This window comes from Streptomyces sp. NPDC029836 (assembly GCF_055574495.1).
In genome coordinates this window covers 53,826-94,212 of record NZ_JBVHZI010000021.1, presented here as the reverse complement: position 1 = coordinate 94,212, position 40,387 = coordinate 53,826, and the positions used below count along the sequence as shown (strand labels likewise).

Sequence of the window (40,387 nt, the reverse complement as noted above, 5' to 3'; positions counted from 1 at the left end):
CCCGCGGAGCGGGTCCCCCAGGGCTCCGCCCTGGACAGCGAGCGGTCGGGGCTCCGCCCCTCCCTCCGCTCCCGCTCCGCGTGAGCGGAGGCGGTTCACTCCGTTCACCGCCCGGCGGGCCCGCTCCGCGAACCCGCCAACCGCAGTGAAGCCGGGGCGCCTTCGGCCCCCCGGGGGCCGGCCTCCGGCCGACCCGTGGCCTCCGCTCCGCTCCAGCCACCGCCCGCGCTCCGCACGGGCCCAGACCAGGTAGGCAGTAGATCAGCCGTCAGGCCGGACGGGGGTGAGGCACAAGCGGCAGCAAGAGGAGAGGGGGTGACAGGCCGTCGGGGTTCAGCGGGTTGGTGGAGTGGGGAGGATGTCAGGATGTGGCTGAACCCTGAGGGGGGTGCGTCAAACTCAAGCCTAGATGGATTCTGGAATGGATGACACCCGCCGGGGCGGCCTAGATAGAAGCTCGTAATAGCTAAACACAATAGCTAGAGAAAGAAAGCGACGGACGAGACTTTAGAATAGCGGATGGGTCAACCCTAGAAGCAGTCAATAAACAGCTCCTGAGGGTAGAGAAAGGTTCAGAATTTAAGAGTCAGGCAGTCACTGTCAGACAGGGCCGGGGTAGGAGAGCGACACGCCCGGCACGTCACAGCAGGCCGTTCTGAGCCGGAGGCCCTGGGAGGCCGGGAAGTGACGGAGGGGCAGGTGAGGGGGCCTCTGTTAACTACTTAGAGCGAGAAGCCCTCAAAACGCTCTGACCTGCAACGATGCAGACCTGTTTGTTTCAGTGGGCTGAAACAAACCCCCTCCGTTTGTTTCAGTGGCGTAGAACAAAGACCCCTCCTAGCTGACGAGGCGTCAGTGCTTCGGTGCAGTGCGGTTGTTTCAGTGGCTTGAGAACAAACGGTTTCGCCACTGCTACCGTTGGGCCGCCACTGATCACCTCGGAGGGGCCCCTGATGCAGCAGCTGCCAAAGATCGCGCCTGGTCAGAGAGTTGTCGCCCGGCCAGATGGTAGAGGCGGCATCCTCCTGACTGTCGAGACCGTCATGGGGCGCGAGTTCGCGGCGAGCGAGCAGCTGAGCGGCTACGTGCTGGCGGCGCGGCTGCAGATGGACATCCTGGGGAGCCTCAAGCTCCCGCCGAGCTGGTACCAGGTCTGGCTCAAGCTCGTGGCCGCGCAGGACCCGACGCACAAGGCGAAGGTCCGCGGCTACATCCCGATCACCCAGCGGCTTCTCCAGGAGCGCTGCATCCTCTCATCCCCGAGCGTCAGCGAAGCCACGCAGTGGTGGTCACACATCGGGTGGATGCGCACGGCACGGCGCGGTGTGGTCCAGCTCAACCCCTGGCTGACCGTGGCCGGCACCAGCGAGGAACAGAAGCAGTGGCAGGCCGACTGGATCGAGGCCGGGGGCCCGGACTGCCTGATCCCGAACCCTGAGTACCCGGCCCAGTGGCGTGCTGAGCGCGCCCGGGTCAAGTTCGAGGCCAAGGCGGCCCGAGACGCAGAGCGCAGGGCCCAGAAGGTCGTGCCCCTGACCCGCCGGCCCAAGCCGCCGGGCCGTAAGGCGGCGAGCGCATGACCGTGGCCACCGGCATACGCTCATCCAGGTCGATGTCCACCACCGGCACCAAGGAGGCCCTCATGAGCACCCCTGACGTCACCGGCGCGCCTACCGACCAGACCGTCACGATCTCCCGTGACATCTTGGCCGTCCTTGCCCTGGTCGACATCACGCAGACTGCCCGCCGCGTCCTGGATTTCCTGCTGGCCATCCACGACGACGAGACCGGCGTTGGGCACATCAGCCAGGACGAGATGCGCCGAGCCCTCGGGTCCAGCAAGCCGAACGTCAACCGGGCCTTCAGGGACCTGGCCGAGTGCGGACTGGTCTGGGGCGTCAAGCGCGCGCAGTACCAGCTGCACCCGCTCCTCACCGGCGGGAAGGTCTCCGCCAACGTCATGGCCATCCCCGAGATCAAGGTGGCCAACGCCGAGATGATCGGGGCCGTGCGGCGGGCCCGCTACGCCGCGCAGCTGGCCAACCTCGCGCACGTTGCCTGACCGATCGTCCGCGCTGATCTGCGGCGATGCCCCGGGATTCGTTCCGGGGCATCGCCGTTTTGGCTTCGGGGGGAGCGCCGGCCTCTTTGTTTCAGCACCCTGAAACAGAACGGTTTCGACAGTGCTACCGTCCGGGCGGCGTGAGCAGCGATCCAGCAGGTCAAAAGCTCGGCCCGGCTTCTGATGGTGTCGGCGTCGACACACAAGGTCCACGCGGGCAGGGACAAAGGTCCCTCCCTGCTTGGACAAATGCGCTGCTGCCGTCGCCGCCGTCATCGACGGGCGCCTGATCCGCCGCGCGGGATGGGTATGTCAGATCCGTGCACACGGTTCCCGCGGGCGGGAAACGCGCAGGTCAAGCATGCGGAAATGCAGCAACCAAACGACCGCTTGCTACACGTCCTGCTGCCGTCTGCAGCCCCACCTGCTACCCGAGCAGCACCCCGTGTGTGCCTGGGGCGCCGCTGAAGTGTCATCGCTCTCCGGCAGCAGGGCCTTGCACCCTTCACCACCAGGTGCAGCAGCCGGTGCAGCGCACCTTGCTGCACCGGCCCGGCCGCGAAGGGTGCAAGGCGCTAAAGGGTGCAGCGAGAGGCGTCTTCCTCCAGGCCGGGGGCGTCATCGGCGGAAGCCGGCGCTCTGCCCGGGAGCCTTCGGCGGTCGCCCCTCGGACGTCGGCCTTGCACCCCAATGTAGGTAGTACCTGTAGTGGTTATGTGCGGGTAGATATCTCTCCCCCCTCTGAGAGCGGAGCTCGCGCTGCGGGAAGCAGCCAGACCCCCACCGGGACGATCCGTCTCAGGCGTGCGCCGTACGAACACCCTCCGCGGCCTCGGCGCCGTTGAGTCCGTTGACGGCGCTGTGCGCCTCACAGGCTCGGGGAGTGGCAACAGGGAGCCTGGACGGCGTGAAACGCGCCCAGAGGGCCGCACAGGGCCTTTGTGGATCATCGGACGGCCAGGTGGGGGTGCGGATCGGCTTCGCGCGGGTGGTGGAACGTGGTGCCCGCTGGCGACCTCTGCTCTCAGAGGGGGAGAGATCTACCCGCACATAACCACTACAGGTACTACCTACATTGGGGTGTAAGGCGGTACCGCGCGGGGCGGCCGGCTACTGATCGGGGTGGACTGCCTGGACGCCGGTGTTCTCGTACGCCTCGGGGGTCAAGGTCAGCAGGTACCGGCCGGCGGGGAAGTCTGCGCAGGGCCGGGCGGCGTGGATGGCGTGGACGGCCGCCCAGGAGTGCCCGGCGTGCAGCAGTTCGGTGACCGCGAGCGCGGCCGCGGTGTCGAACGGCTCGATCTCGACGAACCGGAGTCCGTGGATGTAGGCCAGCATGCCGGGGCGCTCGGTGTCGCCGGCGGTGAGTGAGAGCACCGGGGCGTAGAGCGTGCCGAGGCCGCCGGAGGCTTGGACGTAGAAGGCCGCGACGGCCTCGTTGAACGGGTCCTTGGGGTCGTGCAGGGCGGTGGCGGCCGTGTGGTCCAGGACGACGGCGATGGCCGCCACTACGCGGCCGCCGAGTCCTGGCTCGCGCCCAGGCGCTCGAGGAGGCCGCGGGCCTTCGTCTCGGCCTCGGGGCTGGGCACCGTGCCCAGGATGGAGGCGAGCTCGGCACGGGCCTGCGCGGCGCGCTCCTCGAACTCGGACTGGGTGGGCCGGCTCTCGGCAAGGGCCTCGACCAGATTGCGGATCGTGGTGTTGTTCTCGGCCGCCAGCAAGGCCAGGCGGTCACGTGTCGCAGCGCTGACCTTGATGCTAGTTTCGTCTGCCATCCCTCGACTCTACCGCCAGTAGAGGAACGCGGGGAGGGATCCGGCCCATCCCGTTGAACCGGTTGCGGTCAGGGGTGCAACGCCCCCGTGCAACGCGCGCCACCTTCCCCAGGATGACTGTCAAAGTCCCAGGTAGAGGCTGCAACAGAGGGCGTTGCGGGGATGCGTTGCACAGGGTCTGTTGCATTCCCGACGGGCGCGTTGCACCGGTGCAACGCGCCCGCCGGGGCGTGTGGGCAGTCAGCCGCCGCGGACAGAGGCGTCGCGGTGGCTGGAGGAGGCGGGCGTGTCCGTGGGGCGCAGCCAGCAGAACGGGACGGTGAGGAAGACGGCTCGGGGCAGCTCCACCGGCTCGCCTTCGACGTCGAGGAGCATGCCCGCGATCTGGTAGCTGCGGCCGGGCGCAGGCCGACGGCCTGGTGTCCTCTGACACGTGATCTTGACCGATTGCCACGTGACCTTGACCAGTTCTCAGGGTTGCCGAGCCGCAGGGGTCTGCCCCGTGAAGGCCGCACTGGGGCGGGCCGCCCGGGCCCGCCCCAGTGCGCGGACGTCACTCGCTGGCGGCACGGCTCTCGATAACGCAGTCCGGGCCCGGGTAGACCAGGCCCTTGTGCCCGTCCTCGAACCTCACCAGGTAGGGCGGTTGACCGCCGGAACCGCGAACCTCGATGATCTCGCCGCTGCGGGTGGTCTGGCCGACGGTCCGGCCGTATGTGTGAACTCGGTCCCCGACGCTCGCCTGCATGCTGCCGCTCCTCCTTGGAGTCCCCGGCCGGCCACGCTGATTGGCCGACCACGCCCGCACGGTCGTGTTGCTCATCATGGCTATATCGCTTTCACCACGGAAAGAAAAGGGAGCCCGCCGCCCGAGTGCACGACGGCGGGCTGTCACTCCAGGTTTATAGCAGGGGTGAATTCCGTGTGTCTAAAACGCGATATCCAACCGCTCGACTGCCTCGATACGCACCTTCAGGCCCGCGCGCCCGCCACCTTCGACGCGGAAATAGGCGTCCGCTATGGCCTCAGCGACGGCGTCGTGCAGCCCCCTGTCCGTCGCGCCGGTGTCCCTGGCGGCGAGGATCGCGGCGGCGTGGGAGGGCGATACGGCGACCTGGATGTCCCGCATCCGGCCCGCGTCAGAGCCTTCCGAACCGAACCCGAAGTAGGCGGTGGTGGAGATGACGAGCCCCGCCGAGCTTGCCGCGCGCTGCCTCGCCTGCGCTTTGACCTGCGGTTGCCACTCCGCCTCGGTCTCCTGCTCCAGGGCGGCCTGGAGACGCTTCTGCGGCTTCTTCGTGGCTCCGGAGAGGTAGCGTTCCACCGTCTTGCGGGAGACGCCCAGGCGTTCCGCCAGGGACTTCGAGGAGCCGCCCTCGCGCGTGCGAAGAAATTTCATCTGGGCCAGCGCGGATTTTGGCGCGGGACGGGTGAACAGGGTGCGCTCCGCGCGTCGCAGGCCGTCGAGGATCTTGTCGCGCAGCTGCGCCCGCGCTGCGGTGTTGTCGTTGCTCATCCCTGGAGCCTCCAGTACCGCCCCTGTGGATGAGGGGTGCTTCGCCGGGGCGGTACCTGGGGAGGGGCCGCAGCTGTGACGTTGATCGATACTTGGCCACGCTGGTTGGCCAGCCAGGCGCGCGCTCTCATCGGGCGCGACAACGCGCCGGAGATGGCCGACTTCCGTTATTCGGGGAAGGGGGCGGTGTCCTGGGAGGCATGTGGCCCGTTGGCTGTCTCGGAGTTCCGGGGCCGGTCGCCGACCGGCCCCGCCCCGGGGCGCCCTCTAGTGGAAACGGTGGAACTGATGCGTACGCGTGTATCTCTCGCCCATGGCCGCTCCCTGGCCATCGCCATCACCTTGGCGGCGGGCAGCCTGATGTGTCTCACCGCGCCGGCCGGTGCTGAAGCACCGAGCGGGAAAACCCTTGAATGGGACACCGTCGGGGCGTTCACCAGCCCGAAGATCCCGGCCGGTTCAAAGGTAACGATCATTGCCGTGGGCGGTGGCGGCGGTGGCGGTGGCGCCTACGGCGGGGGCGGGGGCGGCGGCGGTGGGGGGACGGTCACCTGCAAGATGACCAACTTCCCGGGCGGGACCATCAGCGGGTTCGTGGCCGACGGCGGTGACGACGGGAACATCAGCCACAACGGCGGTGCCAACGGCGCGGGTGGCAAGGGTGCCACCCCGGAGACTACGGGAAGCCCGGGCCAGGCCGGGGTCGGTGGCAGGGGCGCTGTCCCCGGCGCCATCAATGGAGGGGGCGCGGGTGGCAGCGGGGAGCAGCACAGCGCGGACGGCAGTGGCGCCGGTGGTGGCGGAGGCGCTACCGCTGTCGACGGATACGCGACGGCCGGCGGGGGCGGTGGGGGCGGTGGCGGTGCCTCCCGCGGTGGCGGTGGCGTCGGAGGCGGCGGCCTGTTCACGGGTAAGTGCTCCTCGGGCGATATGGCCCTTGTCGAGCGGGGCGGCGCGGGGGCGGGCGGAGTCGGCGACCACGGCGGGTCGGGCGGCGCCAAGGCCGGCTCCGACGGTGGGGGAAGCGGCAGCGGCTACAAGGAGAACGGCGGTGACTACGGCCGCAGGAGCGGTGGTGGTGGCGGGGGCATGTTCGGCAGCGGCGGTGGCGGCGAAGGAGGCCGCGGCAGCGTCAAAATCACCTGGCAGTAGGCCACCGCGCCGGGGGCCCGTATGGAGGCGCACGGGTAACTGGAGTCCCTGCAGCGGGCCTCGGGATCGTCGAAGTCAAAGCCGGCGCGCTCTGGCGCCGACGCCAGGGCGCCGCGACGACCCTCTGGCCTCCGGGCAGCACGACCCGGATCGGCACGGGGCCCGCAGGGTCGGCGGCGGGGAACGTCAACATGCCTCACTGCGGGCGCCACCGCTGTGACACACGCGTCGGTGCGCCGCCGCCGCCGCTCCGGCACTGAGCTGAGGCGGCGGCGTTCGGGATCCTACGGCTTGGACTGCGGCGGGCAGCCACTTGAGTTCGCTGCCTGGGGCGGGCAAGACCCTTGGGGCGACGAGACCGGCTGCTGGGTAAGAAGGAAGAGCAGCGTCACGACGATGGCGCCTACGGTGATGGGCGCGATCACCTCCTTCCACTTGTGGGCGGCGTACGCCGCGAGGAGGCCGACCACAAGCAGGACGATGCCCGCCAGGTCGATTTGCATGGTCATCTTGTGCCCCTTGGCTCGGGCTTGCCCGCTGGTCCTTGGACGGTTGCGGGGGCTGCTCGTGGGGCTCCATGCCGATCAGCACAGAGCCGGTTCCTTCCCAAGGAAGGAACCGGCTCCGCAAATGAACTGAGCCTGGACCTCTCCTTAAGGAAGGGGTCCAGGCGAACGCGCTGAAAAGATGTTGCGGGCAGCGCAAAGGGTGCACCACCCATTGCGCTCATTACGTCACAACGTAATGAGCCTAGAAGCCGCGAGGCTTCTGGCGCTGGTGGACCTGCAGGCGCGCCCTTGTCTCGGTGATCGTTGCCAGCAGGGCCTTTTCCAGCTCAAGGAGCTCATCCTCGGACGCCGTGATCGTGTACCGAGCAAGCCCACGATGTAACCCCTGCAGTCCTACAGTTGCAGCAGGTACTCGGCCCCAGGCGCGAACGTCCTGCGCCCGGCGCTGCTCCCAGGCCCGCTGTTTGCACGCAGGCGTGCAGTACACCTGCGGCCGCCCACGAGTACTGCGCCGTTCAAACGGTTCGTCGCAGTACTCGCAAAGCCCTGTGTTGGCACGTTCCGAAGGGTCGTACCACCTATGGCGTGACTGCCAGGCATCCTCACAGGCTCGCGAGCACAGGACCTCTGCCGCGACGGATTCCACGCGGGTGTCACAGACGACGCACTTGGACGTCTTCACCAAGATCCCCCTACGGGCTTACGTACGCTCCGCCGCTACAGCTGGACGTCGATGTGGTCGACGTCGGTGAATTCAACCAGGAGGCCGCCTGCGCGGCGGCCGCGGTCCTTGAAGTAGATCTCCTGGAATCCCTCGGCGGCGATCGCCAGCAACTGTTCTTCCGTGGCGCCCTGCTCCTGGGCTTCGAAGAGGCGAGCGGCGTACGCCGGGGGAAGGGCCTGGGTCAGGTGCCGCAGGCGGCCATCGTCGGTGGTCCCGGCGGCGGCGGTGTAACCGAAGCGGGCCCGGGTCTCGATGACCAGTCCGCCGGTGGTCGCGGCGGACCTTTTCGCCTTGGCCCGGATCTGGGGCTGCCAGCGCTTGCGTACTTCCCCCTCGAGGCGGGCTGCAAGGTCCTTGCGGGGCCGCTTGAGCTTGCCGGTGAGATACCGCTCCACGGTGCGCTGGGAGACACCCAGGGATTCGGCGGCGGCTTTAGTGGACTTGAGCTGTTTGACGAGGTACTTCATCTGCGCCTGCGCCGACTTGGGGGCGGGGCGTGTGAACGCCTTCGCCACCGCCTGATCGAGGCTGTCCCCGAGCTTGCCCACGGTCTACTCCCCGTCGTCGCCGGCGGTGTGGCCGCCGCTCTTGATGATGCGGGCGATGTTGGTGTGCGGGCCGTCCTGCTCGTGCTGGGCTTCGGCCCACAGGGTGGTCTGGCTGCCTTCGTGCTTGACCAGCCCGGGGGTGACCCCGAGCCGGAACTCGCCGGGCCCGGGGGTGGCGGGCAGGAAGTCTAGCGGGCTGGGGCCGTCGGAGGGGTAGACGATGCAGTCCGAGTTGATGGCCACCGGGTAGAGGCCACGGGCGGCCATCTTCATGATTTTGCGGTGCATGATGATCCGGCTCGTCGACAGGACTGCGGCGCGAATGTCGGGCCGCCAGGTCGGCCGTGACAGTGCGGGCCAGGGCTGGCCGAGCGGGGTATCGCGCGGGCGTTCGCGGAGCTTGCCGATGCCGCCCTTGGCGGTGGCCTTGATCGCGCGGAGCACCATTGTCAGCTCAGGGTCCGCGCTCTTGGCGGCGGCCATCGCGTCGAGGAACGCCTGGCCCTCCAGGTCGGCGGTGACGCCGAGGTCGGCCATCGTGTCCAGGTAGGCGTCCTTCAGTCGCGTGTACCAGGGGTCCAGGTAGCGGCCGCTGTCAGGGCGCAGGTACGCCTCGAGCGGTGTCACCGGGTAGCCGAGCTTGACGGCGTAGGCGACGGACGGCGTCGCGTACCAGGCAGGCCCTTCCGGGCGCTCCCCGGTGCGAGTGAAGGGTGAGGGCAGCCGGGGGTCGAGTTCGACGTGGGAGAGGTCGACGAGCCACGAGCCGGGCACCTTCGGGTCGAAGGCCGGCTGCTTGACGTGGACGGGGGCGTCGAGGCCGACGACGGTGCCGTTGGAGGCGGCGGCGAAGGCCATGTTCACGTCGATGCCGACGACGTGGCTCTTAAGGCATTCCTCGTCGGTCAGGGGCCGGCCCCAGTCGTAGGTCTCCTCCATCAGCATCTCGGCCGGGCCCCGCTGGTAGAAGCGGGGCAGGTCGGCGAGAAGGGGGTGGCCGTCGGGGACCTCGCACGGAACCGCGTCCAGGATGCGCTCGGGGAGGGAGCCGGGGATCCGCTCGCGTACGAACTGGCCGTCGGCGTCGGTGCGCCACTCGCCGGTCTGCTCATCCCGGGCGCGCCGCGACGGCGGCCGCAGGGCGGTCATGAGCTCCAGGCCGGTCACCGCGGTGGTGCCCCGCGGGGTCAGGACCCGGGTCGCGAACGTGCCGAGGACCCGGGCGAGTTCCGCCGGCGGGAGCGTGGTGGGCAGCAGGCCCTTGTCCTTGTCGCCCCACTCCCGGACATCGAGAGCGTCCCAGGGGACGACGCACAGCTGGACGCAGCGCCGTTGCCCGGCCTCGGCGGGACGGTAGATCCGAGCCCAGGGGCCGAAGCCGCGCTGGGTGAGCTGCCAGTCGGCCTTCGCCAGCTGCTTGAGGACCTTGTGGCCCTCCGGCAGCCGGCCCGCCCGGCGTTCCTCGTCGCTCAGCTTCCCGGGCAGTCCATACCGGACGGCGGCCGCCGCGGTCAGCACGATCAGCGGATCGGAGTCCTTGCCGAGCGGGTGCAGCCGGGGCGCGCCGAGCTTCGAGTGGGTGAGGGTCCAGTCCACCAGCGCCGGCAGGGACCTGGCGGGGACGTCGAGGACCAGGCCGCCGACGCAATAGGCCACGACCTGGTCGCCGTCGACGTCGACTACGGCGAGCGGGCCGTTCTCGTAGCGCGGGTGGGCAGTAGCCGCTTCGGGAGCGACGGACTTCTTCGCAGCCTTCTTCGCGGCCAGGCGCCGCGACGACGAGGTCGGCCGCTCGGTTGCTGCGGGCGCCGGGGGCTCGGTGGGTGGTGCCGACTCCCGGGATGACGGATCGGCAGCGGTGCTAATGAAAGTCGCGGGCGCCGCCGGTGCGGTCCGGGGCTGAGTGCCGTACTGCGCGATCCAGCCGTCCAGCAGTCGCTGGTACGCCTGGCGGCGGGGCGGCCGCGGCTCCGAGCGCCCCGCCTCCCAGTTCTTGATGGACTGCGTCGTCGTCTGCAGGGCCTGCGCGAGCCGAACCTGCGTGATTCCGGCCGCCTCACGCAGCCGGGCGCGTTCCGCCGGCGGCGGCATCTCAGGCTCGCCGGCGAGCAGCGCGTCCACAGCCTGGAACAGCTCTTCTTCGGTGGGCATAGGTCACCTCCACCACCCATCCTACCATTTTTTACCTACAGATTTGGCTTTTAGTTACCAATAGATTTAACCTCGGTTTGAACCTGGTGACTGGGGAGGGGCGGGTACCCATGCAGCACGTGATGCCGGAGGGACTGCCGGAGGCGGAGATACGCCAGGTCCTGACCGACGTACTGCTGCCGACATGGACAGCCGGCGCCGTCCCGCAGGACCGGCCAGTCCTCATAGTCGTCGCCGGTCCGCCCGGCAGCGGCAAGTCCCGTGCCACCGACGTCATCCACACCGCGCTCCGACACCGGGGAGGCGCCATCCGGATCGGCAGCGACCTCTACAAGCAGGCCCACCGGAAGTACGGGATGCTGCTGAAACGGGACGTACGGACGGCCGGCGCCGGGGTGCGCCCGGTGACCCACTGGTGGCAGGCAGAGATCGAGGCTTACGCGCGCGCCGCCCGGCTGGACGTGGTGGTGGAGCTGGCCCTGGCCGACGCGGCCGAGGCCCGCGCCATGTCGGCCCTGTACCGGGCGGCCGGCTACCGGGTCGAGCTGGTCGTCCTGGCTGTGGCCGACGCGGACAGCCAGCTCGGGGTCCTGGAGCGGTTCTTCGGCCCCGAAGGCCGGTACGTCGCCTGGGAGAACCAGGACCGCTGTGCCGACGGGCTGTTGGATTCGCTCGAGGTGATCGAGGCCGAGCAGTTGGTGGACCGGGTGACCGTGGTCCGTCGCGGACTGGAGCCGCTGTACGACAACGAGCTCACCAACCACGGCGCCTGGACCCGGCTGCCGGCCGCGACCGCGACGGTACGCGCGGAGCAGTTACGACCCTGGAGCGCATCCCGGACCCGCGTCTTCCGACGGAGCCTGGTCCGCGCCGAGGTCCTGGTCCACGACGAGCGCGTGCCCGTGGATCGCCGCCTGGCCGTCTCCCGCGACGCGGAGCGGGCCGCGGCGGCCGCCGAGCCGGTTCGCCGCATCGCGCACCCGCTCCCCGGCCCGCCGGGCACCGGCTACCACCGCCTCAGCACGGACGAGCACCGCTGGGCATTCGACGAGCTGATCGCCCCGACCCTCCTGCGCAAGGCCACCTTCCGCCAGGACCCGCTGGCCGTCTACCTGGTCGGCGAGCCGGGCGCACGCCAACTGGAGGCGCGACGGATGCTGCGCCGGGCAATGCGGCCGGGCACCGTCGTGGTGGATCCCGACATGCTGCGTGGCCACCACCCGGACCACTTCCAGCTGGTCAATGACACCCCCCGTCTCGCCGACGAGTTGGTGCGACCGGATGCCGAGGACTGGCAGGCCGAGGCCGAGGCCTACGTCCGCGAACGGCGCGGCGACCTCCTCATCGTGGCCGACTTCACCAGCGCCGCCGACTTCGCCGTGAGCGCGGGCCGATTCGCCCGGGCCGGCTACCGGATCGAGGTCGCGGCCCTGGCCGCCCGTGCCTGCGACAGCCGGCAGCGCACCCTGGTCAATCACGCCCGCGCCCTGGAGCTCGACGTGCTCGCGGCGCTCCCCACCCCGGCCGCGCACGCGCGCGCATGCCGGGTTGGGGCCGACATCGTGGCCGCCGCAGCCGTTGACCCGAGCGTCGGTGCCGTGCGGGTGATGGACGGCGATCACCGGGCGCTGGGCCGGGAACGGTGGGCCGCTTGGGCGTTGGCTGTGGCCCGGCGTCGCCCCTACACCGCAGGGGAGGCCGTCCGCTTCCACTCCGTCCAACGGGCGTTGCTCCAGGCGCTGCCAAGGCTGCGGCAGGAGATCGCCGGCGTCACGGCCCAGGCGCAGCCACTGATGCCCGCCGCGTGGCAGGCAGTGCCGATGGAGTATCAACGCGTCCGCGGCCGACTCCCCCTGCTGCGGACGCGGTGACGAGTGGCACGTACCCAGGACGGTCGGCACTCGGGTGTCAGGCGTTGTGTGTGAGCGGTGCGTAAGCGGACGGGCTCAGACGAATGGGGTCCGAGCCCGTCGGCTCTCGCTATCGTTCGGCGGGCTGGTCCGGTGTGCCTAAGCCACGACAAGCTCCGGCTGGCGGCGGGTGGTGGGGTCGGCGCGGTCGTCGAGGAGGTGGGCCAAGAGGAGGGTGGGGGCGAGGTCGGGCAGGCGTTGGGCGGCGGTGAGGAGACGGGGGTACTGGTGGACCGGTAGGGAGAGGGCGAGACCGCTGACCTCGCCGGGCAGGCCGAGGGGGATGGCGGCGCAGACCACGTCGGGGGAGTACTCGAGCAGGCTGAACTGGGCCCCGTGCGGGCCGCCCCGGTCGAGGTTCTCGAAGAGCGCGAGCGGGTCGGTGATGGTGCGTTCGGTGAGCCTGACGGCGGGATAGCGGGCGAGGTGCTCCATCCGGGCGGCCCAGTCAAGCTGGGCGAGAAGGCTCTTCCCGACGGCGCTCGCGTGACTCGCAGCCCTGAAGGAGACCCACTCGTTCACCGGCGGCGCGGACTTGCTGTACGCGCACTCCCGGACCTGAACGTCCCCATCCGTGTAGCTACTGAGGTACACCGCTGCGCCCACCTCGTCGCGCAACCGGGCGAGGGCGTGGCCCAGGAGCGGGCGGCTGGAGCGAGCCAGCGGTTCCAGAGCCGGGCCGGGGAAGTGGGCGCCCGAGACGGTGGCTACCAAGCCCTGGCGGCGGAGCCACTCCAGCAGCCGCGCGGTGGAGTCCAGCGACAGCCCCGCCCGGCGGGCGAGCGAGTGACTGTCGATGCCGTCTGCGGCGCCGACCAGCCCCACGAGGTCACTGGCCCAACGGGCCGCCTCCCACCACACAGGTACGGCGACAGGGGCTGAGCGCTCGCGATACATCTTCGCCCCGCGCCTCGTGACGCGAGGGAGGCAGGCTTCCGAGAATACGCCCGGTGGACCATGGCTGCCGGACGAGCCTGACAGGCAAAGGGCGCCGGGCATCGCGGGCGGCCGCTTCGCTCTGTCCCACGCGGCGAGCCACGATCCATGCTGCTCTTCCGCGACATCGCAGCCCCGCAGGAAGGCGGCCATCTGCCCCCTGCTGGCCGGCAGCCGCTGGTTTCGGAGCATGGCCCAGATGCTGCTCGGAGCGAGCCACTCGGCTCCGCCCCTGCGCTGCACCTGCCGGTAGGACGGATGCCCGGCGTTCCGGTAAAGGGACACCAGCGCGCTGTTGAGCTCACCTTCGGTGAAGATCCCGGTCGGGTCGATCACAGTGCAGGCCGGGACGTCGCGCGGTAGTCCGTGGGCCGCTTCGGCCAAGCACGTTGCCATCGTCACCTCTTCCTGCGTGGCTCCGCAGGCGGTGAGGAACTCTGTGACGGTCACCAAGGAGGGGATCTCCTTGCCGGAGGCGGCGCGCTTGAGGGTGGCGGCTGAGCGGCTGGTGCGTAGCGCGAGCAATGTGTAGGTCAGACGGGCTCTGCTGCGGGCTCCCCGTAACAGCGCGGCCAAAGCGGCGCGGACGGGGTCGGTCGAGTCCACTGGCTTCTCGTGGCGTCCCAACGTCCCGCCCTACTGCGTCATGCGCAGGACGGCTGAGGCCAGCCCCGCCACGAGCCGGCGAGCCCCGCCGACGACGAACATTGCCGCGGCACCGAGAGCCGCGCAGGACGCAAGAAGGGAGACAATCTCGGTTGTAGGCAAGCCCGCCAGGGCCAGGACCGTCCCCAACACGGGAAACGAGACCAGGCCCGCGACGTACGGCAGGGGTGAGGTTCCCCCGGTGTGCGGGAGATGCTGATCAGCTGGTCAGGGCGGGTTGACGGGTGTTCAGGTTCGCTTGTTCGGTCGGCGCCTGGTCGGCGTAGTGCTTCTCCTCGAACTCGATGGGGCTGAGGTAGCCGAGCCGCTTCTGGATGCGCCGGCTGTTGTAGAAGCCGTCGATGTACTCGAAGAGCGCCAGGTTCGCCTCGGCCCGTGTGGCGAAGACGCGGCCTCGGACGCACTCGGTCTTGATGATCATCCAGAGATTCTCCGCGAGGGCGTTATCGTATGAGTCTCCAACTGACCCCATCGATGCATCAATTCCCGCACGCACCAGCCGTGTTGTGAGCTTCACGGACGTGTATTGACAGCCGTGGTCGGCGTGATGGATCAGTTTGCCGGGCTCCACCTCCCGGCTGGCCAGCGCGTACTCCAGTGAGGACAGGACCAGGTCGGCGTCCGCACGGGCGGAGGTCTCCCAGGCGACCACGCGGCGGGAGAACGCGTCGCGGATCGCGGAGAGCCACAAGGGCCCCTCGCCGGTGCTGATCATGGTGAGGTCGGTGACCCATAGCCGGTTCGGGGCGGGCGCGGTGAAGTCCCGCTCGACCAGGTCCGGGGCCGGGGTGGCCTTCGGATCCCGGCGCGTGAAGGCGCCCCGGCGCGGGCTGACGCCCGCGAGCCCGTCCTCGCGCATCAGACGCTCGACGCGCTTGCGGCCCACGCGGGTGCCCTCGCGTCGCAGGACGGCGTGGACGCGCGGCGAGCCGTAGATCCCGCGGGAATCGGAATGGATCCGCCGGATCTGATCGGTGAGCTCGGCGTCCCGGCGGAGCCGTTCGCACGGCTCCTTCTGAGCGCGGCGCCAGCGGTGGAAGGTGGAGGAGGCGATGTGCAGTTCCCGGAGGGTGGGCTCGACCTCCAGATGCGGGTGCTCGTCGAAGAGCGCCGTCACCTGGGCCGGGTCGGGTCGAGCTGGGCCGCGAAAAAAGCCGAGGCCGTTCGCAGGATCTCGTTCGCCCGCTTGAGCTGGGCGTTCTCCTTACGCAAGGCCGCGAGCTCCTCGCGCTCAGCGGTGGTCGGCCGGTCGTCCCGCTCACCGGCATCTGCCTCGGCCTGGCGGATCCAGCCACGCAGGGCTTCGGGGTGCACCCCGAGATCAGTGGCCAGTCGCTTGATCTGCGGCTTCGGATCGGCGGAGCGGTACATCCGCACAGCACGATCACGCAACTCCTGCGGGTACTTCCTCGGCGCAGCCATGGTCAGAGTTCCTCTCATGAAACCCATCTGACCCGTTGTCACCACCCTCCGCATCTCGGGGGAACCTCAGGGCAGATGGCGCTGCTCGGATCCTTGGCGGCCGGAGGCGGCCCGTTCGCCGGGCGAGGATGCGAGTCCATTCGTGGGCATGTCGGCATGTCCTTCTGACTGGGTACAAAGTGCGGACGGCAGAGCGTCAGCTACTGGTTCCGGCTGCAAGTACTTTCTGGAAAAGGGAAGTTGGCGCTTCCGGGACGGCACGCTACAGGACCGGCGAGAGAGCCTGTGGCAGAGTGCCAGGGCGCACTTCGGCAGGGGTGTTCTGCCTGCTCGGATTGGCTCGCGGGCGTTCCCCGCAGTTCGGTGCCCGCTCCCTCGGCGTTCGGCTGGCTGCGCAGGCCTCCGAGGCCGTTTTGGCTCATGGGTGTTCAGACCGGGTTGAGATCTTGGGCAGGAAGGGAGATGGTGGCGGGGCTGGTTGCCGAGGCAATCATCGATCCCTCTGACTGCTACCGGCTGCAACCGTAGGACCAGAGATTCGGGCAGTGACCGCGTTGGCGCGTGGCCTGCCGGTACGAAGCTGCCGTCCCGGTTCGGGGCGGCAGCTTCGTACCGGTGCCTGGACCGGGTGACGAGGGCGCCTCCGGCGGCGGCCGGGCGTGTGGCTTTATAAATGCCGCAGCAGCGAGGGCGGAGACCCACCAGCCTCGAGTGAGCTTTACAAGCGCCGCAACGCAGTCGAACGGACCATCAACCGGCACATCACCGGGCCGTCGCCACCTGATACGACACGCGCGACTACGTCTTCCATGGCACCCTCAGCCAGAAGGAGGCCCAACTGGTGGTTCACCAGCATGGTCCTGCTGCCTGTAGTTGGCTGAGTCAGCTGCCGCTGAGTTCCTTGAGGCGGGCGGCGTAGGCCACGGCAATCTGCACCGTGGTGTCCTCGTCGGCGTCCTCAAGGCGGTCCAGGTCGTCCACGGCCTGTTCCCGCCCTGACCTCAGCGCTTCGATGGTCTCCTCGTCCAGGCCGCCGTCGCGGGCCTCGGTGAGGCGGGCGTTGTACCAGCGGATCACCCCCTTCACCGCCCGCTCGGCCTGCTCTGCGTCTCCACCAGGCTGGTGGAGCGGCTGGGGCGTGGGGTCTTCGGGAATGAGGGAGCCGGTCACGGCGTACCACCTTGGTCATGCTGGCGTACTTGACCAGCCAATTCTCCCTGACACACCTTCACGGCCTCCAGGACGGGAATAGATTGAGGGACAGAAGACGATCACCAGGGGGAGCCATGGCGGGACGGGATCTGCGTGCGCTGTTCAGTACCAACGACCGGCAGGTGGAGGCCGGTGAGGCGTTCACGAACCGGCAGGGGCAGTGGCAGATCGTCCAGGCCGCCCTGGTCGAGCACTTGGCCCGTATCACCGCCCCCGGCTTCACGGTGGAGGATCTCGAAGCGCCTCGGAACAATATCCTGGTCATGCACGGAGTCGGGGGCATCGGGAAGACGACGCTGTCGCGGACCCTGGAGGCGGCACTCGCCGGCGCCGAAGGGCGTCCGGCCCGCTGGGGCGAGCCCGTCTGGCCCGCCCGGCCAACGCTCCTGCCGATCCGGATCGACCTCGCCCGGTCCGCCGGCGTCGACTTCGAACGCGTCGTCCTCACCATCCGTCTCGCCCTGGCCGCCTACCTGAACCGGCCCTTGCCCGCCTTCGATATCGCGCTGCGCCGCTACTGGGAGCATCAGCACCCCGGCGAACCGTTGGAGGAGTATCTGCGCCGCGGCGGGCTCGCCGCGAAGTTCGGCAAGGCCCTGCCGCAGCAGATGCAGTCCGCGCTCGCGGATGTCGCCCAGGCCCTGCTGCTGCCCGGCACCGTCGGCAGCGCAGTCGGCGCCCTCACCGGCGCCCTGACCACCGCAATCCGCGAGCGACGCCAGACCGTCCGGGCCCTGGCCGGCTGCGCCCGGCTGGCCGACCTGCTGGACGTCGAGCCCGACGTCGACGCGCTCTCCTACTACCCGCACCTGCTGGCCTGGGAGCTCGCCCAGCTCCCCGACGACCAGGCCGTCGTCCCGGTCATCCTGTTGGACACCTTCGAGGACACCGGCACCCGCACCCACCGCGACCTCGAACGACTCCTGCAGCGACTGGTGTGGCTGATGCCCAACGCGTTCTTCATCGTCACCGGCCGCGGCCGCCTGCAATGGGCCGACCCCGCACTGGAGGGCCAGCTGGACTGGACCGGCCCCACCGCCTGGCCCGGGCTCGTCGGACAGGCCGTTCCCGGCCCCCGCATTGCAGGCACCCCCACCGGGACCGGCCGCCAGGTCCTCATCGGCGACTTCTCCCCCGAGGACTGCACCGATTACCTCGCCCGGCGTCTGACCCGCGACGGCCAGCCCCTCATCGACGCAGGCCTGCGCACGGTGATCGCCGAACGCTCCCATGGCCTCCCGCTCTACCTCGACCTCGCCGTCCTGCGCTTCCTCGAACTGCGCCGCACCGGCCGCACGCCCTCCCCCGCGGACTTCGGCACCGACTTCCCGGCCCTCCTCACCCGCACCCTGGCCGACCTCACCCCCGACGAACGCCACCTCCTGCGCGCCGTCAGCCTGCTGGACGCCTTCGACCTCCCCCTGGCCACCGCGACGGCCGGCCTGCCCCACCTGTCCGCGGCTGCCCGCCTGGTGGAACGGCCCTTCGTCCGCAACGACCCCTTCGCGCTGTGGCCCCACCACCTACACGCCCTCATCCGCTCCACCCTGCGCACCGCCGACGACGCCACCGACGACCGCTGGACCGACGGCGACTGGCAACAGGCCGCCGCCCGCGCCCTGACCGCGCTCGGCGAGCAGTGGCAGGCCGGTGACGGCCCGGACCGGCGCCTGCTCGTCGGCTGCCTGCGGCAGGGCCTCGCCATGGCCCGCGACCACCGCCTCGACCTGGACTGGCTCACCGACGCCGCCTGGGCCTACACCGATGACTACGTGTGGGAGCCCCTGCCCCTGCCCATCCGGGACGACCGCGAGGACGAGCTCGCCACCAGCGCCGACGCCCTGGCCGAACTCCTGGCCGCTCTCGCCCGCCGCCAGCACGAGCACCGGTCCGTGACCGCCTCCCGCCTCACCCACGTCATCGACACCGGTCTGCTGCCCGCCGAACTCAACGAGATGGCCCTCTACTACCGGGCCAAGGCGCATCGCGACCTCGGCCAGAGCAGCGAATCCCGCGACGGCATGCGTCAAGTCGCCGACGGCGGCGGCCGCCTGGCTCCTGATGCCGCCCGCGGACTCGCCCACCTCGCCCGCGCCACCGGCAACTTCCCCCTGGCCCTGTCCACCGCGCACACCCTGGGCTGGCCCGGGCGCGGCAACCGCGTGCTCGGCGACATCCACTTCGCTCACGGCGACATGACCCAGGCCGCCGACGCCTTCATCGCCGCCCGCACCGAAGCCGAAGAGCACGGCAACGCCGGCGAGCAGGCCATCGCCCAAACCAACCTCGCGCTCGCGTACGCCTTCACCGACCCGGTCCGAGCCGATGACGAAGTTCTCCTCGCCGAGCAGCTCCTGGCCGGACTCGACCAGCGCGCTACCGCTCTCACCATTAGGGTCGCCGCCCTTGCCCGCGAAGCCGGCACCCTCACCAGCCTCGACAGCGCCCGGTCGCTACGCGTCGAGATCCACGCTGCAGGAATCACTGCGGCCGAAGCCGTCCTCGAGCTCGCCCTCGCCCTGCACCACGCCGCCCTCGGAGAACACGACAAGGTCCGCACCGTCATCGACCGGCTCCGCCAGCTCGCCGAACGCGGCGACTACGCCTACTACGTCGACGTCGCCCACTACATGGCCGACCTGCCGCTGACCACACCGTCAGACGTGGCCTGGCTCGATGGCCCCGATACTGTCCGCCAGCGCTGGCAGCGACTCGTTCAGGATCGGCAGGCGCGTAGATAGGAGACCTTCACCTTCCCGGATCCATCGGCAGGGCAAGGGACTTCGCAGACCCAGCCAATAAATTTCAACGACGATGGCCCATACCGCCTGTTCGCAGCCGAGCAAACCCCGGGTAGGGCCTGCGCCGATCGATCAATCTCTCGACAGACAGGGGTGCACGTTGAATCCTGAAGAGATCGCAACGGAAAATGTCTCAGCCCCATGGAGTTGGCTTTCCCATCAGTTCGCGAAGCGTGGATTTCCCAGTGAGCGTGGCGCCGAGTATTTGCTCCACTCTGATGTTTTCGGGGTCAGAGGCAACCTCAAGACCTCCATCGCCCCATTCTCGTTCACCACATGCCCTGGATCTTTCGAATTGGGACACATGGGTCCCATTATGACGCTCCGAATCGACGACCACATTCCGGAATTTGATATTCAACCGATGGATAAAACGGACACCGAAGCTTGGTTGAATCTGTCGATTGATGATGAAATTGCGTGCCTCGTCTCCGTGATCCTGGGAATCCGGATTCGATCCGGTGGAGTGGTGCGGAATTTCGAGGCGGGTAATCCGGGAGGAAGTGCAAATTTCAGTACCCATCAGGCCCCGGATTGGGTTCCGAAAAATCGCTCCATTCTACCCACGGCGGCGGTGTTCGACTTGGCGCCCTTGCCTGAATGGATGGAAAGGTACTTCAACCTGTCAAGGCAGCAGGCAGTAGTACTGGTCAGGGCTGCTCGCCAGTTTCGAGACGCCCTGTGGACCGCCGATCAAGACCCCGAGATGGCGTGGCTTCTCCTGGTCTCCTCCTTGGAGGTGATCGCGGGATTTGATGCGATCGACGCCAAGGAGCCGGCGGCCGTCCTCCTCGAAGAGATGGAGGATCTGGCGCAGGAACTGCTTTCAAACGGAGGTCCCGACCATCTGGACAGGGTCGCCTCAATTCTTTCTCCCATCGTGAAGGCCACTGCGCGATTTCTGAACTTTGTAACCATCCATGCCCCGGGTCCCCCCGCCCTTCGTCCGCCGGACTATGCGCAGATCGACTGGTCTCGTCTTCGCAAGCAAGTCGGCATCATCTACACCTATCGCTCCAAGAGGCTGCATGCAGGGGTCCCCTTCCCGTGGCCCATGTGTCAAAGGCCTGACGATTTGGGCGGAGTATTCGAAGAGCGACCCACTGTCCTCGGAGCAGCGAAGGGTAACGCGGCATGGGTGCAGAAGGATCTACCCATGTATCTGCACCTCTTCGCGCACATCGCGCAAACATGCATCCTCAACTGGTGGGCTCAGGCTGCTGCGAATAATTCCGTCGCTGAGGATGCGGAGTAGCGTAGGGGCGGCCAGGCGTCGGGCGATCCTAAGTACGGCCGCATGCCTGGCCCGCTGCAGATTTGGGCATGTCAGGTCGATGGATGGCCAGTGAGGCCGAAGAACGGTGGCAAAGGGGACGACCCGGGCGTCGGACCCGGCCGGACGGGGTTGTGATGACGCTGGGCGTGGCGGCGTCCGGTGGCTGCATCAGCTCGATCACTGAGCCTGTGCTTTCTCTGATCCATGTCGCTGGACTGGCGCCAGGAACAGGGGCACCGTTGGCCGAGTACCGGCCCCGATGCTGCGGCCAGTACCGTGCGCCCTCACACGATGGAGGCAGCCCTCGTCGTGGCGCCTAGACCCACGGCCGCTCGCACGGATTTCATCTTGGCGGGTTCGTGAACGCCGATGCCCCCGCACCCCTTCGCCGATGGCCGCAGGCGCCACCGGCCAGGGCGCAGCCTCGCCTTCTGGGTCAGTGCGTGGTCGCTCCATTGCAGTTACGACGCGCCGCACCTACGCGGGAGCCGATCAGCGGCTGGGCCTCTGGCACGGCCGCTGACCTGGTGAGAGCCTCTTTCATCACTAGCCGCTGTCACCGCTCCCGCCGGTCCACCAAGGGAGCCGCGCTGGCGGGACCGCGGCCGCGGAGCATGCCGACGGCCTCCCGGGCACGGGGTCCGAGCGCAGTGGGCTGGGCTAAGACTTCTTGACGTGCGTGCTGTCTACGCTGTCGTCGATCCTGTACCGTACGCCGGTCGTCTGCCCAGCCTCGGCTTCCGGGTCAAGCAGTTCTACGAACTCCACGAGCTTGTTGTACAAGCGGTTGCAGCGGGCTGAGAGCGCGACGTCATCGTCCTTCGTGCCTTCGTGCAGGACGTTGAGCAGCTGGGCCAGGTTGTGACCGGACAGGAGGATCTCCTGCATCCCCTGGTGGTCGGCGATCTTGCGGATCCGGCCCTTGGGAAGATTCGGGTCGACGGTGAATCGTCCCTCCTCCACGATGTTCGGGTGGTGCGGTTGGTCCCCGGCACCGAACATGCGGGTGCTCTGGGTCCATGACGGCTTCCACTGGCCGAAGGCACGGGCAGCCATGAAGGTCCAGGTGTCCTCGTGGCAGGCCAGGGTCAGATAGGAAACCCCCGTGGCCGCCCGGATGTTCTCGTTGTGCTCTTCCGCCCCGGCGGCGTTCGCCGCGAGCGCCTTCTCCCGCGCCGCACGGTCTTCCTCACGCCACTTCTTTTCCTGCTCCCACCGTTCCAGTTCGATCTGCCGTTTCGTCGCTTGGTTGGCTCGGTACTCCTCGCGCCACGTCTTGAGCACACACCCTCCCGAGAGTTACTGAAAGTGAGTTGATTATGTCGTTACGTATTTGCCTCCGGTAGTGGGTGTTCGGCCTGAAGCCCATGTTCAGTGAGTACTTACACTGCTTGGCCCGAGGTGGGCTTCAGTTGCGTGTCCCGCCGACGAGGCGCCCGTTCAGGTGATGCGGCAAGAAGTTCGAGCGCGGCTGCTGCGGTGTAGCGCGACAGATGGATGAGGCGGGCCCAGCACGCTCGGCAGGGGCAGGCACCGTCGCGCCGGCCCTCGATCAAAGAAGCCAGACGGTGCCGCTGCACGTGGGCCTGCTCGATCAAGGAATGCGCGACGGGACAGTTGCCGCATCGAGGCGTTCTGCCGTTCCCCCGCGATGGCCGGATCCACCCCGCGAAGCGGCCCGACCTCCTTGGCGTGGTCGGATCCGCCGGGGCAACGGCGCCGACAGATTCGGATCGACTGGGACGCCGCGCTGCGCACCGGTACCTCCACGGGTATCAGGCCGAAGATCACCTGAAAGGGCGGCGTCGCAACGTGGGCCAACAGCCAGTTGATCAAGGCTCCCGCCAAGGCGACGGCGGCGACCCCGGCCACGAGGACCCCGAGCAGTCGGTCCTCCGCGCGCTGTTGTCGCTTGCTCGGCCTGCGCGTACGCCGCCGCACTGGCGGGCGCCTGGCCGTCGCCCGGCCTTTGCGGGCGCGCGGGCTCATCGGCTGGCCTGCGCGACGCCACTCGCGAGCTGGCCCAGGACGTTCAGGATTCCCTGGCCGACCGGGGTGGGAGCGAGCAGGACTCCAAGGGCCAAAACGATGACCACGGTCATCTTCTCGTCGAAACGGCTACGGGATTCAGTGCGCCGTCGCAGCCGAAAAAAGACGATGACTGCGAGCAGCACCGCCACGTTGATGGTCAGCAACCGCCAAACCTCCCCACCGGCCATCACCACGCAGGGTAGGCAAAACGCTACCCGCAGCCTTCTGTGTAGCCGGGTGTCAGGAACGTTGGAGGTGGGTTGGGCGGTAATGGCACGAATATGTTGGACCTGGCTGGATCCCGCGCTCAGTACCCCGCCCGGCCCGGCCAGCAGGCCGAGCCGAGCGAGTCGCAGGTACAAGTTCCCCGTGCGGGGAGGCCCGGTGTCCAGGGAGGCCTTGGCACGCGCACAGCAGAAGTGCGGCGGCAACGTTGATAACCCGAAGCACACCCGCCGCCCGCGCTGACACGCGTGATTCTGCCGCCCGGGCGGAGTGCGGTGTGCCAGCCGCGGGGCGGTTTCCGTCACCCGCTGTGGTTCAACCGGCTGCGCCTGGACGTCACCGCGGAAGACGTACCCGGCTTCGAGGGCCGGTCCGACGGCTGCCGCAGGATTGGCACGCTGGCAGCAGAACCGCATGGCAAAGCCCCCGACTCCCTGGGGCCAGCCCGAGATGGGGTTCAGCTGACAGTGTCCGGGCCCCCGCGTTCGTCTGCCCCATGTGTGATCGTTTCTGCGGTGATTGAGGGCGGCCGCGCGGGTGAGTTGGAGCCCCAGCGCCTGTCCATCGGGTCTCGGCGCCGCTACAACCCAGTGCGTGATCAAGAACCTGCTGCAGCGTGGTCTGCCCGCGCTCGCGCTCGCCGCCCTGCCCCTTCTCGCCACCGCACCCGCCGCGCACGCGGCCCACGCCCAGGCATCCGTCCCCGCTGCGTTCGGTATCGCCGGGACTCCCGGAGTCCGAGCGCCGTTGCCGTTGTCCGAGGCGATCGACCGGATCACGGTCGCCGATGAGCAGCGCGAGGGCTACAAGCGGGACCTGTACAAGCACTGGAACCGCGGGCTGAACGCCACCGACGGCTGTGACACCCGCCGCGAGGTCATCCTGTCCGAGGCCGTCGAGGCTCCGCAGGTCGCTGCGGGCTGCAAGATGTCGGGCGGATCGTGGCTGAGCCCCTACGACGACGTCGTCGTGACGGACGCCGCGGGTCTTGACGTAGACCATTTCGTACCCTTGGCCGAGGTTCACGACTCGGGTGGCTTCGGGTGGGACGCGGCCCGGCGCGAGGCGTACGCGAACGACCAGGCGTCCCCGCTGACGCTGATCGCGGTCACCGCGAAGTCGAACCGGTCCAAGGCCGACAAGGACCCGGCGCAGTGGCTTCCCCCGGCGGGCGGCTACCACTGCGAGTACGCGGCGCAGTGGACCGCCACCAAACTCCGGTGGACCCTCGCGGCCGACGACGCCGAACGCCAGGCCCTGCTCGGCATCGCCGAAGACTGCCCGAACACCACCGTCGTCTACGAGACAGCGCTCTGACTGGCTTCCTGGACCCATGCCCGACCGCTGGCCCCCACTTCGCCGAGGCTCGCAGTCGGGCGAGCCAGCGCAACCGCCACGTGAAAGGAGACCCGATTGGGCGACGAATGCACGGGCACATTCACCGCCGGGTCGCCCAGGCCCCACCACCCAGTGCCGAGTTGATCGCTGCGCTGCGCCCCATCCTGTTCAAGGCGGGCCGACCCGACCACCCTGAGGCAGCACCCGGACGACTACGAGCTGGCGATGGCCACTGCCTCGTCGCCCGGGGGCGGGCTCGCGGGATCGTTTGCTTCGCGAGCCCACCCCCGGGCGCTGCTCAGGCTGGGCGTCTAGTAGTCGACGCGCACGCCGCTCGCTGACACGGAGAAGCCGCCGGGCAGTTGCGTCTCGAAGTAGTAGCTGCCTGCGGCGAGGTCGCCCCAGTAGTTGGTGTTGCAGCTGTTCTGCTTGGAGCCCTTGCCCTCGTCCGGTCCGAAGACGTCCTTCCAGACCTCGAGGCGGAATCCGGTCGACATGTGGGGCGATCCACTGCAGCCCCACAGGGCGACGGCGGTGCTGGTGCCGTCCGTGTTCTTGTCGGCCCAGCGGCGGGACTCATCGCCGTCGGTGAAGTTCGAGAGGCTGGAGGTGAAGTAGCCCTCTGCGTGGGCGGGGGCGATACCGGCGGTCAGGGTCAGGACGGCCGCGGCGACGGCGCCGTGGATGACGCGCTTGCGTATGTGGTGCACGTTTCTCCTTCATGGGGTGCGACGGCCTCCTGTTGGGAGGCCGGGTCCGGGCGTGGCGCGCTACAGGCCCCGGATGGTCAGGGGCGGGCGGCGCCACATCAGTGCGAACGCCATGCCTGCCGGGAGCAGGGCGGTGACGAGGAGCAGGGCGGGGAGGGAGTCGGCGGGGTGGAGGATCCAGGCCCAGTGCTCGGGGTCGCCGTTGCTTGCCCAGCCGGTGGCGGCGCAGATGAGGGGGACGCAGGCGAGGGCCGAGGTGGAGAGGCGCTGCCCGAGGAGGGGGTGGAGGAGGAGGGCGAGGGCGGTGTAGCCGGCGAGGTTGCGTCCCAGGACGGTGGTGAGGCCGTCGGCGTCGGCGAGGCGGCTGATCACCGCGGTGCTCAGGCCGAGGAGGCCGATGGTCCCGGCGAGGGCGGTGTCCCAGGTGCGCAGGGGTCGGCTCGCGACCGTTTCGGTGGCGAGGTCGCCGCGGCCCATGCCGTAGAGGAGGACGATCGCCGGGGCCAGGGTGATCAGGTGCCCGATGAGGAAGTCGCCGGATGCTCCCGTCAATGCTGGGACGGGGAGTTGGGCGTCGCCGATCAGGAGTCCGAGGGCGATGGTGGCGAGGAGTGTCGCCGCAAGGGCAGGGACGGCGCGGGCCTTGCACCACCAGATCACTGGCCGTTCCCGGCGGTGAGGGCGATCGGGGGCTTGTCGGTGCAGTTGGCCATGGCGGCGGCGTTGCGCTTGTACCAGTCGAGCTGGACGTCCTTGGGCCGGCTGAGGACCTTCTCGGTGACGAAGGCGACGTCGCGCGGGTCGAAGCGCCCCTCGGTGGGGCGGGTTTCTCCACTGGCGGTGGCGTAGAGCCAGGCGGCGAGCGGGCCTTGCGCGACCCCTGCGGGGTAGGGATCGCCGTTGAGGGCGCAGGCGGGAGGTCGGGGAAGGAACCCGGAGGCGACGCCCGCGGCGAGATCGCCGGGGGTGGGTTTCGTGGGGATGCCGAGTTTGGTCTCTCCGGGTCCGGGTTCGGCGGCCATGGTGAGGGTCGGGGCGATGGTGAGGCCGGCCTGGGCGAGACGGTCCGTGGCAGCCCGGGTTCCGGTTGTGATCATGTCCGCTCGGGGTGTCAGCTCCGGCCACAGGCACACCTTGGGCGTGCCGTCGTCGCAGACCAGTTCGGTGGTTGGGCGGGCGACGACAGGGTCGTAGTCGATGTCCCGGGCGAGGTATCCGGCGATGCCGGCGCCCGAGACCGCAAGGACGGTCGCGGCCACGGCCGCCGGGAGGACGCCGCGGAAGTGAATCACGATCAGGGCGGCGCAGCTGACGGCGATCGCGAAGACGGCGCCGCTCCACAGTGCGCGGGGGTCGACGACCTGGTCGACGGCGCAGCAGTTGTCGAGGCTGCTTGCCACGATGTGCCGGATCCAGCGGGTGGACCAGGACGCCGGGTAGGCGTTGGCGATGAAGGCGACGATCAGGGCAAGGGGGGCCGCGAGCACACCGGGCAGGACGCGTCCCAGGACGCAGCCGGCGAGCGTGTTCGCGATGAGGATGGCCGTCGAGACGGCGAGGATGCCCAGGTGCGGGACCCCCAGGCCGAGATCCGCAGCCGCCGCGGCGGTGGCGAACGCGACGAGGAGGGCGATCACGCCCATCACGACGACGGGGGCGAGAGCGGGAAGGGTGATGGCGAGCGGGGAGCGGACGGGCCCCTGGTCGAAGACCCGGCCCCGGTGGAGCCGGGCGCCCTCCCAGGCTCCGGCCGCCGCGCACGCGGCGGCGATGAAGGGCTGGGCGAACGTCGCGGTGCCGGTCGCGGAGGGCCAGTAGAGCGGGGTGACCCAGCTGGTGAGGTCGTCGCCCAGGGCCGTCACGACAAACAGGGCGAGCAGGGGCAACAGCCAGGTGGCCGAGGAGGACCGGACGATGGTGCGCACCAGCATCTCAGGCCTCCTTGCCGACGAGGCGGGCGTAGGCGCTCTCCGCATGCTCACGGGGTGATTCCCCGTGGTCGGCGAGCTGGTGGAACTGCGCGGTGGTCCCTTGGAAGCGGACGGTGCCCTCGTCCAGGACGACGACCTGGCTGTAGAGGTCGAAGAGGTCTTCGGTCTGGTGTGTGGAGACCAGGATCTGAACGTCCCCGGTGAGTTCCTCGACGAGCCGGCGGAACACGGACCTTTGCTGCGGGTCGAGGCCGGCGGTCGGCTCATCCATCAGGATCAGCTCGCTGTGGTGGGTCAGGGCGCCCGCGATGCCCATACGGCGCAGCTGGCCGCCGGAGACCTGGTGACTCTTGCGGTCCGCCAGCTTGCCCAGCTGCGTGCGCTGCAGCGCACGCTCGGAGGCCTGCCAGGCGGCGGCACGGGACATTCCCTTGAGCCAGCCCGCGTAGGCGACCTGCTCGCGGACGGTCAGCCCGGGCATCGGCGTCACCTGCTGGGGAATCCAGGCGACCTGCCGGCGGAACGCCGCCCGCTCCCGGCGTTTGGCGGGATCGAGGTCCTTGAAGCACAGGTTCCCCTCGCGGGGGCGCAGCTGCGAGGAGGCCAGCGCGATGAGCGTCGACTTACCCGCGCCGTTGGGTCCCAGGAGAACCGTCGCGGGACTGTCCAGATGCAGGTCGAACCCGTCGAACACGTCGTTCCTCCGCGTGTACCGGAAGGCTACGCCGTCGAATACCAAAGCCATGAGGGTGCGCAATCCGCCGCCCCCGCCGTGCGGGGCGGCTGGTAGATGGTCCACTGCGAGCGTGCCGCCTCAAGAACCCTGCCCAGCAGACCTCTTGAGGCGGCGGTCACTCGATGTGTATCAGTACTGGGTGTAGACGCTGTTCACTGACAGAACGCGGCCGGATCCCAGCCCCCACAGCTCGAAGTAGTACTTCGCCGCGGCCTTGTCGCCCCAGTACGTGCTGTTGCAGTAGTTCGTCCGGACGCCCTGCTCCTCGTCCGGACCGAAGACGTCCTTCCACAACTGCAGCGTGGCGTTGTTGAAGCCGTTGGCACTGTCGGTGACGCAGCCACCGAAGCCGACGGAGGTGCTGACGCCATCGGAGTTCCGGTCGTCCCAACGGCGTGACTCGTCACCGCGGGTCCATCCACTGATGTTGGAGCTCCAGCTGCCCTCCGCGTGGGCGGGAGTGATGCCGGCCAGACCGAGGAGGGCGACGCCGACCACGGCACCTCGTACTGTTCTGCGGTTGCTCAGGCTCATGCCAATCCAATCCCGGACAAGGAAAACGACAGGACAGCGTGAGACGAGGGGCAGTGCGGCGCCTGCACGCCCCCGACCACGCCAAAAGCTTGATTCGAACGTTCGAACGCTGAGTAAAGTAGCCACCAACTCAGGTGGCAGCCAAGCGCTTTCAAGTCGATTGAGCGGGCGCGTACCGAAGTGCGTGGCGCTACGTCCCGGAGCAGCGACCCCACCGCAGAGGCCTCGGAAGCGGGCTCCCCTCTACGGCCGCCCTAGCGTCCCTTGCCCCAGCTCAACTCACCGCGCACTGCCCGATCCGCCGCAGATCCTGCGCGGCCATCCCCGGAAGAATGGCCGGGAAACGCTGCCCCACAACGCAGGCCAACACTCTGGGCAACGGGCCTGATCCTTACCCCTCGACGAAGGGCAGAGGACGACCGGGTTCTGCGCCTCGGTGAGTTCCCGCTTCACGGAGCCTCTCGGCGGTCGGCGGGGGAAGCGCGCGCCGGAGGTCCCGCAGGGGGCGGGAGCCAGCGGCCCATTCGGCGAGGAGGTGGCGGTCGACCAGGTGGAGACGCTGGGACTTCGCGAATGTGGCGGCGTTGGCGGTGATGCGGCCGTTGGTGAGCATGACCTGCCGCCCCGTGCCGTTGAGGACATGCAGGTCCGGGGTATCGGCGGGCTTCCTTCCTCAGCCGTCCTTCTCGTGTTTGCACTGGATGACCGAGGCGGCCAGTGGCGGGGCCGAACTCGGGGTCGAGGAAGCCCTGGATGCGATGCTCAGGCGCGGCGCCGAAGCGTGCCACCGGTGCGACGCCGCGGCCGTCCTCATTCCCCTGCTGCAGCTCGGCCAGGGGCTACATGTAGCCACCCCCGGGGGGATCGTCATTCGGGCACGGCCCCCGGCACATTGCGGCCCCCGGGCTCCAGCGGAATCCGGGGGCCGAGACGGTCCGGTCGTACTGCTCCAGAGCGCTCTGGGCACCGGCCCTGACCCACGCACCCATGTCGGCGCGGACTGGTATGGACCCTAGCTGCCTGCTTGCCAGGAGCTGAACCAGTTCGGCGGTCGATGCGGAATCCCTCTTCGCCCGGTACGTCCAGACAGGGGTAGCCATGACAGCAGCTCGACCGGGGTCGCGTTCACTGTTCACTACTCCCCACTGAAGCCGCTGCCGGGTTCGAGCATGGGTACATCCTGTGCGCAAGCTCGTCGCCGAGAGCGAGCCCCTAGCAGGGTGCTCGGGTTTCACACTGCTCCAACTGTCGGGCGATAGCGGACGGAAATCGAAGGAGATCCGTCGGGTCCGATCACTTTCGGGCGCCAGGAAAGTTGAAGCCCTCCACGCCGTAAGAGAGACGTGACGCGGATGCGTTGCTCTCCGAACGAACATGTGGAGCGTGAATTGACAGCCCTGGACGTGGTCGGGTTCATCTCGGCCGTGGCCGGCGTAACCCCCGTGGTGTTCGCCGTGTACCGGGCCTGGGTCAGGGCTCCTCGCGGGCGAGTGGAACGCGAGGAGGCTCTTGCCCCGGCCGGGCGTGGTCCCGGTACGGCGTGCGGCTGCGGCTGGTCCGTCATCGTGCGGCACGAGACGCCGGGTGGCGGCCGGATGACGGTCTGGACCACCTTGATGGCCAGCCCTGTCCCCGATGCCCGCGAGCCGGAGCGTGGCCCGTGGTAGACAGCCCGGACGAGGAGGAGCTGCCCTGGCAGGAGGCCGCGCGAACGCTCTTCGAGCTGCGCGCGGAGGAGTGGACCCGCCTTATCGCGGACAAATTGTGGAAGCGGCATCCGATGCTGCGCTCCCAAGTGCAGGACCTGGCGCACGAGGCCCTCGTGCGGACCTATGTCGTGTGGCAGCGGGATCCCGAGAAGCGGGACCGCAACCCGCTCCCGTACGCGAGGGAGACCGCAAACAACCTGGCGAATGACGCCTACGACAAGATGGCCGAGCCCGCCGACGAGGCGGGGCTCCAGGAGTGCGAGCGCGTATTCGTCGCGCGCCCCAGTCGGACCTCGGACCTGCATGGCGACTACGCGGGCCTTGTGCCGCACACCCCCGTGGACCCGCTTGAGGACCTGGTCATACCTGCGATCAGGCGGATGAAGCGGACACAACGCAAGGACGTTGCGGAGATGCGGAGCCAGGGCATGGAGGACCAGGCCATCGCGGAGCGCATGAACCGGGAGCCGGCTCGGATCCAGACCCTGATGACCAAGGCAGCAGCAGAGCTGAGGGAAGACGAGCAGATTCAGCTCCACATCCGCGATCGGCACAGGAAGACCCGGCGCCGGGAAGAGGACACAGGTGAGTGATGTGAGCGGCAACGACAGCGATCGGGGCGAAACCGGCGCGGCGGAGCCTTCCGCGTTCGCCGCCCTGCTGTCCGGGTTGAAGGGAGCCGACTTCTGGGACCGGCCCGGAGGCGATTGGGGATCAAGGCAGGTGTGGAGGGGGGAGGAGCTTGAACGACGTTTGCACGCCAACTCTTGCTACAGGCTGGGATCGAAGGCCTTGCGGATCGGTGAGCTGGACCGGGCCAGGAACTGGCTGAAGCGGGCTTGCGAGGACAGCCATCCCGGTGCGGCGTTCCGGCTGGCGGTGACCTTGTGGCGACAGTCCGGGCCGGACTCCGCCCCGCAGGCCGTCACCACCGTCGTGAGTGCCGCCCGCTGGGGACACGAGGACGCCCGGACGCTTCTGCGGGAAGCCGGGTGGGACCTCGCCGACATCGGCCTCGCCAACCACGAGGACACCCTCCCGGAGCAGGACGGTGAGTTCATCGCCGATGTACGGACTCTCTTGGCGACCTTCCGCAAGCGAGGCAGGTTCACCGGCCGTATCCCCCAGCCACGGCGTACAGGAGCCGTTCCGCATGTCCTGCCCGCAGACACGGCGCCGGTCGTAGTCCCATCCAGGGCAGCCCCATGGGACCAGAAGCCGAAGGTCGGCTCGGCCTGGTCGGCGGCTCCGCTGCGTCACGCGTCGTTGACGCACCTGGCGCAGCAGGTCCCACCCGCCAGCCGGCCGTTGCGGCGTTGGCAGTCCGCGCAGCGGGTTCTTGAGGTGTTGCAGATCATCGCCGGCGCGGGCCGGTCGGTCGGCGAGAAGCACCTCGCCTGGGCCACCAGCCTTCCCCAGCCGGTGATGCAACGCCTGCTGGTGTGGCTGAATCAGCAGCACCTGACCTTGCGCACGCCCGACGGCGGGTACGTACCGGGGCCAGCGCTGCGACTGATCGCGCTGTCCGAAGCGGGCCGCCCCGGGAAGGTCATCGACCAGGTCCTCGCGGGCCTGCGAGACGCCGTCGGCGCGGCCGTGTACATCAGCACGTACAGCCAGGGGGAAGTGTCCATCGTCCGATGGTCGGACGGGCCAAGCACCCCGGGCGTCAAACAGGGGGTCGCCTTCACGGCGGCAGCACACGCAACCGCGGTCGGTAAGAGCCTGCTCTCCCAGCTCGACTTCAACCAACGGATGGACCACCTCTCAAGGCACCGGCCCATCGCGCTCACTCCGCGCACCATCACCGATGGCGCTGCCCTCTTCCACAACTTGGACCACCACGGCCCACTCGCTGCCCAGTTCGACATCCTGGAGTACTCCGATGGAGAAGTGTGTGTAGCGATCCCACTGGTCATCGACGGCGAAATCGGCTGCGTGGCCCTGTCCCTGCCCGTCGCGCAACGCCACCGGCTCCTTCAAGCAGCGAAGATTCTCTCCAGTCGCTCAGCCGGACTTCTCCTATCCCTGCTACTCGCCGCCAGCCCACCTGACCTGGAGACCGGCAGGCAGGACGCGTCTGCGACCCGACAGCCGGGAGGGATCTTCGCGGGGCACCAACAGATGACGCAGGTGCAAGTGGCGAACCACACCGGCGGACAGGAGGCGGACGACGCCCAGGGAGAACAAGATGCACAAGTGATCCCCTTCCCTTCACGAACCGTGGAACCGCCACCCGTCGAGCCCCCGGACGTCCTGTGCTCCACCAACCTCGACCTCTCGCTCTGGAAGGTCGCAAGCAGCCACCGCTGACACCGCTGGTGGGGGCCGCGCCCCAACATGGCTCCCACCAGATCGCTGTTGTGCAGGTTCGGATTTCCGCTTCGCCACTTCAACACTGCGCCCCTCGGCAGACGGCTGGACCTGGCCGCCGCGGCTCGCCATGTCAGTGGGCGGCGAAGTCCTGGGAGGGGGGAAGAGAGGTTGCGGAGGCCGACGATGCGCAGGATGCGCAGCGTGGCGGGGTGAGCTGTTCAGGGCGTCTGCACCGGCTGCCGGAATCTCATGGTTCCCACCCCCTACGCGTGCTGCGGCGTGGCCAGGACCGTTAGGAGCGTGCGGGTGCCGGGGCTACCGGGCTTTCATGCGGTGTCGGGCGGGGCCGGCAGTGGGCGGATGACGATGGTGGTGGCGTCGTCGCGGTAGGGCTGCCCGTCCTCGATGCCGTCCTCGGCAGCGGCGACCAGAGCCTCGGCGAGTGCTTGGGCGTCGTTCTGGTGTGTGTGGACGAGGGTGTTGAGGGTGGTGGGATCCATCTGGTCGTGGACACCGTCGCTGGTGAGGATCACCAGGTGGCCCTTGGGGATCGGGGCTTCGTTGCAGGCGGCGATGGAGAGGTCGCTGAAGCTGACGGTGAGCTTGGAGGAGTACGCGGCGGCCTCGTCGGCGGGCATGCCCTGCTGGGCGTAGTGGGCGGCGACAGTGTGGTCGATGGTGTGCCGGGTCAGGATGCCGGTGTCGGGGTCGACCCGGGCCGTGATCCCGACCGCGTCCGAACCGCCGCGCGGCGCCCCGGGGTTCTGCAGGAGCTCGGCGGCTCCAATTAGCCCGGCCATGGGGTGGCGTAGTACGGCGTGCGCCGCGTCGGCGGACCCGGGGGGATCTCCTGGACGGGTGGGCCTGAGTCCCGGGCGGCTGGCTACACCGATGTCGGCCTTGCGCATACTGCTACCTCCTCGCTGGAGACCAAAGCCCCAGGCCCTGAGTGGGCTGGGGCATGGCTGAATCTGTCCGGACCCTTCGCGCGGCCTGGGTCGCCGACGCATCGCGTTTCGAAACGTCCTTGACCGCCGCCCCGGAACCTCGTGCGGTCGCGTCACGCCGCTCCCACCAGCGGGCGCTGCTTCCGCCCGCCCAGTTCGGCCCTGCGTGTCGTAGAAGCGACAGGACAGGACGGCTTCGTGACCTGGTTGGCTGCTCAGGACAGAGTGGTCGGCCTGCGGGGGCGGCGGGACGGACCGCAGGAGCTCCCACAAGGGACGTGAGCCGGACGCCTATTCCCCGAGAGTGTGGCGGTCGATCACGTGGAGGCGCTGCTGCTTCGCGAAGGCCACGGCCGGCGCGGTCACCCGGCCGTTGGTCACGATCACCACGATGTCGGCGCCGTGGACCTGACGGGCCGTGCCGTTGAGGACCTGGAGGTCCGGCGTGCCCACGGCGGACCCGGCGAGGCCGTTGCGCCTGTGTTGGCTGTAGAAGCGTTCACCGTACGTCCTTTCGAATTCGCTGTGGAGACCAGCAGCGGCTGTCCCGAGCCAGAGGTCGAGTTCTGGCTCGGGACTGCCCTGTGTGCGGACCCGGATGGTTCGTCGGCGTGGATGATCTACGCGTCGGGTCGCGGCACATGTTCAGCGGATTCCAGACACCTCGATTTCGATCAGACGCCGGACAGGTACGTGAACGATTCGCCGGTTCCGTGGGCTCGCAGTCCCATCGAATTCAACGATTTGTCCTTGCCGTCACGTTGCACAAATTTTCGGAGCTCGGCCACCGAATTCGGTGGCAGGAGTTCCGATACACTTGCCACGATTCGCTCCAGGGATGTACCAAGAAGTTCGGCACTGTGGTTCACGGCAGCAAGGACGATCAGGTTCTCCCGAGGATCAAGCAGGCGGGATTCTGAAATTCCTACAGCCAGGACTGCGCGTTCGAGAGCATCTTCCGCGGTGAAGCGAACGGCTTGGGCAGCCATCCTTTGCGCGTACACGCTAAGCACGCCGGCAGCTCGGGGAGTTACCGTCCCAACGAGTTCGAGCCGCTGCTGGCTGTTTTTTGACCGGTAGGCAGCAACGTAGCCACCTACTACCTGGTCGAGGTCGTGAGGTATACGCATCCTCAGGTACCCATTGAATTGCTTGTCGTCGAGCTTCACCGTAGCTTCACTTCCGTTTGTAGGCAGTTCTCACGCCGTGGGAGGCAAAAGATAATCACCTACCCACCTATACCCGGATTGAAGTAGTTGCTGAACCTCCCGGGCGAAAACGGTCGGCTCACCTCGAGGAACGTTCCAGTACGTTCCAGCGGTAGGTGATCCTACATACACCTTTCCCCGCTGATTGATGATGCTCTGGATCCATGCATCATTCTTGGCCAGTGACCAGGGATCCGCAGTCAGCTTGACGTGATTGGCCCAGGATCCCCCCACGGTGGTATCGGGGAGACGCCCGATGACAGGAGTTCCCTGACCGGGGTGCCAGGCCTCGCCCGGGCCGAGAACATCCGTCGAGACCCTGCTCGGCGCCCACGCATATCCTCCCGCGCTCCTCAGCGCAGGGTCGTCGGCATGTGCCGCTCCCGGTCCGAACCGCCGGGGTGTGACTTCCGGCAGGAAACGGGCTTTCGCCCAGTTGACGCCGGGCCCGAGGAGGCTGCTGCCTGCTCCGCCCGTTGCCCCGAGGAGGAGATCCCACGGATCGGTGGGCCGGCAGTTGGCTTCGTTGAGGGCGTAGGAGAATCCCGCTCCGACTCCAGCGTTGACCGCGGTGGAAGCCGCGAGGGCTCGTGGGCCGGAGAGGCCGAGGCCTCGTGCAGCGAGGTTGCCCGCGCCGGGCATGAGCAGGCCGGAAACACCGCCGATCACGGCTCCGCGGAGCGCTGCTTTGCCGAGACCGGACGCGCTGAAGCCTCCGTCACGGTGCTGCCAGCTGTAGATGCCGCCTTCGACAACAGCGCCGATCGTGGCACCGATGCCGGCGCTTACGCAGAGGGGGCAGGCTCCGGAAGGGTCGGATTGATTGACGGGGTCATTGTTGGCGTAGGCGTAGGTGGAGGAGTTCGCTGGCTGTGCGCTATCGGGCCGGGGGTCGGGGGTGGTGAAGCGGCCGCTCTTCGCGTCGTAACTGCGTGCGGGAAGTTGGGAGCGTCCAGTGAGGAAGGGGTCCTTGATCGTGCCGTTGTAGCCGAAGGAACTTCGTTGCTGAGTGCCGCCTCCTGCCGTGCCGGTGACGTTGCCCCAGGTGCTGTAGGTGTACTTGTAGGTGTCGACGCCGTTCAGGTCCCGGATCGAGGTGATCGAGTTCTGCCGGTCGTGAAGGTAGAAGAAGCTCGAGGCCGGTGTGTCGAGGGACTGGGGCTCGCCGAGTGGGCCGTAGTGGTAGTCGCCGAGTAGGGAACCAGTAGCGCTCAGGTCGGTTGCGGCCCTGGGGATACTGGTGTTCACGTCCCATTGGGTCGAGCGCTGCAGGGTCCCATTCTTCTTGGCAGCCGTGCGGTTGCCGTCGGCGTCATAGACGAAGGTGAAGGTGTCAGCGCCGACGGTCGAGGATTTAACCCGTCCCAGGACGTCGTAGATGTAAGTGCCGGTGACGTCTTTGGTCTGGTTTCCGTCGGCGTCGTAGGTGAGGTTGGTGACGGCTCCGCCGGTGGTTGTGCTGGTCATCTGATCGGCGGCGTCGTAGACGCCGGTGGTAGTGACGGCGCCTGATGTGGCTGTGAGGCGGTTTCCGACCTTGTCGTACCCATAGCGCTCACCCGTGGTGCCGGGCAGGCAGGAGACGTTGGGGGCGGCGTCACTGCAGGCGCGTGTGATGCGGCCGACGTTGTCGTACTCGAAGCGCTTGGGGTAGCCGGTGGTCGTCGCGTCCTTGTACGTGTCGGTAGTGATTCGACCTGAGCCGTCGCGGGCGAACTGTCGGACCCCGCTGCCCTCGCTCATGGAAGACATGCGGCCGGCCTGGTCGTATGTCCGGGTCTCCGTGGTTGCCGGAGTGGTGGGAACGACCGTGGTGAGTAGGTTGCCCGCCTTGTCCCAGCCGTAGGTCGTGGTGCGGCCGTTCTGCGTTTGGCCGGTCATCCGGCCGTCCGCGTCGTAGGCAAAGGAGGTGGCCCGACCATCGGGGTAGGTGCGGCCGGCAATGGAACCGTCGGCCCGGTAGGTGTACGAGAACGGGTTGGCGGAGCCGGGTGCGCTGATGGTGAGGGGCCGGCCCGCCTTGTCGTACGAAACGGTCCGAGTACCGCTGCCATCAGTGATGGTGACGGGGCGGCGGGCGTTGTCGTACGTGTAGGAGACCTTGGGCGTGCCGTCCGAGTAGCTGCTGGAGGTCAGGAGGTTCCGGCTGTCGTAGATGTTGGTGACGGTCTGTCCGCGAGCGTTGGTGATTTTGGTGCGATTGCCGTCCGGGTCGTAGGCGTACTGAGTGGCACGGTTCAAGGGGTCGGTGACCTTGGTACGCCTACCGGCTTTGTCGAACTCGAATGAAGTGACGCGTTGGTTCGCGTCTGTTCGGGTCGCGACGTTCCCGGCACCGTCGAAGGCCAGCTTGGTGACGCCGCCATCGGGAGCCGTTACCTGGATGGCTCGGCTCAGCGCGTCGTAGACGTAGCTGGTCTTCTTCCCCTGCGGGTCGGTTTGCTCGGTCAGATTGTTGAGCGCGTCGTATGCGCTGGAAGCCTTGTTGCCCAGGGGATCCGTCTGGCTGATGACGTTGTCCGCGGCGTCGTACCCGGTCCGCCAGGTGAACTGGGCGGGATCGGCGCCGGTCACGTTGCCGCGCGGTTCGACGCGGGAAACCAGCCGGCCGACTGCGTCGTACCCGTATGTTGACTTGAAGCCCAGCGGGGAGGTCTCCGACGTGCGGTTGCCGTCTGCGTCGTAGCCGAAGGCGAGGGTGTTGCCGTTGGCATCCTTGACGGCGACGAGCTGGTTGGTCTTGTCGAATTCAGCTGAGGTCTTTGTCCCGAGCGCGTCGGTTCGCTCCGTAAGGTTGCCTGACTCGTCATATTTGGTTCTGGTGATGTTTCCCAGAGGGTCGGTGACGGATGAAGGCCGCGACTGGGAGTCGTAGCTTGTCTTCCATACCTGGCCGGTGGGATCTCCCACGGTGGTCTGCCGTCCGGCGGTGTCGTAGCCGTAGGTCCAGGTGAATGTGGCGGGAGTCGCTCCGGAGGCGTTTCCCCGGGCTGTGGTCATGGCCGTGATCCGACCGGCCTTGTCGTATGCGTAGGTGGTCTTGCCACCCTGCTCATCGGTCTGCGAGGCGACCCGGCCCGCGGCGTCGTAGGTGAAGGACGTTGTGCGGGCTCCCGGGGATGTGGTTGACGAGAGCCGGTTCGCCGCGTCGTAGGTGTGGGTCGTCACCCGCCCGAGAGGGTCGGTGACCGTCTTGAGGTTGCCGGCCGCATCGTAGGTGTTGAGGACGATTCCGCCCTTGGGGTCCTTGACCGATGTCTGGCGGCCCGCAGTGTCGTAGCCGATGGTCGTCGTGAAGCTGGCGGGGTTCGCTCCGGCCTCGTTACCGCGTGGCTCGGTGACCGTTACCGGAAGGCCTGCAGCGTTGAAGGACAGCGTGGCTTTGGCGCCCAGGGAGGAGGTGGTGGCGTTCAGGTTGCCGTTGGTGTCGTAACCATAGGTCTGGGTACTGCCGAGCGGGGTCGTGACGGTCTTGAGCTGCCCTGCCGGGGTGTAGGCGAGCGTGCTGGTGTTGCCGAGCGCGTCCTTGACCGAGCTGAGGTGCTGACCGGAGTCGTACCCGTACGTCTCGGTGTTGCCGCGCCCGTCCCTGATCGTCGCCAGGTTCCCGCTGGCGTCGTACGTGTAGGAGCTCTGGGTTCGATCCGGAGCCGTGACCTTCGTCAGCCGGCCGGAGACGTTGTAGGAGGAGCTCCAGGCATTGCCGAGGGGGTCGGTGGAGCGGGTGAGGTTCGAGTCGCCGTCGTAGGTGTACTCGGTCCTGTTACCGAACGGATCGAGCTGAGCGAGCAGGTGGTTGTTGGAATAGAGGTCCGTCCAGATACCACCGTCAGGCGCTGTCCTGTCTGTCTCGCCGTCCGTGTACGCATACTTCGTGACCCCGCCGGTGGCGTCCGTCTGCGTGACGACTCTGCCCTGGGCGTCGTAGACGTTCCGTATGGGGAAGTGTCCGTTGCTGTCCTTGACCGAGTTCAGCCGGGAAGCAGAGTCATAGCCGTACTCGGTCGTTATACCGCCGCTGCTGACGGAGGTGAGACGGCCGGAGGTATAGCCGTAGTCGACGCTGCGTCCGTCACTTCCACTCGCTCGTGACACCAGGGCGCCCGAGTACTGAAGCGTCGTAACCACGCCGTTTGTTGCGGTGATGGAGGACACTTTGCCACCGCTGTAGGCGTAGCTCTCACCTCGCCCGGCACGATCTTTGTCCGAAGTCAGCAACCCGGACTCATCGAAGGAGAGCACGTGTTTTTGCAGCGTCGTCAGCGTGTATCCGCCGCCGGGCAAATGCTTGAGGGTGGAGCGGCTCGTGGTCGGAGCGGTGAATGTTTCGTCACCATGTCGCCTGTACTTGTGCATCGAGCCGCTGTCCGAGGTGAGCGTGACATCCCCCGTGCCCGGGTCCTTTGAGAGCCTGGTCTGCCAGGGCACACTCCAGCTCGGCCCGTGCGCTCCGATCACGGGATTGTTCGACGAGTAGTGACGCATCGCCCCCCAACCCCCCGCAGACGCTCCTCGCGTCAGATCACTGGGCGCCAGACTGAAAGCCCCGGTGGCGGTGTTCACCGTTCCGTTGCCGAGAGCCTGCGGCTGAGCGAAACCGGTGGTCCCGCAGTCCGTGATGCCGCACCCGTAGGTCTCTCCGTCCGAGATGCCCGAGCCGAACTGAGGGACCACAGGCTTCTCACCGGTGTTGTCGCCTGGGGGTACATCGATCACTGTTCCGATCGCGGCTGCACCGAAGAGACCGGATGACGATGGACACAGCTCGGGTGTGATCTTGACCTGGATGCTTACGTGTGGCGTGGCAGCGTTCCGCTCGTTCGCGTACAGGCCCGACGGTGCGGATACGACCTGGTTCAGGTCGAAGGTGGTGCTTTTGCCACAGCTGACCCGCCAGGTGACCTTTACCTGGTGGGGAACCTCGAGCCACTTGCCATCAGGGCCGAGCTTGGCGTCGGAATTCTCCATGCCGGTGGACAGGGTGACCGTCTCACCCATGAACACTGACCCATCGAAGTACACCTCATGCCCATAGCGGCCCTGGCTGATTGCCCGAACCGAGCCCTCAGGACCTGTGATCCTGACATCGTCGGGAGCCCCGAAAATGTCACCCGGCGCGGCCTGCCGTTCCGCGCCGCGACTTTGTGCAGCCTGCCGGCTGGCCTCGACCATCCGCTGACGCGCGTGAGTCTCGCTCGGCCCTGCGGAGGGGCCCCCCGGTGGCGCCACCATCCTCACCGGCCCGGCGTCACGGGCGGCGTACTCCTTCACCTGTTTCCGACGCGATGCAAGGTCCTGAGGCTTCTGCTCCGCCTGAATACCGGGTCTCTCGGCCGGAATCTTTTGGACCGGTGCAGCCTGAGCCGAAACCGGGCTGAGCAGACCAAATAAAATGGACACACAGCTCGCTAATGCGATTCTCGCGCTTCTGTTTCTGACCACCACGGCCCCCTTGATCTGTGCGAGCAGAAATGGAGCGAACTCCACTGCTGCAGCAATTCCGAACAAATGGTCGAGATCCGAGAAACGGTGCCCTATGGGAAAAAGCGACGGTAGGAGGCAGCCCGGGAATGTCTGATTCCCCATCGGCCAGCGCCCTATAAGGCCTACTTGACGGACACCCCTGCACGGCACCAGCCGTCACCCTGCGATGCCACGATGGGATTCCTTACGCCCCGCCGATTGCTGCGCACCGGGGGCCCCGGGCTGGGCCCACAACGTGCCGGTACCGGAGCTGCCCGGGCGCCTCGCCGAGAGCGCGGCTGTGCGGTGCGGTCAGGACAGGGAGGACGGTTTGCGGGGCGGGGGGGATCTGGCGCAGCAGCTCCCACAAGGGGCCGGGAGCCGGCGGCCCACTCGGCGAGGAGCTTGCGGTCCACCAGGTGCAGGCGCTGGTCTTTCGCGAAGTCCACCGCGTTAGCCGGAAGTGCCGGCGGATCCACAACAGCCTGTAGTCCCTCATCATGATCGGCTCTGCGTCCACGACGACGATCGCAGCCCTGGACACCGGCAAGGAACTGACCTGGCACAGCGTCACCCTAA

The 40,387-nt window shown here is 68.1% G+C and carries 32 protein-coding genes and 3 pseudogenes (1 of these 35 running past the window's edge); 10 read left to right on the top strand and 25 right to left on the bottom strand.

The window, feature by feature from the left end:
* The first annotated feature begins 1,043 nt into the window (after positions 1-1,043).
* Positions 1,044-1,580 carry a hypothetical protein gene (locus ACZ4XJ_RS34660; protein ID WP_468498543.1) on the top strand — a complete coding sequence of 179 codons (537 nt, stop codon included), beginning with the start codon at positions 1,044-1,046 and terminating at the stop codon, positions 1,578-1,580.
* A gap of 62 nt (positions 1,581-1,642) precedes the next feature.
* The gene (locus tag ACZ4XJ_RS34655) at positions 1,643-2,062 is read left to right on the top strand and encodes a helix-turn-helix domain-containing protein (protein WP_468498542.1); all 420 of its coding nucleotides are present in this window, start codon (positions 1,643-1,645) and stop codon (positions 2,060-2,062) included.
* A gap of 1,110 nt (positions 2,063-3,172) precedes the next feature.
* Here the strand turns inward: ACZ4XJ_RS34655 and ACZ4XJ_RS34650 are convergent.
* From ACZ4XJ_RS34650 to tpg (ACZ4XJ_RS34630), 5 genes are all read right to left on the bottom strand, one after another.
* Entirely contained in the window at positions 3,173-3,571 is a 399-nt protein-coding gene (locus ACZ4XJ_RS34650) for a PIN domain-containing protein (RefSeq protein ID WP_468498541.1), read from the bottom strand.
* Positions 3,571-3,837, bottom strand: coding sequence for a hypothetical protein (locus tag ACZ4XJ_RS34645; protein ID WP_138895003.1), 267 nt, complete (start codon positions 3,835-3,837; stop codon positions 3,571-3,573). Before ACZ4XJ_RS34645 ends, ACZ4XJ_RS34650 begins: the two co-directional genes overlap by 1 nt.
* Positions 3,838-4,077: 240 nt before the next feature.
* Positions 4,078-4,212: a hypothetical protein gene (locus ACZ4XJ_RS34640; protein ID WP_468498540.1), complete on the bottom strand. Its 135-nt coding sequence runs from the start codon at positions 4,210-4,212 to the stop codon at positions 4,078-4,080.
* A gap of 178 nt (positions 4,213-4,390) precedes the next feature.
* Positions 4,391-4,585: a DUF1918 domain-containing protein gene (locus ACZ4XJ_RS34635; RefSeq protein WP_468498539.1), complete on the bottom strand. Its 195-nt coding sequence runs from the start codon at positions 4,583-4,585 to the stop codon at positions 4,391-4,393.
* Between the two features lie 180 nt (positions 4,586-4,765).
* Complete coding sequence (gene tpg, locus ACZ4XJ_RS34630; RefSeq protein ID WP_468498538.1) at positions 4,766-5,353, bottom strand: telomere-protecting terminal protein Tpg; 588 nt, start codon at positions 5,351-5,353, stop codon at positions 4,766-4,768.
* Positions 5,354-5,911: 558 nt separating this feature from the next.
* Here tpg (ACZ4XJ_RS34630) and ACZ4XJ_RS34625 point away from each other — a divergent pair.
* Positions 5,912-6,505 carry a hypothetical protein gene (locus ACZ4XJ_RS34625; RefSeq protein ID WP_468498537.1) on the top strand — a complete coding sequence of 198 codons (594 nt, stop codon included), beginning with the start codon at positions 5,912-5,914 and terminating at the stop codon, positions 6,503-6,505.
* Positions 6,506-6,789: 284 nt separating this feature from the next.
* Here ACZ4XJ_RS34625 and ACZ4XJ_RS34620 read toward each other — a convergent pair whose 3' ends face one another.
* The 3 genes from ACZ4XJ_RS34620 to tap form a co-directional block, all read right to left on the bottom strand.
* Entirely contained in the window at positions 6,790-7,014 is a 225-nt protein-coding gene (locus ACZ4XJ_RS34620) for a hypothetical protein (protein ID WP_468498536.1), read from the bottom strand.
* 717 nt (positions 7,015-7,731) lie between these two features.
* Positions 7,732-8,286 (bottom strand): telomere-protecting terminal protein Tpg, encoded by a 555-nt coding sequence (gene tpg, locus ACZ4XJ_RS34615; protein ID WP_468498535.1) that lies wholly within the window; start codon positions 8,284-8,286, stop codon positions 7,732-7,734.
* A 3-nt stretch (positions 8,287-8,289) separates the two neighbouring features.
* On the bottom strand, positions 8,290-10,437 hold the full coding sequence (gene tap / locus ACZ4XJ_RS34610; protein WP_468498534.1) for a telomere-associated protein Tap: 2,148 nt from the start codon (positions 10,435-10,437) through the stop codon (positions 8,290-8,292).
* Positions 10,438-10,547: 110 nt separating this feature from the next.
* Between tap and ACZ4XJ_RS34605 the strand changes: the two genes are divergently transcribed.
* The gene (locus ACZ4XJ_RS34605; RefSeq protein WP_468498533.1) at positions 10,548-12,308 is read left to right on the top strand and encodes a zeta toxin family protein; all 1,761 of its coding nucleotides are present in this window, start codon (positions 10,548-10,550) and stop codon (positions 12,306-12,308) included.
* A 138-nt stretch (positions 12,309-12,446) separates the two neighbouring features.
* Here the strand turns inward: ACZ4XJ_RS34605 and ACZ4XJ_RS34600 are convergent, their stop codons facing one another.
* The 5 genes and pseudogenes from ACZ4XJ_RS34600 to ACZ4XJ_RS34580 all read right to left on the bottom strand — a co-directional run bounded on the left by ACZ4XJ_RS34600 (position 12,447) and on the right by ACZ4XJ_RS34580 (position 16,541).
* Positions 12,447-13,172 carry an IclR family transcriptional regulator domain-containing protein gene (locus tag ACZ4XJ_RS34600; RefSeq protein ID WP_468498545.1) on the bottom strand — a complete coding sequence of 242 codons (726 nt, stop codon included), beginning with the start codon at positions 13,170-13,172 and terminating at the stop codon, positions 12,447-12,449.
* 522 nt (positions 13,173-13,694) lie between these two features.
* Positions 13,695-13,889: pseudogene (locus ACZ4XJ_RS34595) on the bottom strand (helix-turn-helix domain-containing protein); the annotation flags it as partial.
* Between the two features lie 259 nt (positions 13,890-14,148).
* The gene (locus ACZ4XJ_RS34590; RefSeq protein WP_468498532.1) at positions 14,149-15,066 is read right to left on the bottom strand and encodes an IS3 family transposase; all 918 of its coding nucleotides are present in this window, start codon (positions 15,064-15,066) and stop codon (positions 14,149-14,151) included.
* On the bottom strand, positions 15,063-15,371 hold the full coding sequence (locus ACZ4XJ_RS34585; protein ID WP_468498531.1) for a transposase: 309 nt from the start codon (positions 15,369-15,371) through the stop codon (positions 15,063-15,065). Before ACZ4XJ_RS34585 ends, ACZ4XJ_RS34590 begins: the two co-directional genes overlap by 4 nt.
* An 882-nt stretch (positions 15,372-16,253) precedes the next feature.
* A complete protein-coding gene (locus ACZ4XJ_RS34580) occupies positions 16,254-16,541 on the bottom strand; it encodes a hypothetical protein (protein ID WP_468498530.1) in 288 nt (95 codons plus the stop codon).
* A gap of 116 nt (positions 16,542-16,657) precedes the next feature.
* Here ACZ4XJ_RS34580 and ACZ4XJ_RS34575 point away from each other — a divergent pair, with 116 nt between their 5' ends.
* The gene (locus ACZ4XJ_RS34575) at positions 16,658-19,324 is read left to right on the top strand and encodes an ATP/GTP-binding protein (RefSeq protein WP_468498529.1); all 2,667 of its coding nucleotides are present in this window, start codon (positions 16,658-16,660) and stop codon (positions 19,322-19,324) included.
* 376 nt (positions 19,325-19,700) lie between these two features.
* The gene (locus ACZ4XJ_RS34570; protein ID WP_468498528.1) at positions 19,701-20,639 is read left to right on the top strand and encodes a hypothetical protein; all 939 of its coding nucleotides are present in this window, start codon (positions 19,701-19,703) and stop codon (positions 20,637-20,639) included.
* A gap of 681 nt (positions 20,640-21,320) precedes the next feature.
* On the opposite strand, the gene ACZ4XJ_RS34565 is transcribed toward ACZ4XJ_RS34570, so the two are convergent.
* Both ACZ4XJ_RS34565 and ACZ4XJ_RS34560 read right to left on the bottom strand, forming a co-directional pair.
* Entirely contained in the window at positions 21,321-21,944 is a 624-nt protein-coding gene (locus ACZ4XJ_RS34565) for a hypothetical protein (protein WP_468498527.1), read from the bottom strand.
* Positions 21,945-22,645: 701 nt separating this feature from the next.
* Positions 22,646-22,855, bottom strand: coding sequence for a hypothetical protein (locus ACZ4XJ_RS34560; RefSeq protein WP_468498526.1), 210 nt, complete (start codon positions 22,853-22,855; stop codon positions 22,646-22,648).
* A 655-nt stretch (positions 22,856-23,510) separates the two neighbouring features.
* Here ACZ4XJ_RS34560 and ACZ4XJ_RS34555 point away from each other — a divergent pair.
* Positions 23,511-24,233 (top strand): HNH endonuclease family protein, encoded by a 723-nt coding sequence (locus ACZ4XJ_RS34555; RefSeq protein WP_468498525.1) that lies wholly within the window; start codon positions 23,511-23,513, stop codon positions 24,231-24,233.
* Positions 24,234-24,565: 332 nt separating this feature from the next.
* Here the strand turns inward: ACZ4XJ_RS34555 and ACZ4XJ_RS34550 are convergent, their stop codons facing one another.
* From ACZ4XJ_RS34550 to ACZ4XJ_RS34530, 5 genes are all read right to left on the bottom strand, one after another.
* A complete protein-coding gene (locus ACZ4XJ_RS34550; RefSeq protein WP_468498524.1) occupies positions 24,566-24,964 on the bottom strand; it encodes a hypothetical protein in 399 nt (132 codons plus the stop codon).
* A 60-nt stretch (positions 24,965-25,024) separates the two neighbouring features.
* On the bottom strand, positions 25,025-25,624 hold the full coding sequence (locus ACZ4XJ_RS34545) for a hypothetical protein (protein ID WP_468498523.1): 600 nt from the start codon (positions 25,622-25,624) through the stop codon (positions 25,025-25,027).
* Positions 25,621-26,895 carry a DUF7224 domain-containing protein gene (locus ACZ4XJ_RS34540; RefSeq protein WP_468498522.1) on the bottom strand — a complete coding sequence of 425 codons (1,275 nt, stop codon included), beginning with the start codon at positions 26,893-26,895 and terminating at the stop codon, positions 25,621-25,623. The genes ACZ4XJ_RS34545 and ACZ4XJ_RS34540 overlap by 4 nt, the downstream gene beginning before the upstream one ends.
* A gap of 1 nt (position 26,896) precedes the next feature.
* Positions 26,897-27,589, bottom strand: coding sequence for an ATP-binding cassette domain-containing protein (locus tag ACZ4XJ_RS34535; protein WP_468498521.1), 693 nt, complete (start codon positions 27,587-27,589; stop codon positions 26,897-26,899).
* A gap of 171 nt (positions 27,590-27,760) precedes the next feature.
* Positions 27,761-28,165 carry a hypothetical protein gene (locus ACZ4XJ_RS34530; RefSeq protein ID WP_468498520.1) on the bottom strand — a complete coding sequence of 135 codons (405 nt, stop codon included), beginning with the start codon at positions 28,163-28,165 and terminating at the stop codon, positions 27,761-27,763.
* A 1,660-nt stretch (positions 28,166-29,825) separates the two neighbouring features.
* Here ACZ4XJ_RS34530 and ACZ4XJ_RS34525 point away from each other — a divergent pair.
* Positions 29,826-30,467 carry a hypothetical protein gene (locus tag ACZ4XJ_RS34525; RefSeq protein ID WP_468498519.1) on the top strand — a complete coding sequence of 214 codons (642 nt, stop codon included), beginning with the start codon at positions 29,826-29,828 and terminating at the stop codon, positions 30,465-30,467.
* A gap of 1 nt (position 30,468) precedes the next feature.
* Entirely contained in the window at positions 30,469-32,187 is a 1,719-nt protein-coding gene (locus ACZ4XJ_RS34520; protein WP_468498518.1) for an IclR family transcriptional regulator domain-containing protein, read from the top strand.
* Between the two features lie 329 nt (positions 32,188-32,516).
* On the opposite strand, the gene ACZ4XJ_RS34515 is transcribed toward ACZ4XJ_RS34520, so the two are convergent.
* The 5 genes and pseudogenes from ACZ4XJ_RS34515 to ACZ4XJ_RS34495 form a co-directional block, all read right to left on the bottom strand.
* The gene (locus ACZ4XJ_RS34515; protein WP_468498517.1) at positions 32,517-32,990 is read right to left on the bottom strand and encodes a SpoIIE family protein phosphatase; all 474 of its coding nucleotides are present in this window, start codon (positions 32,988-32,990) and stop codon (positions 32,517-32,519) included.
* A 362-nt stretch (positions 32,991-33,352) separates the two neighbouring features.
* Positions 33,353-33,737: pseudogene (locus ACZ4XJ_RS34510) on the bottom strand (restriction endonuclease).
* A 74-nt stretch (positions 33,738-33,811) separates the two neighbouring features.
* Positions 33,812-34,306, bottom strand: a complete 495-nt coding sequence (locus ACZ4XJ_RS34505; RefSeq protein ID WP_468498516.1) for a hypothetical protein — start codon at positions 34,304-34,306, stop codon at positions 33,812-33,814.
* 30 nt (positions 34,307-34,336) lie between these two features.
* Positions 34,337-39,517 (bottom strand): RHS repeat-associated core domain-containing protein, encoded by a 5,181-nt coding sequence (locus ACZ4XJ_RS34500; RefSeq protein WP_468498515.1) that lies wholly within the window; start codon positions 39,515-39,517, stop codon positions 34,337-34,339.
* A 603-nt stretch (positions 39,518-40,120) separates the two neighbouring features.
* A pseudogene (locus tag ACZ4XJ_RS34495) lies at positions 40,121-40,260 on the bottom strand (restriction endonuclease); the annotation flags it as partial.
* Positions 40,261-40,308: 48 nt separating this feature from the next.
* Here ACZ4XJ_RS34495 and ACZ4XJ_RS34490 point away from each other — a divergent pair.
* Positions 40,309-40,387: the beginning of an SLATT domain-containing protein gene (locus ACZ4XJ_RS34490; RefSeq protein WP_468498514.1), read on the top strand. 287 nt of this gene lie beyond the right edge of the window; the window shows 79 of its 366 coding nt (coding positions 1-79); the start codon lies at positions 40,309-40,311; its stop codon lies beyond the right edge, outside the window.

What these genes read in the sequence shown, in the direction of transcription:
- ACZ4XJ_RS34660 (WP_468498543.1), top strand. Translation starts at nt 1,044, where the DNA reads ATGGGGCGCGAGTTCGCGGCGAGCGAGCAGCTGAGCGGCTACGTGCTG.
- ACZ4XJ_RS34620 (WP_468498536.1), bottom strand. Translation starts at nt 7,014, where the DNA reads ATGACCATGCAAATCGACCTGGCGGGCATCGTCCTGCTTGTGGTCGGC.
- ACZ4XJ_RS34500 (WP_468498515.1), bottom strand. Translation starts at nt 39,517, where the DNA reads ATGGTCGAGGCCAGCCGGCAGGCTGCACAAAGTCGCGGCGCGGAACGG.
- ACZ4XJ_RS34625 (WP_468498537.1), top strand. Translation starts at nt 5,912, where the DNA reads ATGACCAACTTCCCGGGCGGGACCATCAGCGGGTTCGTGGCCGACGGC.
- ACZ4XJ_RS34645 (WP_138895003.1), bottom strand. Translation starts at nt 3,837, where the DNA reads ATGGCAGACGAAACTAGCATCAAGGTCAGCGCTGCGACACGTGACCGC.
- ACZ4XJ_RS34585 (WP_468498531.1), bottom strand. Translation starts at nt 15,371, where the DNA reads ATGGCTGCGCCGAGGAAGTACCCGCAGGAGTTGCGTGATCGTGCTGTG.
- ACZ4XJ_RS34570 (WP_468498528.1), top strand. Translation starts at nt 19,701, where the DNA reads ATGACGCTCCGAATCGACGACCACATTCCGGAATTTGATATTCAACCG.
- ACZ4XJ_RS34640 (WP_468498540.1), bottom strand. Translation starts at nt 4,212, where the DNA reads ATGCTCCTCGACGTCGAAGGCGAGCCGGTGGAGCTGCCCCGAGCCGTC.
- ACZ4XJ_RS34575 (WP_468498529.1), top strand. Translation starts at nt 16,658, where the DNA reads ATGGCGGGACGGGATCTGCGTGCGCTGTTCAGTACCAACGACCGGCAG.
- ACZ4XJ_RS34655 (WP_468498542.1), top strand. Translation starts at nt 1,643, where the DNA reads ATGAGCACCCCTGACGTCACCGGCGCGCCTACCGACCAGACCGTCACG.
- tap (WP_468498534.1), bottom strand. Translation starts at nt 10,437, where the DNA reads ATGCCCACCGAAGAAGAGCTGTTCCAGGCTGTGGACGCGCTGCTCGCC.
- ACZ4XJ_RS34605 (WP_468498533.1), top strand. Translation starts at nt 10,548, where the DNA reads ATGCAGCACGTGATGCCGGAGGGACTGCCGGAGGCGGAGATACGCCAG.
- ACZ4XJ_RS34540 (WP_468498522.1), bottom strand. Translation starts at nt 26,895, where the DNA reads ATGCTGGTGCGCACCATCGTCCGGTCCTCCTCGGCCACCTGGCTGTTG.
- ACZ4XJ_RS34530 (WP_468498520.1), bottom strand. Translation starts at nt 28,165, where the DNA reads ATGAGCCTGAGCAACCGCAGAACAGTACGAGGTGCCGTGGTCGGCGTC.
- ACZ4XJ_RS34515 (WP_468498517.1), bottom strand. Translation starts at nt 32,990, where the DNA reads ATGGCCGGGCTAATTGGAGCCGCCGAGCTCCTGCAGAACCCCGGGGCG.
- tpg (WP_468498538.1), bottom strand. Translation starts at nt 5,353, where the DNA reads ATGAGCAACGACAACACCGCAGCGCGGGCGCAGCTGCGCGACAAGATC.
- ACZ4XJ_RS34635 (WP_468498539.1), bottom strand. Translation starts at nt 4,585, where the DNA reads ATGCAGGCGAGCGTCGGGGACCGAGTTCACACATACGGCCGGACCGTC.